The sequence below is a fragment of the Nocardia sp. NPDC055029 genome (assembly GCF_053608525.1).
In genome coordinates this window covers 168,720-226,390 of record NZ_JBSGVQ010000005.1, presented here as the reverse complement: position 1 = coordinate 226,390, position 57,671 = coordinate 168,720, and the positions used below count along the sequence as shown (strand labels likewise).

General features: G+C 64.9%; 52 protein-coding genes (2 of these 52 cut by a window edge). 31 read left to right on the top strand and 21 right to left on the bottom strand.

Annotated features, from left to right (window positions below):
* The 5 genes from ACWF9G_RS07310 to ACWF9G_RS07290 all read left to right on the top strand — a co-directional run.
* Positions 1 to 322 carry the 3' end of a hypothetical protein gene (locus ACWF9G_RS07310; RefSeq protein ID WP_452514344.1) on the top strand. Its footprint begins 584 nt before the window's first position, so 322 of the gene's 906 nt are visible here — the last part of the coding sequence; its start codon lies beyond the left edge, outside the window; the stop codon is at positions 320 to 322.
* 78 nt (positions 323 to 400) lie between these two features.
* Positions 401 to 829, top strand: coding sequence for a nitroreductase/quinone reductase family protein (locus tag ACWF9G_RS07305; protein WP_452514342.1), 429 nt, complete (start codon positions 401 to 403; stop codon positions 827 to 829).
* Positions 830 to 1,271: 442 nt separating this feature from the next.
* Positions 1,272 to 2,513, top strand: coding sequence for an oxygenase MpaB family protein (locus ACWF9G_RS07300; RefSeq protein ID WP_452514340.1), 1,242 nt, complete (start codon positions 1,272 to 1,274; stop codon positions 2,511 to 2,513).
* Positions 2,514 to 2,562: 49 nt separating this feature from the next.
* Complete coding sequence (locus ACWF9G_RS07295; RefSeq protein WP_452514338.1) at positions 2,563 to 2,859, top strand: hypothetical protein; 297 nt, start codon at positions 2,563 to 2,565, stop codon at positions 2,857 to 2,859.
* 89 nt (positions 2,860 to 2,948) lie between these two features.
* Complete coding sequence (locus ACWF9G_RS07290) at positions 2,949 to 3,959, top strand: hypothetical protein (protein WP_452514336.1); 1,011 nt, start codon at positions 2,949 to 2,951, stop codon at positions 3,957 to 3,959.
* Here ACWF9G_RS07290 and ACWF9G_RS07285 read toward each other — a convergent pair.
* Positions 3,886 to 4,383, bottom strand: a complete 498-nt coding sequence (locus ACWF9G_RS07285) for a MarR family winged helix-turn-helix transcriptional regulator (protein ID WP_452514334.1) — start codon at positions 4,381 to 4,383, stop codon at positions 3,886 to 3,888. The two genes, ACWF9G_RS07290 and ACWF9G_RS07285, sit on opposite strands and share 74 nt — an antisense overlap.
* Before the next feature lie 440 nt (positions 4,384 to 4,823).
* Positions 4,824 to 5,150 (bottom strand): hypothetical protein, encoded by a 327-nt coding sequence (locus ACWF9G_RS07280; RefSeq protein WP_379036053.1) that lies wholly within the window; start codon positions 5,148 to 5,150, stop codon positions 4,824 to 4,826.
* Here ACWF9G_RS07280 and ACWF9G_RS07275 point away from each other — a divergent pair.
* Positions 5,143 to 5,553 (top strand): hypothetical protein, encoded by a 411-nt coding sequence (locus tag ACWF9G_RS07275; protein ID WP_379303297.1) that lies wholly within the window; start codon positions 5,143 to 5,145, stop codon positions 5,551 to 5,553. The two genes, ACWF9G_RS07280 and ACWF9G_RS07275, sit on opposite strands and share 8 nt — an antisense overlap.
* Positions 5,554 to 6,060: 507 nt before the next feature.
* On the opposite strand, the gene ACWF9G_RS07270 is transcribed toward ACWF9G_RS07275, so the two are convergent.
* Together ACWF9G_RS07270 and ACWF9G_RS07265 are read right to left on the bottom strand one after the other, a co-directional pair.
* Positions 6,061 to 6,744: a GntR family transcriptional regulator gene (locus tag ACWF9G_RS07270; protein WP_452514332.1), complete on the bottom strand. Its 684-nt coding sequence runs from the start codon at positions 6,742 to 6,744 to the stop codon at positions 6,061 to 6,063.
* 139 nt (positions 6,745 to 6,883) lie between these two features.
* On the bottom strand, positions 6,884 to 7,273 hold the full coding sequence (locus ACWF9G_RS07265; RefSeq protein ID WP_452514330.1) for a winged helix-turn-helix transcriptional regulator: 390 nt from the start codon (positions 7,271 to 7,273) through the stop codon (positions 6,884 to 6,886).
* A gap of 274 nt (positions 7,274 to 7,547) precedes the next feature.
* On the opposite strand from ACWF9G_RS07265, the gene ACWF9G_RS07260 reads away from it, so the two are divergent.
* Positions 7,548 to 7,898, top strand: a complete 351-nt coding sequence (locus tag ACWF9G_RS07260) for a DoxX family protein (RefSeq protein ID WP_379303290.1) — start codon at positions 7,548 to 7,550, stop codon at positions 7,896 to 7,898.
* A gap of 336 nt (positions 7,899 to 8,234) precedes the next feature.
* Complete coding sequence (locus tag ACWF9G_RS07255; RefSeq protein WP_452514328.1) at positions 8,235 to 9,233, top strand: alpha/beta hydrolase; 999 nt, start codon at positions 8,235 to 8,237, stop codon at positions 9,231 to 9,233.
* A 37-nt stretch (positions 9,234 to 9,270) separates the two neighbouring features.
* Here ACWF9G_RS07255 and ACWF9G_RS07250 read toward each other — a convergent pair whose 3' ends face one another.
* A complete protein-coding gene (locus ACWF9G_RS07250; protein WP_452514326.1) occupies positions 9,271 to 9,990 on the bottom strand; it encodes a hypothetical protein in 720 nt (239 codons plus the stop codon).
* Positions 9,991 to 10,307: 317 nt separating this feature from the next.
* On the bottom strand, positions 10,308 to 10,790 hold the full coding sequence (locus ACWF9G_RS07245) for a hypothetical protein (protein WP_452514324.1): 483 nt from the start codon (positions 10,788 to 10,790) through the stop codon (positions 10,308 to 10,310).
* Positions 10,791 to 11,071: 281 nt separating this feature from the next.
* Here ACWF9G_RS07245 and ACWF9G_RS07240 point away from each other — a divergent pair, with 281 nt between their 5' ends.
* The 5 genes from ACWF9G_RS07240 (at position 11,072) to ACWF9G_RS07220 (ending at position 18,299) form a co-directional block, all read left to right on the top strand.
* On the top strand, positions 11,072 to 12,664 hold the full coding sequence (locus ACWF9G_RS07240; protein ID WP_452514322.1) for an Hsp70 family protein: 1,593 nt from the start codon (positions 11,072 to 11,074) through the stop codon (positions 12,662 to 12,664).
* Between the two features lie 274 nt (positions 12,665 to 12,938).
* On the top strand, positions 12,939 to 13,952 hold the full coding sequence (locus tag ACWF9G_RS07235; RefSeq protein ID WP_452514320.1) for a trypsin-like serine peptidase: 1,014 nt from the start codon (positions 12,939 to 12,941) through the stop codon (positions 13,950 to 13,952).
* Between the two features lie 10 nt (positions 13,953 to 13,962).
* A complete protein-coding gene (locus ACWF9G_RS07230) occupies positions 13,963 to 14,964 on the top strand; it encodes a hypothetical protein (protein WP_452514318.1) in 1,002 nt (333 codons plus the stop codon).
* Between the two features lie 82 nt (positions 14,965 to 15,046).
* Positions 15,047 to 15,604, top strand: a complete 558-nt coding sequence (locus ACWF9G_RS07225; RefSeq protein WP_452514317.1) for a hypothetical protein — start codon at positions 15,047 to 15,049, stop codon at positions 15,602 to 15,604.
* A 274-nt stretch (positions 15,605 to 15,878) separates the two neighbouring features.
* Positions 15,879 to 18,299: a serine/threonine-protein kinase gene (locus tag ACWF9G_RS07220; protein WP_452514315.1), complete on the top strand. Its 2,421-nt coding sequence runs from the start codon at positions 15,879 to 15,881 to the stop codon at positions 18,297 to 18,299.
* A gap of 114 nt (positions 18,300 to 18,413) precedes the next feature.
* Here ACWF9G_RS07220 and ACWF9G_RS07215 read toward each other — a convergent pair whose 3' ends face one another.
* The 8 genes from ACWF9G_RS07215 to ACWF9G_RS07180 all read right to left on the bottom strand — a co-directional run bounded on the left by ACWF9G_RS07215 (position 18,414) and on the right by ACWF9G_RS07180 (position 27,292).
* The gene (locus tag ACWF9G_RS07215; RefSeq protein ID WP_452514313.1) at positions 18,414 to 18,863 is read right to left on the bottom strand and encodes a hypothetical protein; all 450 of its coding nucleotides are present in this window, start codon (positions 18,861 to 18,863) and stop codon (positions 18,414 to 18,416) included.
* A gap of 13 nt (positions 18,864 to 18,876) precedes the next feature.
* Complete coding sequence (locus ACWF9G_RS07210; RefSeq protein WP_452514311.1) at positions 18,877 to 20,709, bottom strand: acyl-CoA dehydrogenase; 1,833 nt, start codon at positions 20,707 to 20,709, stop codon at positions 18,877 to 18,879.
* Between the two features lie 729 nt (positions 20,710 to 21,438).
* Positions 21,439 to 22,491, bottom strand: a complete 1,053-nt coding sequence (locus ACWF9G_RS07205) for a zinc-dependent alcohol dehydrogenase (protein ID WP_452514404.1) — start codon at positions 22,489 to 22,491, stop codon at positions 21,439 to 21,441.
* 101 nt (positions 22,492 to 22,592) lie between these two features.
* Positions 22,593 to 23,822, bottom strand: a complete 1,230-nt coding sequence (locus ACWF9G_RS07200; protein ID WP_452514310.1) for an MFS transporter — start codon at positions 23,820 to 23,822, stop codon at positions 22,593 to 22,595.
* Positions 23,823 to 24,046: 224 nt separating this feature from the next.
* The gene (locus ACWF9G_RS07195; protein ID WP_379303268.1) at positions 24,047 to 24,931 is read right to left on the bottom strand and encodes an intradiol ring-cleavage dioxygenase; all 885 of its coding nucleotides are present in this window, start codon (positions 24,929 to 24,931) and stop codon (positions 24,047 to 24,049) included.
* Positions 24,928 to 26,004, bottom strand: a complete 1,077-nt coding sequence (locus tag ACWF9G_RS07190) for a maleylacetate reductase (RefSeq protein WP_379303266.1) — start codon at positions 26,002 to 26,004, stop codon at positions 24,928 to 24,930. Before ACWF9G_RS07190 ends, ACWF9G_RS07195 begins: the two co-directional genes overlap by 4 nt.
* Positions 26,001 to 26,405, bottom strand: coding sequence for a nuclear transport factor 2 family protein (locus tag ACWF9G_RS07185; protein WP_452514308.1), 405 nt, complete (start codon positions 26,403 to 26,405; stop codon positions 26,001 to 26,003). The genes ACWF9G_RS07190 and ACWF9G_RS07185 overlap by 4 nt, the downstream gene beginning before the upstream one ends.
* Complete coding sequence (locus ACWF9G_RS07180; RefSeq protein ID WP_452514306.1) at positions 26,402 to 27,292, bottom strand: NAD(P)-dependent oxidoreductase; 891 nt, start codon at positions 27,290 to 27,292, stop codon at positions 26,402 to 26,404. The genes ACWF9G_RS07185 and ACWF9G_RS07180 overlap by 4 nt, the downstream gene beginning before the upstream one ends.
* A 393-nt stretch (positions 27,293 to 27,685) precedes the next feature.
* On the opposite strand from ACWF9G_RS07180, the gene ACWF9G_RS07175 reads away from it, so the two are divergent.
* A complete protein-coding gene (locus tag ACWF9G_RS07175) occupies positions 27,686 to 28,411 on the top strand; it encodes a helix-turn-helix domain-containing protein (RefSeq protein ID WP_379303260.1) in 726 nt (241 codons plus the stop codon).
* A gap of 411 nt (positions 28,412 to 28,822) precedes the next feature.
* On the opposite strand, the gene ACWF9G_RS07170 is transcribed toward ACWF9G_RS07175, so the two are convergent.
* A complete protein-coding gene (locus tag ACWF9G_RS07170; RefSeq protein WP_452514303.1) occupies positions 28,823 to 29,020 on the bottom strand; it encodes a hypothetical protein in 198 nt (65 codons plus the stop codon).
* Between the two features lie 1,014 nt (positions 29,021 to 30,034).
* On the opposite strand from ACWF9G_RS07170, the gene ACWF9G_RS07165 reads away from it, so the two are divergent.
* The 11 genes from ACWF9G_RS07165 to ACWF9G_RS07115 all read left to right on the top strand — a co-directional run bounded on the left by ACWF9G_RS07165 (position 30,035) and on the right by ACWF9G_RS07115 (position 45,234).
* Complete coding sequence (locus ACWF9G_RS07165) at positions 30,035 to 31,039, top strand: 2OG-Fe(II) oxygenase family protein (protein ID WP_452514301.1); 1,005 nt, start codon at positions 30,035 to 30,037, stop codon at positions 31,037 to 31,039.
* A gap of 79 nt (positions 31,040 to 31,118) precedes the next feature.
* The gene (locus ACWF9G_RS07160) at positions 31,119 to 32,168 is read left to right on the top strand and encodes a 2OG-Fe(II) oxygenase family protein (protein WP_452514299.1); all 1,050 of its coding nucleotides are present in this window, start codon (positions 31,119 to 31,121) and stop codon (positions 32,166 to 32,168) included.
* A 62-nt stretch (positions 32,169 to 32,230) separates the two neighbouring features.
* Positions 32,231 to 38,482 carry a type I polyketide synthase gene (locus tag ACWF9G_RS07155; RefSeq protein ID WP_452514297.1) on the top strand — a complete coding sequence of 2,084 codons (6,252 nt, stop codon included), beginning with the start codon at positions 32,231 to 32,233 and terminating at the stop codon, positions 38,480 to 38,482.
* A 134-nt stretch (positions 38,483 to 38,616) separates the two neighbouring features.
* Positions 38,617 to 39,168, top strand: coding sequence for a hypothetical protein (locus ACWF9G_RS07150; RefSeq protein WP_452514295.1), 552 nt, complete (start codon positions 38,617 to 38,619; stop codon positions 39,166 to 39,168).
* A 40-nt stretch (positions 39,169 to 39,208) separates the two neighbouring features.
* The gene (locus ACWF9G_RS07145; RefSeq protein WP_452514293.1) at positions 39,209 to 39,976 is read left to right on the top strand and encodes a cupin-like domain-containing protein; all 768 of its coding nucleotides are present in this window, start codon (positions 39,209 to 39,211) and stop codon (positions 39,974 to 39,976) included.
* A 62-nt stretch (positions 39,977 to 40,038) separates the two neighbouring features.
* Positions 40,039 to 40,311, top strand: a complete 273-nt coding sequence (locus tag ACWF9G_RS07140) for an acyl carrier protein (protein ID WP_452514291.1) — start codon at positions 40,039 to 40,041, stop codon at positions 40,309 to 40,311.
* Between the two features lie 19 nt (positions 40,312 to 40,330).
* A complete protein-coding gene (locus ACWF9G_RS07135) occupies positions 40,331 to 40,786 on the top strand; it encodes an ester cyclase (RefSeq protein ID WP_452514289.1) in 456 nt (151 codons plus the stop codon).
* Positions 40,783 to 42,132 (top strand): cytochrome P450, encoded by a 1,350-nt coding sequence (locus ACWF9G_RS07130; protein WP_452514287.1) that lies wholly within the window; start codon positions 40,783 to 40,785, stop codon positions 42,130 to 42,132. The genes ACWF9G_RS07135 and ACWF9G_RS07130 overlap by 4 nt, the downstream gene beginning before the upstream one ends.
* Before the next feature lie 73 nt (positions 42,133 to 42,205).
* On the top strand, positions 42,206 to 43,093 hold the full coding sequence (locus tag ACWF9G_RS07125) for a phytanoyl-CoA dioxygenase family protein (protein WP_452514285.1): 888 nt from the start codon (positions 42,206 to 42,208) through the stop codon (positions 43,091 to 43,093).
* Between the two features lie 45 nt (positions 43,094 to 43,138).
* Positions 43,139 to 44,038 (top strand): phytanoyl-CoA dioxygenase family protein, encoded by a 900-nt coding sequence (locus ACWF9G_RS07120; protein WP_452514283.1) that lies wholly within the window; start codon positions 43,139 to 43,141, stop codon positions 44,036 to 44,038.
* Between the two features lie 68 nt (positions 44,039 to 44,106).
* Entirely contained in the window at positions 44,107 to 45,234 is a 1,128-nt protein-coding gene (locus ACWF9G_RS07115) for a glycosyltransferase family 4 protein (protein ID WP_452514281.1), read from the top strand.
* A 37-nt stretch (positions 45,235 to 45,271) separates the two neighbouring features.
* Here the strand turns inward: ACWF9G_RS07115 and ACWF9G_RS07110 are convergent, their stop codons facing one another.
* Positions 45,272 to 45,808 carry a DUF6879 family protein gene (locus ACWF9G_RS07110; protein ID WP_452514402.1) on the bottom strand — a complete coding sequence of 179 codons (537 nt, stop codon included), beginning with the start codon at positions 45,806 to 45,808 and terminating at the stop codon, positions 45,272 to 45,274.
* A gap of 156 nt (positions 45,809 to 45,964) precedes the next feature.
* Positions 45,965 to 47,005 (bottom strand): 2OG-Fe(II) oxygenase family protein, encoded by a 1,041-nt coding sequence (locus ACWF9G_RS07105; RefSeq protein WP_452514279.1) that lies wholly within the window; start codon positions 47,003 to 47,005, stop codon positions 45,965 to 45,967.
* Between the two features lie 761 nt (positions 47,006 to 47,766).
* Between ACWF9G_RS07105 and ACWF9G_RS07100 the strand changes: the two genes are divergently transcribed.
* The 4 genes from ACWF9G_RS07100 to ACWF9G_RS07085 all read left to right on the top strand — a co-directional run bounded on the left by ACWF9G_RS07100 (position 47,767) and on the right by ACWF9G_RS07085 (position 53,970).
* Positions 47,767 to 49,377, top strand: a complete 1,611-nt coding sequence (locus ACWF9G_RS07100; protein ID WP_452514277.1) for an ABC transporter substrate-binding protein — start codon at positions 47,767 to 47,769, stop codon at positions 49,375 to 49,377.
* Between the two features lie 74 nt (positions 49,378 to 49,451).
* Positions 49,452 to 52,082, top strand: a complete 2,631-nt coding sequence (locus ACWF9G_RS07095; protein WP_452514276.1) for an oligopeptide/dipeptide ABC transporter ATP-binding protein — start codon at positions 49,452 to 49,454, stop codon at positions 52,080 to 52,082.
* Positions 52,083 to 52,131: 49 nt separating this feature from the next.
* Positions 52,132 to 53,130, top strand: a complete 999-nt coding sequence (locus ACWF9G_RS07090; protein WP_452514274.1) for an ABC transporter permease — start codon at positions 52,132 to 52,134, stop codon at positions 53,128 to 53,130.
* Positions 53,131 to 53,457: 327 nt separating this feature from the next.
* Complete coding sequence (locus ACWF9G_RS07085; RefSeq protein ID WP_452514272.1) at positions 53,458 to 53,970, top strand: ester cyclase; 513 nt, start codon at positions 53,458 to 53,460, stop codon at positions 53,968 to 53,970.
* Between the two features lie 66 nt (positions 53,971 to 54,036).
* Here ACWF9G_RS07085 and ACWF9G_RS07080 read toward each other — a convergent pair whose 3' ends face one another.
* On the bottom strand, positions 54,037 to 54,183 hold the full coding sequence (locus ACWF9G_RS07080; protein WP_379303224.1) for a hypothetical protein: 147 nt from the start codon (positions 54,181 to 54,183) through the stop codon (positions 54,037 to 54,039).
* Positions 54,184 to 54,290: 107 nt separating this feature from the next.
* On the opposite strand from ACWF9G_RS07080, the gene ACWF9G_RS07075 reads away from it, so the two are divergent.
* Positions 54,291 to 54,785, top strand: a complete 495-nt coding sequence (locus tag ACWF9G_RS07075; RefSeq protein ID WP_452514270.1) for a hypothetical protein — start codon at positions 54,291 to 54,293, stop codon at positions 54,783 to 54,785.
* 134 nt (positions 54,786 to 54,919) lie between these two features.
* On the opposite strand, the gene ACWF9G_RS07070 is transcribed toward ACWF9G_RS07075, so the two are convergent.
* Positions 54,920 to 55,264 (bottom strand): EthD domain-containing protein, encoded by a 345-nt coding sequence (locus tag ACWF9G_RS07070; protein WP_452514267.1) that lies wholly within the window; start codon positions 55,262 to 55,264, stop codon positions 54,920 to 54,922.
* 110 nt (positions 55,265 to 55,374) lie between these two features.
* Here ACWF9G_RS07070 and ACWF9G_RS07065 point away from each other — a divergent pair, with 110 nt between their 5' ends.
* A complete protein-coding gene (locus ACWF9G_RS07065; protein WP_379303220.1) occupies positions 55,375 to 55,863 on the top strand; it encodes a MarR family winged helix-turn-helix transcriptional regulator in 489 nt (162 codons plus the stop codon).
* A gap of 611 nt (positions 55,864 to 56,474) precedes the next feature.
* Here ACWF9G_RS07065 and ACWF9G_RS07060 read toward each other — a convergent pair.
* A complete protein-coding gene (locus ACWF9G_RS07060) occupies positions 56,475 to 56,915 on the bottom strand; it encodes a DUF4265 domain-containing protein (RefSeq protein ID WP_452514265.1) in 441 nt (146 codons plus the stop codon).
* Positions 56,916 to 57,050: 135 nt separating this feature from the next.
* Positions 57,051 to 57,671 carry the 3' portion of a response regulator gene (locus ACWF9G_RS07055; protein ID WP_452514264.1) on the bottom strand. Its footprint extends 42 nt past the window's final position, so 621 of the gene's 663 nt are visible here — the last part of the coding sequence; its start codon lies beyond the right edge, outside the window; the stop codon is at positions 57,051 to 57,053.

Here is a 57,671-nt window from a genome sequence, read left to right as displayed (position 1 = left end):
ATCCGACCGAACCGTCCACGTCTTCCGCGCCGACGACTCGACCCTGACCACCGGCGAACTGATCGACGAGCTCCAGCGCCCCACCCACCATCTCACCGGCTACACCGTGCACTGGGCCGCCGCCGATCGCGCCGAGATCGAGCACGTCAGCGGCGCGGATTTCACCACCTGGTGGGCCGTGGTAGCTCCCGGCCATTGGAACGATTCCCGGCGCATCCCGTCCCGCCCGCCGACCCGTTCCGGCCCATCCATCGGCGGCCACTCCAGCTACGGCGGCCACTCCGGCTACGACAGCTTCTCCTCCTGTGGTGGCGGCTTCTGACGCGACAGCCCAGCACTTTCGTCGCCGCGCCGCAGCGGTTCCGAGGTCATGGAGGTACCCGACGGGAGAATCCGGACCATGAGCACACCCGAGGACTGGAACACCAAGATCATCGCCGAGTTCCGTGCCAACCAGGGCCGCGTCGGCGGCAACTTCGAAGGCGCCCCGATGGTGCTGGTCCATCACCGCGGCCGCAAAACCGGCCGCGAACTCATCACCCCGATGATGTATCTGGCAGACGAACACGACCCCGACACCATCTACGTCTTCGCCAGCAAGGCCGGCGCACCCACCAACCCCGCCTGGTATTACAACCTCACCACGGCAGGCGCCGCCGACATCGAGATCGGTACTGACACATACCCGGTCACCGTCGCCGAGATCGCCGGCGCTGACCGGGACCGCATCTTTGCGGAACAAGCCCGCCGCTATCCAGGATTCGCCGGCTACGCGGAGAAGACCGCCGGGATCCGCACCATCCCTGTCCTCGCCCTCCACCGCGCCTGACCTCGGCAGGCGCGTGCCGTGCGGGTGCATCGGCCGTGGGTAGGTGACGGCAGCCGCTCGGCCGATACGCCAGGGACAGCCTTGATTCGATCGGAGGTGGGCGCGGATCGACGCCGGCACGAGTTGGCCAGTGAGGGAGCGCGTCCGACAGCGCCAGTGCGTGTCCTGAGGACTGCCGCGTTATAAGTTACTTCTCGTTTCGAGGAAGAACGCTAGGTTGCATAGGTGACGGGAGGGTAGATCAACAGGCGTTCTGCCAGAAAATGTCCGGTCTATTCCTGCGTGTATGGCAATAATTCGGCTGTTGAAGGGTGTGAATCAGAACGCATCCCTGCGCCCGCCTGTGGTGTTAAGTTAATCTCTATTCCGTCAAGCGATGGTGGGTGAAGGCTCATCGTGCTACGACGGTCGGATTGCTTGATACTCAACGAGGAGTGGCGCCATGGACGCACTGAACAGGCGCAATGCAATGAAATTCGGCGGGATGCTGGGGGTGGTGGGCGCCTTCGCCCTCGCCACGCCCGCACGCTCGGAACCGTGGAGCTGGTCACCGGAGGGATCCATCGCGGGCTCGGGCTCGGGCGCGGATCCGATGACGGTGTGGGATCCCGAAGCCGATGCCCTGGTCCCCGGGCTGATCGACCGGGGCGACGTCCCCCGGGTCAACGAACTGCTACGGACCTGGAAGACCAACGGGCAACCACTACCGGCCGGATTGCCCGCCGATCTCCGGGATTTCATGGAAAACGCGCGCAGGTTGCCGCCCTGGACCGACCCTGGCAAGCTCGACGCGGCGATCCAATTCAACAAGAAGCGGGGCCTCTACCTCGGGGTCCTGTACGGATTCGCCAGCGGCATGATGAGCACCGTCATTCCCAAGGAGGCCAAGGCGGTCTATTACTCCAAGGGCGGGCACGATCTCAAGGACCGCATCACCAAGACCGCCAAGCTCGGCTACGACATCGGCACCGCGAATTCTTATGCCGCCGACGGGGAAATGATCGTCACGTGCGTCAAGACCCGCCTGGTGCACGCCGCGGTGCGGCACCTGCTGCCGCAGTCGTCGCACTGGGTGCACTCCGCCGAGGAGGACATACCGATCAGCCAGAACGACATCATGGTCACCTGGCACAGCCTGGCCACCACGGTGATGAAGTACCTGCTCTCGTGGAACGTGCCGATCCCCGCGAACGAGTCCGAGGGCTTCTTGCACTCCTGGCAGGTGGCCGCGCACCTGCTCGGTGTCCGTGACGAGTACATCCCGAACTCCTGGCCGCAGGCGAACGGTCAAGCCGCGCAGGTTCTCGACCCGATCCTCGCGGTGACTCCCGAAGGCGTCAAACTCGCCGACCGGCTGCTGGGACTGGGCGCCAACATCGACTTCGCCATCCTGAGCAAGCCGGTCCTCGGTGCGTTCACCCGCTTCCTGCTCGGTGACACCATCGCCGACGGGCTGGCCATACCCCGCGAACCCGTCTGGGATCCGTTGCTGCGTGTCTCCTGGGGTCCGTTCATCGCTGTGCGCGAGGGCCTGCTCACCGCGGTCCCGCCGATCGGCGATCCGTACTGGCTGCTCGACGAGTTCCTGCGCAAGGCGGCCCTGATCTACCTGGCCGAACTGCGCATGCCGATCAGCATCGAGATCCCGACGATGAACCGCGACATGAGCAGGCCGCACCGCTGAGCCGTGTCCAATTCCGCTGTTTCGATCCCCCGAAGTAAGGAGACGCACGATGCGTCCATCGCTCTTTCTCGCCGGTGCCGCACTCGCGTCGGCGGCCGTTCTCGGCACCGCACCGAACGCGACAGCTCAGCCGACCGGTCCCGTCGCCGACGCCGGCACCGGTTCGTCGGTCGTCGACTCCGCCTCCAGGGCTGCGCAATCCGCGGTCGAACTCGCTCAGCGGGGTGATCTCATCGGATTCATCGTGCTGATGGCGATCACCCCGATCCAGATGGTCACCGGAGGCGTGTGCGACCTGGCGGTCGGCGCGGGGTCGTCCAATCCCTGTAGCCCCACCCGGTACTGAGGCACGTCCGAAATCGACACCACCGCAAGGTCCGACGAGCCATCTACCCCGTCGGCGTCGCCTGGGGCGACCGGGCCGGTGGGCGCGCGATGGATGGAATCGAGCGCGATGTCGTCGGTGGTGGAGGCTTCGGCGACAGCCGCCGCATGGTCGTCGTCGGCGTCGCCGGGGGCCGTGCCGAGGTGCTTGCCGTCGTCGGTGGTGGCGTGGAGAACGTCGGCGACACCGACGTCGTGGCAGAACCGGCCGGGATCGTGATCGTCGTGGTGCTGGACGGCGCGGGCTTCGTGGTGGTCGGCACCGCGGTCGTGACGGTGATGGTCGACGGATCGGCCGTCACCGTGCTCGGGCCGGGGGTGACCGCGTCCGACGGGGTCAGGGGAACAGTCACCGTGGATGTCGAGGTCGTGGGAACCGTGCCCGGGTCCTGCGCACTGGATGTGCTCTTGAGCGAAATGCTCGCCGTGGCAGAGAAACTCGCACTCACCGAGATCACCGTCGAGTTCCCCGGGGCGGTTTCGGTCGGCGCGACCGTCGGTGTTTCCGTCGAACTCACTGTGCTCGCGGGGGCAGGGTCGGTGGTCGGTGTGTCGCCACCGTCGATGTCGCCTGGGGCGACGGCCTCGCTCGGTATGTCGGAGGCAGCCCTCGGGGGCAGCACGGCGGCCTCGCTTGCGGCCACGCTGGAATCGGCCGGGGCTACGGTGGGTTCGCACGAGAAAGTGTTCGCCTCGTTCGCCCGGACCGGCGGGCCCGAGTCGGCTCGGACGGCGAGCGTCGTCCCGATGGCCGTGGCCACCAGCGCCGCCGCCACGCCCGCGCGCGTCAGCTGTCGTCGAAGCCGGTCGGCTGCTGACGTCGGTGCGGGCCGGTCGTGTCGCCGGAGAATTGTCGGGTCGCTGTCCGGCTCCGTCACCGGTTCTTCGGTGTTGTCGACGTTGGGCATCCAGCTCCTGCTTTCTCCCTGGAACTGTGCCGACCGTGATTATCGACGACGGCACATATCGCGGTCGGCGTGGGTGTGTGTCAGGGATTCGAGTAGGGATCGACCTCGCGCAGCCGTTGCCGGTGTATTCGCTGCAACTCGCCGGCGCGGGTGAGAAAGTCGGCGATTGTTTCGAGTTCGGCGGTGTCGTAATAGCTCAGCAACATCTTGTAGCTCTCGACGATCATCGGTACGACGAGTTCCTGTACGCGATGGGCCGCGAGTTCGGTGGCCATCACGATCACGCGACGACGATCGGTCGGGTGCAGCGAGCGGGCGATATAGCCTTGCTTCTCCAGCCGGTTGAGCATGATCGTGACACCGGCGGAGGTGAGTCCGAGCCGTTCGGCAAGCATTCCGGGCGTCGTGGATTTCTCGTCTTCCAGCAGGACGATCTCCAGTGCGCGCCGATCGGTCTCGTTCACGCCGAGCACTCTGATCACCTCGCGGATCAGATCCTCGACGGATCCGTGATAGAACTCCAGCGCCCTTTTGAGCTCGACGGGGATCCTGGCGGGTTCGCTTGTTGTCGGGCACACAGGCTTTCCATCGATCACGTGAAACCTAGAACCGCTCACCAGAACTCACCGATCAGGGCGTGCTCGTTCGCCGGCGTCCGACTCCGGCCGGCGGGGTCGGGGTGTGAAAGCGGGCATGGTGGCTCCTGTCAATCGATCGACCGGCAGCTTGGACCCGTGGCTGACGAACATCACGAAAGCGGCACCCGCTCCGGCCTTCGGAGCGTTCGTGGCGGTGTCGGACATGCACTGTACGACATGGCCGGGGATGCGACACCGCGCATCGAGAAATTCGCTCGAAGTGGCCGCTGTTCACCAAACGTCAAGTGGGGCAACCACTATCGGGAAACCGTAGTCGTCAGGTGCGGGTCGGGTGAGGTCGGACCGGGTTGCTTGCGCAACCCGGTCCGGAGGTGTTCGCCGCAGGCCGGACGTGTGCACGCCGGCGCTGATACGCGGGCTCAGGTCACATTGGTGGTGGTGAGGGTCGGGGACGGGTTCGGGTAGCACGAGGTCGCGACGTTGCCGACGAAAGAGACGTTGGTTGTCATCGTCATGCCGGGACTGGCGTAGCTGGTCCCCGCGTACTTGCTGGTGATCGGTGTACCGGCGACACCAGCGGTGACGTTGATGGTCACCGCGGGGGGAGTGAAGCTGGTGCCGCCCGCGATCGGACCCGGCACGGTGAGAACGACATTCCCACCCGACGTCGCTACCGAGCCGGCCACGGTACCCCCGGAGGCGGTCGCCGAGACCAAGGTCGAATTCGCGGGAGTCGGAATGGTCATCTTCAGGTTGCTGATGTTGTTCACGGTGAAGCCAGACGCAGAACTGGGAACCGACGAGGCGCCCGGCGTGATCGTGATGGCCACCGCGGAACCCGACGCCACCGAGCTCGGCGCGGTGCCGGTGACCGATGTGTTCATGCTCGAGGTTTGGCCGATACCGAAGACGGTGCCCCGGCAGCTCCAATTCACGCTGACGGGGGCGGCATTTACCGGTGCGGCCAAGCAGAATACGGTTGCGACGGCCACCGGAGCGAGAAATCCGGCGCGAAAGAGGGAAGAGGTCGATCTCATGGCGATCTCCAGAAATATCGAGCAGCGGTGTGACGGGATGTCGAGCCGCAAATGGGTGTTCAAAAAATATAGCCCGCTCTGCTCTTTCTGTGGCCGAAATCGTGAATCCTAACATGTCGGAATTATCATTATTCGCGATTAGATATTTACTCTGAATAGTTAATTCCGGAAAGCTTTCGAATTGTTCGCCGGGGCCGGACGGGTAGGATCGCAGCGGGTCGGCGTAGCCGCCAGGGCAACCCGCAGGCCTCCGAGACGCGGCTGCCGCGGATCCCGAAGTGCCGCTGCCGATACCGCCCCGGAGGACTTGCCGATGACTGAGCGTCCTGACGCTTTCCCGGCCATGGATCCGGTGACGAGTGCGGAGGGTGTGGCTAGACGCTCACGTGTGCTGTCCGCCGCTGGCGGGGATGTGCGGCTACGTCGGCAGCCATATCGCGCCGGCGGAACGATTTCCGGACTACCGATCGGTATTCACGGATCCGACGCATCACCTCTACTCTCGCTCGAGCTGAACGACTCCTCGACCCGGCTGCTTCAGCTGACCACACCCCCGAGGTGCTCTCGGGTAGTAGGTCCAGCCCGTCGGGTGCGGATCGTGGGAGATCAGGCGCTGGGGTCAGCCTTCTTGCTCTGTCAGTGCGGCTGTCGTCAGGGTGAGGTGTCGAGTCAGGATGTCGACAGCGGCGTCGGCGTCACGGGCGAGTGTCGCCTCCTCCAATCGGCGATGCTCGTCGACGCCGTCTCGCTCCGGGCTGCGGTGTGCCGACCAGCGGCGAGCGAGCTCGCTCGCGACCCACAGCCGGTCGAAAATTTCCAGCAGCACCGGGTTTCCACACCCTTCCAAGAGGGCGCGGTGAAAGACCCGATGAGCCTCGGCCCATGCCTCGCTGTAGTACTCGCCGTCCTCCGGGGTGAATGCCGGAGTGCGCGCGAACCGGTGGTAGGCAGCTCGGACATCGCCCTCCCAGTCGAGGTCACCCCGTTCGATCGACATCCGTAGCAGGACTGGCTCGATGGCCCGGCGGGCCTCGCCGATCTGCTGCCAGCGGTGATCGGAAAAGGCGGGGACCGCGAAGCCGCGATTGGTCAGCCGTTCGGCCAAGCCCTCGCCGACCAGCCGCACCAGCGCTTCACGCACCACGGCCAGACTCACCTCGTGTTGCCTGGAGAGATCCTGCGGTTTGAGCGCATCACCGGGTGCGTACTCGCCGCGCATGATCGCGTTCCGCAAGTGCGCGTAGACCTGCTCGGAAAGCATCTGCTTCGCCGGCGAGGTCGGGGTGTGGGCTGTCCGAGTCATGCTCCGATCATAGATCGATTTGCCAAATCATCGATTATTCCTGCTTTCGTCGATTGCGCTCGAATGACACGATCAGGAAGTTGCGCGGCTGAGGCGGTGGGCCGGTGCGACGCCGACACCGCCAGGCCGCCACGGCTGATCACGGACCGATCGACGTCGCTGACAGCCGCCTCTGCTCGGCGGCCTCGTGAAAGGCGACGACCGCCTCACCATTGACTCTTGCCCACTCGGTGAGCTTTCTGATGGGCTCCTCCAGGGTGCGCCCGAGCTCGGTCATGCTGTACTCCACGCGGGGTGGCGCTTCGGCGTACGTGCGCCGTTCGATGAGCCCGTTGTCCTGTAGGCGGCGCAGCGTCTGCGTCAGCACCTTGCGCGAGACGCCACCGATCAATTCGACCAGCTCACCGTGGCGCAGGGGGCCGTCGCTCAGGGCGAAGAGTGTGACCACGGCCCATTTGCTGGAGATGATCTCGATGGCCATGCGGGCAGGGCAGTCGGCGAGGAACACGGTTCCGGGGCGGAGGCTCACAAGCCGAAGGGTACCTTTTGGTACCTAACGGATACCTACCTTCAAACGTATGCAGCACACCACGTTCGAAGACGCCACACTTCGGCCGATCCTGAAACTCGGGTTCAACGGCGGACCGAACCGTTCCGTGTCCACACTCGGACCGCCGACCACGACGCCGTGATCTCCCAGCCCGCGCAACTCTGCACCCGGCTGTTCGAAAGTGCCTGACCGGCGAACCGTGCCAGGTCGGCACATGTCCCACTCCGCTTCGCCCAACAATCGAGGTTTCACCATGTTCATCGTCTATGTCACCATCGCCGCCCTGACGTCAGTGGTGCTCCTGGCTTCCGCCGGAGCCAAATTCACCCGGCCTCAGCGGCTCGTCGACCAGATGTCCACCCTCGGCCTGCCGTACAGCGTGCTGCCGTTCCTGGGCCTCGCCCAGATAGCCGGCGTCGGTGGTCTGATCATCGGACTCTGGTGGGAGCCTGTCGGCATCGCCGCTGCCGTCGGCTTGGCGCTCTACTTCATCGGTGCAGTCGCCACACACCTGCGTGTCGGTGACTACAAGGGAGCCCTCCCGGCAACCGTCCTCACCGCTGTCGCCATCGTTCTCGCCGCAGCACGCTCCGTAACCCTGTGACTGCCTCCGCTCTCCGGTAGGAGCGCACCGCCCCCGGCGGAGGCGGGAGGCGTTGTAGGCGTGGTTGTCCTCGCGAGGCATGCGCCGCCGAACCCGGCGCGCAGCGACGGGCTCATAGTGCCCTCGAGGATCAGTGGCCACAGCCACGCTTCGGCAACAGGCATACCTGCGGTGCGGGGGTGCGTCGGCCGAGCCTTCCCACGAAACCCGGACTCTGCCGTCTCGCCCGACCTAGGACGCCCTGGTCAAGCGCGAATCAATTTTGGAGTAACAAGCTTCGAGACAGGAACGGTATGCCTTTCGGATCCGGCGACCGTCCGGGTCCGGGAGGATCTGATGACAGCATCACCTTCTCGGTTCACCGCGATGCACCGCCAGATCCTCGGCGCGGTAGCGGCTCTCGGCATCTTCGCCTCGCTGCTGGTGCCGGGCCCGGCGCATGCTGCCACTGCGACGATCGACCATCGCGTCGCGCGCAGTGACACCTGGGAGCAGCTCTACGTCTATTCACCGGCGATGGGCCGCGTGGTCGGCCTGGACGTGCTGCATCCGCGGGGATCCGCACCACGTCCCACCCTGTATCTGCTCGATGGCACGGGCGCGCGTGATGATCAGGCGCAGAGTACCTGGACGATGCGCACCGATGCGCCGGTCTTCTTCGCGGACAAGAATGTCAACGTGGTGATGCCGATCGGCGGTGGCGGCACGTTCTACACCGATTGGCTCGAAGACGACGACGCGCTCGGTCACAACCGGTGGGAACAGTTCCTGACTCACGAACTGCCGCGATTGATGAATCAAGAGCTCTCGGGAAACGGTGTGAACGCGGTCGCAGGGCTGTCGATGGGCGGGCAGGCCGCGGCAACGCTTGCCTTCCGTAACCCTGGCCTCTACCGGGCCGTCGGTGTCTTCAGCGGTTGTCTGCTCACAGGCGGCGTCGGCCAGCCCATGGTCCGTGCTGCGGTGCATCACCGTGGCGGGAACCCGGACAAGATGTGGGGCGGCTCGCTCGCGCCCGGCTGGGCAGCCCACGATCCCACCAAACACTTGGGCGCCCTTCGCAACACCGCGTTGTACATGTCTGTCGGCAGCGGCTCGCAGGGCCCGGCCGATGTCGACTTCGACCCCAGCTACTCCTACCCGCTCGACCTCGCCGGGGCAATCAGCCTGGAGGAAGGCGCACACGCCTGTACCCGGACCGTCGAAGGATTGATGCGGGGTGCGGGCCTGCGACCCACTGTGCGGTACACAGCGTTCGGCACCCATTCCTGGCCGTACTGGCAACAGGCGCTACACGACTCGTGGCCCACTCTGCGTGCCGGGCTCGGCATCTGACGAGGCTGTCCCGAATAGCGATCAGGGGCTGAGTACGTTACCCGCCCCCGATTCCGGGCCGCCGAATGTATCGTCGAATGAGTTTGCGATTGCGGTGATACGGCCACCACCGATCCCGGAAAGACAGTGAGCCGGCCAGCAGTATTGCCCCGACAACAGTGAAGAAGCCGGCAAAGACGACAGTCACGAGGAATTCGACACTGAACTCCGCGCCGTAGCTCAACACGCCGGGCACCAGGAAGCAGAAGGGCACGAAGCCGACGAACGACCATGCGAACGCCCGATAATAGAGAAAGAACCATCCGTCCCACCAGCCGAGCAGACCCCACAGCGCGATTCCGAGACCGATGAAGGCCAGCCACAACCATAGGCCGAGCAGGTCGGTTTCACTCGGTGAGAACGTATCCGTCCGCCCGTCGACCGTGATGCCGACGACTTGCCCGCGCCACACCTGCAGACTCGCCGGCAGGCCCGCTCGAGACCTGTCGTAGAGATCCCAGCTCACCTCGTGGGATTGGCGGGAACCATCGCCGCGCTGCCATGTGAGCTCGTAATGGGTTGTCCTGGTGGTGCTTGTTGTGCCGTCGCTGCCGGTCGTCGTGGAAGTCGTTTCATAAGTACGCCGCTCACTGATCGAGACAGACTCCTGGGTGAAACAGGTGCCTCCGGTCTGCTCACATCGCAGAGCATGGTGGAACTGCCTTGTCTGACGATAGGGGTCGATGGCAGCGGTGAGCGCGAACACGATCACACTCACGCCGACGAGAACGACAAGCAATCGTCCGAGCGAGAGCGTGCGCCGCAGACGCGATGGTGTGCGATCCCGCTCAGGTCTCAAGTCGGCTCCGGTGATACTCGTCCGAGACCTCCAAGTCTACGGCTCCAGACGTCGATGCGACTCGGTTTCCTTGCGCTGGAACAGGATCCGAATCGCCGCGCCTGGAAGCCATGCGAATACGCGGTGCCGATTTGTCGAAACGGGTTACCGCGCAGGCGGTCCCGTGAAGGGTTTCACTGGGTGTAGAGGGGGAACGGGCGGCGATCGAGCAGCCGGGCCACCGCGTCATGGCCGAATCAGTGCTGCGCGTTCCAGAAACCGATCGCGATCGCACCCCACCAGCAAACCTGGGAGATCGCTCCCGAGGCCGCTCCCCACAGCAGCAACCCTGCGGGCAATGGAGCGGACGTAGCGTCAGAAAGTCGACGGCTGAGCAGCGTGGCCTGGATGCCGTTGATCGTGAGCAACGCGGTGAACACCATCTTTGTCTGCGTGAGAGGCGAACTCAGATTCGGCTCCAACACGCACCCACTGGCGACCAGTGCGGCCAGTCCCGCCCAGATCGGTACGTGCATGCGGGAGACCCCAGCCATCGCCTCGGCCAGAGTGCTTCGCCCCAGCAGCCATAACAACGTCAGATAGTCGGCGATCAGGACACCGCCGAATCCCAGGACCAGCGCGGCCAGATGCACGAACAGCCCCGCTGTGTGCAGAGCGGGCTCTGGATGAACGTGCGCAGCGACCCACAGCGCGGCCGCGAGTACCGCTGTCGAGGCCACCGAGCAGGCACCGATCAGCCACCACGAGTCCAGAAGTCCGATCGGGCGTGCTGGTTCGGGAGCCGGCCACCGATTCCGGACGCGGACCGTCGGCACCTGAGCATGGGGTGTGCCCCAGACTACCGGCGGCAACACATCATTCGGTCGAACGACCAGGAACTCTTCAGCCATATACGTCTCCATGTAACAACCCAGCAATCAGTTAGGGAAGGCTAAACTACAACTTCGGTTCGGGTAAAGATGCACGGAGAACGCACACCGACCGCAGGAGGACGGTGAGGATGAGTAGTGGGTGGGGCGTGTCTGTCGGCGCGCAGAACATGGTGTGCGTGTCTGTCGGCGCCGGCGCAGAGCCACTCGTCAGCGGCGGGCGCACCGCGACCTCGACCGGCTCCGGCACAGTCGAAAACTTTCGCGGGTTCGGCGATCTGCTGTGTGCCCCACAGCAGTTCTCGATGCCGGAGGCGGCGGCTGCCGACCTGATCGCGCACGCGGTCGAAGACATGCTGGCAGCCGTCGGCGCGGTTGCCGAGCACACCGTGCTCGCTCATCCTGCCGTCTACCGGTGCAGTCAGCTCGCCTCCTTGCGGCAAGCCCTGGATCGATGCGGGCTGGACGCCGTCGACCTCGTGACCGAGCCGCTGGCCTGCGCCGCAGCGCTGAATCACCGGGTCGACCGTGAAGATCCTGACGCTGCTGCAAATCCCGGGCCGGTCCTGGTCTATGACCTGGGTGCGACCTCGCTCGACCTCGCCGTCGTCATCGACGACGAAACCGGCCACAGGATCGCTGGAACGCCGGTGCGTTCGTACCGCTTCGGTGGCCGCTGTACGGCAGCGGCGGTTGCCGCGGCGATCCATGACCATGGCCACGACATCGAACCCGGCTCGGGTACGGCCGATTCCCGGCTGGCCGGCAATGTCCGCGCCGCGCTCGTGCGCGATTCTGCACCGCTGATCGACGAATGTCTGCGCGCCGCCGGGCTTCCAGCTGAGCAGTTGGGCGCGGTCCTGCTTGTCGGCGGAGCGGCCACCCCGGCTGAGGTGGCCCACGCACTCGCGGATCTGCTGCGATGCCCGGTCGTGCGAGGCAACATGCCAGCGCACTCCATCGCGCTGGGCGCGGCCGTGCTGGGCGCCGCACGCCCCACACCCGACATCGTGATGGCGCCGCTACGTCGAGCGGCTCCCCGGATCGCACTGGCACTGGCAACGATCGCGGCGCCGGTCTTCGCCTCAGCCGGAGCCGGATTCGTCAGCCTCGACATCGGCGAGCGCGAACCCGGCCTCGCCCACACAGGCGAGCATCCCTCGCCCACACTCTTCGAAGGGTCCGTCCGCGGCACACCGGAGCCCACGCCGGTCATCCAGGAGACCGCCCCACACAACGTCGTGCCCGCTTCGTCGAGTCGAGCGAGCACGGAGTTATGGACCGCAGCGCCTGGTATGAGCTGGCCATTCGATCCGCCTCCGGCAAGCGGGACTCATGTGCCGCTCGAGCCACGGCCCCGACCAGCTACACCCGAACGGTTCGATCCGCCGACGACGCCGAGTGACGACCATTCAGCAGCTGTCGTCCTGGCCGAATCGACCGACTTCCCGGTCATAGCGGTCCACTACCCAGAACCTGAGGACCATCGTGGCCGGCAGCATCACGACGATCCTCGACAGCTGCCAGAAGCGCCGCCGGATCCGACACCGTCCCAGCCGGCCGACCCCCCGACGAATCCGCCCACGGGCAGCGCTCCCTCCGAACCGGTCGACAACACACCGCCGCCGGCGACCACGCCCGGAGACCCGACATCGAACCCGTCCAACGCCGATACCCCCGCTGCCGCGACCACAAGCGATGGTGCCGCCATCGCGAGCGGATAGCGGTGACTGACCGGGTGTACCAACGACACAGGAATGGTCCGCACCTGGCTGGGGTAGCTCACGCTCGTCTGTCGGTATACCGGCCCCACCGAGCCTTAACGGCACCGGCGGGGCCGGTGTTGTCCGGATGCTCGTCGTCAACTCTGACTTCGCGACGTCCTGAGCTTCCAGCCGTCACGATTGCGTAGCGGTGTGCAAGACCGTGGTCCTGCGGGGAATAGAGTGCAATATCGTTGTGGTTTCCGTGGCCGAACGAGGTACGGGGCGGTGCGATATGGACGATGGACGCCGCGCGTCCGGCGACATCAGCTCGATCGAGCGGGTCGACCCACTGGTGCCGACAGACGGCGGGCCGATCGTGACTCCAGGCAACGTCGAACACATTGCCTCGGTGCTGGCCGACCCCGCGCAGGCCTGGCGGTCAGAGCCGGTCGGTCGCAAGATGGCGGCAGCGAATCTTCGCGGCATCGACATCCCGGACAACGCCGATCACGTGGTGATCGACCGCGAGCTCGAGCAGGCGATGGGCGATGACGACATGGTGCCCGGGTTGTGGCTCAAGCGGGCAGCCGCGGCCGCGGATTCGGTCGCTCTGATCAAGACACCCCGCGGACCGGCGACCGGCTTCCTGGTGTCGGACGAGCTGCTGCTCACCAACTGGCACGTGTTCCCGACGTTGGAATCGGCACAAGATCCTCGGGTCCGCGCGGTCTTCCGGTTCGAGGAAAACGAAGCCGGCCAGATCCGTTCCTCGGTGAGCTTGAGGTTGGACCCGGACCGGTTCTTCGTCACCGGCGACCGGGAACTCGACTTCGCGTTGGTGGCAGTCGCCGCACTGCCCAACGGAAGAGCGGCGGCGACCAGATTCGGCCGGATCCGATTGAACCCGGCCATCGGGAAGGTCCTCCAGGGCCAGCCACTCAACATCATCCAACATCCGGGCGGGAATCCGCGCAAACTGGCGTTCCGACAGAACCTGTTGCTGAAGGTGGACCCGACACGGCTGATCTATCAAACCGACACGATGCCCGGATCGTCCGGTTCACCGGTGTTCAACGACGAGTGGGAGCTGGTCGGGCTGCACCATCGTGCCGAACAGGCACAGGACGCTCAGGGCAGGCAGATCGACATCAACGGCAACCTCGTCACACGACAGACACCCGATCACCTACGCCACTGGATCGCCAACGCGGGCATACGTGTATCGAGCATCGTCGCTCGACTGGAAACGCTGAACCTGTCGACGGACCAGGCCGCATTGCTCACCAAAGTTCTGCAACAAGACTAGGAGCAGGTCCATGTCGACAACGCTGCTGTTCATCCATGGTCGTAGCCAGGAGAGTGACGACGAGATCGCTCGCGATCCTGACCGGCTCGCGGCCTACGTCCTGGGTATGAAGCGGAAATGGGTCGGGGGCCTGGCCAAGGGATTGATCACGGCTGGACGCGGTCCTATCGACGAATCCCACGTCGTGTTCCCGTTCTACGGCAACGTCTTCGCCACCGCCATCAAGGATTTCGAGGCAGGCGGTGGCCGACGGCCGGAGCTCGAAATGCTCGACACCGCTGCCGACGCCGACGAAGCGAAGCTGGTGCAGACAAAGGTCGCTCTGCTTCTGGATGCCGCGGGCGCGATCCGCTACGACCCGGTCAAAGAACTCGGCTACACCGATCCCGGGGTCGGGCTCACCGAACACGACGTGGCGCAGGAGCTCGGGTTCGGAGATGCGCTCAAGCTGCCGGTGGTGCGTGGCGCCCTGCAATTCCTGAGCCGCAAGACCGGGGCACCCGCGCTGATCATCGAACGATTCCTCGACGACGTCGCCTACTACCTGGAAATGACCGAGATGCGAGAGCAGGTCCTCGCTCTCGTCGAGCGGGACCTACGGGCGAAAATGGGGTCGGGTGGTGATGTCGTAATCGTCGGGCACAGCCTGGGCAGCATCGTCGCCTACGACCTGCTCACCCGGCTCCCGGCGGCATACAAGGTCAGGCAGCTGGTGACCGCCGGCAGCCCGTTGGGGTTCCCGATCGTGCAGAAGAACCTTCTGGGCAAGGTCGCCGGGCGGCGCCCCGGTATCCCAGCGCAAGTCCCGACCCGCGCAGCTGCGTGGTTGAACGCCTATGACGTGCTGGACATCGTCGCCCTCGTCCACCCGTTGGCGGGAACATTCGACGAGTCCTTCGCCGGCCAGCTCGCCGATGAGCGAACCCACAACCCGACCGGACCCCATGCCATCGAAGACTATCTCGCCGACCCGGACGTCGCGGTGCCGATCGCTCGTGCGATGGAACGATGACTCTCCTAGCTGATCCTGATCTGTGGATTCGACGAGGCGGGATTGTCGGCGCGCATGCATAACAGGTGAACGGGGAAGCGACATGGTTGAATCTGCGGAGTCTGGCGACCTGGCTCGCCTGCACGAGGACCTGCGTGCCGAGTACGCGCAACTGCTCGACATCGTCAACGGGTTCGATCAACGACTGCTCACCATCAAGGGCTGGGGGGTCACGCTGAGTCTGGCCGCCCTGGGCCTGGGATTTCAGCAGAACCACTACGGCTTGTTCCTCGTCGCTGCCGCCAGCGGGGTCGCGTTCTGGCTGCTCGAGGCATTCACCAAAGCTCACCAGGTGCACTACTACCCCCGCATGCGTGCCATCGAAATGACTGCGCACACGCTGTTCTCGGTAGCGTTGCCCGGCGGCGAACGTGCATCCTCACCGCTCATCGACTGGAGTTGGTGGGTCGCCGAAAACCCGGTCCGACCCGACGGGCACCGGGCCGACCCTGCCGATCCGAAACCGGGGGAGCGCCCATCCTCGTGGTGGCGGCGGCAGCCGTGGTTCTTTGCTCACGTCATGTTTCCACACGTCGTCGCTATCGCGTTGGGAACCGTGTTGTTCGTGCTCGGCCTGGCCGGGGTCCTCGGCCCGATCTGAGAGCCAGATTTCGCCGATACCAGTGGATCTCAGCGTTGCCGCCCGATACCGGAATTCACCGATAGACGACGTCCGAATTCACAGCAGCTGGGGGCCGCGGAGTAACGGTCGCGTGTGGTGGTGATTTGGACGGCGGCCCCGGGGCGGTGGAAACTCCGATCCGACGTGGGCGCCGAGGGTTGTCAGCGTCGCTCGGGGGATGATAGTGCCGTGTGATGGTGTCCTCCTGACCCACCGACCGAGGAGCGCGTAGTCCGGCTCGATAGGTGCAGACATGAGCGACAGTTCCGACTCCGGGAATGGGTTCGGGCGACCAACGGCGGGAATCGAATTCGGCGCCGTGGCTGCTTTCGCCGCCGCGTGGGAAGCCGATGTCGAGCCGCCGCTCATCGCCGACTACCTGCCGGGCGCACGCCTGGATGCGCTGATCGACCTGATCCGGATCGACCTGCGGCATCGGCGGCTGCGCCGACCGCCCGCGACCCACCCCGACGATCCCGTCGCGGCCACCCCCAGGCCCAAGCGGCTGCGCGAATACTGTGCCGAATTTCCCGAGCTGACGCGGGATCGAATTCCGGCCAGTCTGGTGTACGACGAGTTCGTGATCCGCCGCCACAGCGGCGAACGCGTGGATGCGGGCGAATATCTGCGGGAGTACCCCGAGCAGGCGGCGCGGCTGCGCGAGCTGCTCAACGCCGACCACGAGGACCAAAGCACCCGGCGCGGCGGCCCGGAACTTACCGCCGCGACCTCTGTCGATTCGATCACCTCGTCGGGGGATGCGACTCGCACTGCCGCCGACCCCCGCACCGCCCACGACCCGACCGGTACCCCGGCCACCAGACTGGGCCGTCTCGTGATCGGCGATCGCATCGATGATTTCGATCTGCTCACGGCCCTGGGCAGCGGTGCGTTCGCTCGGGTGTTCCTGGCCCGGCAGCGCTCGTTGCAGCGGCTGGTCGCGGTGAAGATCTCCGCCGACCGCGGCACCGAACCGCAGACCCTGGCCCAGCTCGACCACGACTACATCGTGCGAGTCTTCGATCAGCGGCTGCTGGACGAGCCCGACCTGGACAGAGATCCCGGTGGGCCTCGGCTGCGACTGCTGTATATGCAATTCCTGCCCGGCGGCACCCTGCTGGGCGTGTTGCACCGGGTACGGGCCACCCCACCGGACCAGCGCAGCGGACAGCTGCTGCTGGACGCGGTGGATGCCGCGATGGCGGAGAAGGCCGAGATCCGGCCGACCGATTCCAGTGTGCGCGCGGAGATCGCGAGGCTGTCGTGGCCGGAAACCGTCGCCTGGCTCGGGCGCAGGCTCGCCGAGGCGCTGGCCTACGCGGACGCGAATGGCGTGCTGCACCGTGACGTCAAACCGGCCAATGTGCTGCTCACCGCCGAGGCCGTGCCGAAGCTCGCCGATTTCAACGTCAGTTTCAGCCGCGATCTCGACGAGACCAACCCGGTCGCCTATTTCGGCGGCACATTGTCGTACATGGCGCCCGAACAGCTGGAGGTCTGCCACCCTGGCTACGACCGGTCCGTCGACGATCTCGATACCCGCGCGGACATCTATTCGCTCGGCGTTGTGCTGTGGGAGCTGCTCACCGGGGACAAGCCATTCGACGACACCACCGCGGGCGAACACGACGATGCCACCACGCTGGCGGCCATGGTGCAGCGCCGTCGCGCCGGGGTGGATCCGGGCGCGCTGGAGCGGATTCCGCCTGACTGCCCGGCGGGGCTGCGCCGGGTGCTGCTGATGTGCCTGGCGCCCGAGCGTGACCAGCGGTGGGCCGGTGGCGCGGAACTGGCTCAGCAGCTGGAGGTGTGCCTCGACGAGCGCGCCCGAGACCTGGTCGACCCGCCACCGTCCAGCTGGCGGCTGCGACTACGGCCCTGGCTGGTGCCGGTGGTGGCGCTGGCCCTTATCATCCCGAACGCGCTCGCATCGGCGTACAACATCGAGCACAACGCGACGCTGATCTTCGAACGGCTGAGCCTCCCGGCGCAGCACGCGGCACGGTTCACCGCAGCCATGACGAACGTGGTGTTCTTCCCCTTGGGCATCGCCCTGGTGCTGTACATGGCGCGGTATCTGCTCATCGTCCCGCGCGGCCTGCGCCGGGGCCGGGAATACGACTCACGGGTGCTGGCCCGGGCACGATCGGACGCCCTGTTGTTCGGCGATCGTGCTGTGCTGGTGTCGTTTTCGCTGTGGACTCTGGCGGCGATCATCATCCCGCTCGTGATGTACTTCACGACCAAAGAGCTCACCGGGGAAATGCTGCTGCACTACCTGGGCGGAGCAGTGGTCTGCGGTGCGATGGCAGTGGCCTACCCATTCTTCCTGGTGACGTTCTACATGGTGCGCTGTCTGTATCCGATGCTCCTCCCACACGGCGACATCACGGCGGTCGATGCGCTGCGCCTGCGCGGACTCGATCGCCGGTGCACCGTGTATCTCGCCGTGGCGGCGGCGGTGCCGCTGCTGGCGATTGCCGGGGTGACCTTGCTTCCCCCGGACGACATGCCGTTGGTGCTCCTGGCCGTGCGAGTGTTGTGCGTTGGCGCGGTCCTTGCCTTCATCGTCGTGTATGTGCTGTTCCGGGCGATCGAGGCCGATCTGAGGGCGCTACGACGTGTGGTGGATCCGGTCGGCGGACAGCGGGAGCCGGACGCGATGCGATCTTGACCGCTCTCGTCACAGCGGCCTCTCGACTTCGTGCGGAGTGGGTCGCCGATAACCAGGCTTGCTCGATCTCGCTACGCGGGTGCGACGGTGAAAAGCCGGGTTGCGCCACGACGCCTACCCCCATAGCTGGTGACGTCCCTCCGCGGTACCGAAACATGCTGCCTTGGAATAGCTTTCGGACGTCAAAGAAGATACCGACACTCTGGCGGAATCGCCACTGTCCTCGGCTGTTTGCCTGTGGAATAGGTCCCGCGTCGTCTGAACGCAGACGCACGAGCGGAGGTCGGCGCCGAGGAGGGCTCCGTAGAATCGTTCGACGTCCGGCAACGCCTCGCTGCATGCACGCTCATGAATCTCGGAAAAATAGTCGCGAAGCAGTGCCCTCGCGGCGTGAACAACGGGCTCGCTACCGCCGGCATCATCCATGCCGAGAATCTCGCGGACCCGGGCCCGAAATTGGTTACGGGACAACGAGAAGCTGTCGCGGATCTCCTCCGCCGACGGCCCGCCGACCGGCTGTAGCCGGAGGGCGAAGTCGATGATGGCTTCTTCTTCGGGGTGCATGCTCGCAACCCGGTCAGAAGGCGGCTTCGTCGAGGTCCATGATCTCGCGGTCGAGATTGGCCAGGACACCACGGGTAGCAGTCAACTGCGGCAGCACGTTGCGGGCGAAGAACCCTGCCACGGCGACCTTGCCGCGATAGAAGGAGGCATCACGCGCTGCCGTGCCGGCGGTCAACGCCGCCTCGGCGACGATAGCTTGCTCCAGCAGCCGCCAGCCGATCAGCAAATCACCCACGGCCACAAGGAAACGCACCGAACCGAGGCCGACCTTATACAACTCGCGCGGGTCCTTCGCGGCGGACATCATGTAGCCGGTCAGCGCGACAGACATGGCCTGGACGTCGGCCAGAGCGGTGGCCAGCAGTCGCAAATCGGCTTTGACGGCCGCGCAGTCGGATTTCACGGTGAGTGTGATCTGGTCGGTGAGATGTGCCAGCGCGGCGCCCTGCCCGCGAACGATCTTGCGGAAGAAGAAGTCCAGAGCCTGGATGGCAGTGGTCCCCTCGTACAGCGAGTCGATCTTGGCGTCCCGGACGTACTGCTCGATCGGATAGTCCTGCAGGAAACCCGAGCCACCGAGGGTCTGCAGTGACTCGGTCAACATCTCATACGCTCGTTCAGACCCGACGCCCTTGACGATCGGCAGCAGCAGATCGTCGACCTGACGCGCCATCTGTGCATCCGCGCCCGAGACCGCCTGGGCGACAACACTGTCCTGATGCGCTGCCGTGTAGAGATAGACCGCGCGCAGACCTTCGGCATAGGACTTCTGCAGCATCAGACTGCGCCGCACGTCAGGGTGGGCGATGATCGGCACCCGCGGAGCGGTCTTGTCCAGCATCTGGGCCATGTCGGCGCCTTGGACCCGTTCTTTGGCGTAGGCCAGCGCGTTGAGATACCCGGTGGACAAGGTGCCCGCAGATTTCACGCCGACGGTCATGCGAGCGTTCTCGATCACCTTGAACATCTGGGCGATGCCGTCGTGCACGTCACCTACGAGATAGCCGACGGCCGGGATTCCGTGTCCGCCGAAGGTGATCTCGCACGTCGGCGAGGATTTCAGTCCCATCTTGTGCTCGACGCCGGTGACGAAGACACCGTTGCGGTCACGCAGATCCAGGGTTTCGGGATCGAACAGATGGTTCGGGACATAGAACAGGCTCAGCCCCTTGGTTCCCGGACCCGCGAACTCGGGACGGGCCAGCACGAGGTGGAAGATGTTCTCGGCGGTGTCGCCGACATCGCCACCAGAGATGAATCGCTTGACGCCTTCGATGTGCCAGGTCCCGTCGGCCTGGGCGATCGCCTTGGTGCGTCCGGCGCCGACATCGGAGCCGGCATCCGGCTCGGTGAGCACCATCGTCGCCGACCAGCCTCGTTCGATGCCGATCTTGGCCCAGCGCTTCTGCTGCTCGTTGCCCACGCCATACAGCACAGTGGCCATTGCCGGGCCCAGGCTGTAGAAGAAGGCCGCCGAAGGGTCGGCACAACTGAGTATCTCGTTGACCGCCCAGGTCAGTGCCGCCGGCGCCGGCTGGCCGCCCATGCCTTCGGCCATCCCGACCCGCCACCACTGTGCGTCCTTGGCCACCTTCACGGTGGCTGCCAGCGCCTCGGACACCACGATGCGATGTTCCTCGGGGATGAACGTGGGTGGGTTGCGGTCGGCGACGGCGAACGATGCGGCCAGCGGACCTTCAGCCAAGGCGGCAGCCTCGCTCAGCATCACCTTCGCGGTCTCGGAGTCCAGGTCGCCGAATGCCCCGGAATCAAGAATGGAATCCAATCCCAGTACTTCGAACAAGTTGAATTCGATGTCCCGAACATTCGCGATGTAATGGCCCACGTTCCGACTCCATTTCCCGGCGTTGACGGTTATGGGGAAACGATGCACAACAATCCGGGATCTACGCAACCGTAACCCGGGAAACCTACGGCAACGAAACCGTAGGAAACCAGGAACGGCCCCTTTGTGAGCTCGATCACTGCTAGTTCTGATCGCTTGCCCATCTCGCTGTGTTGCGTCTCGAATGGGAGCGCGCCAAAACCTTGCGATGTTCGTCGACTCGCGAGCGCGAGATAGAGCGCCGCGGCGTCTTACGTCAAAGTTGCTATGCGTGTTACCATTTCGGCAACCATGGGTCAACCTCGCGTTGCACGTAAAGAGACGCGAACACCGTCGACAACCAGCTCGGCCGACTGCATGTCCTTATTCAACCCGACGGCGCCCATCATGAGATGGGCATTTCAGAGCAAGGCATCATGCCCTTGTCTGGAGATTCCTGTGTCCGAAAATCTGAGTGCCCACAAGGCTCAGGATCCAACTAGGCTCGAAATAGTCGCAATGCCGAGCCCTTGACATTGCTGCAACCCACTGCTGGACATTCCATGACGGACTGTAGATATCGATTCTTTACTGTCTCGCAGCGGGTCCTTGAACACCCAATGGTGAGCACGTCGTTGTCGGCGGCGATCGTCGCTGCGGCGTCGGTCTCGATGACCGCGGCGGTCGGTGTCAGCGCGGCGCTGTACCCGATGGCGCCGAGTCGGGCAGCGAGGTGCGCTTTTCGGCCGGTCAGACGCCGGGGTCGATGAGTACTTTTCCTTCGACCTGTCCGGCGGCCAGGCGGTCCAGGCATGCGCCGAGCTGTGCCAACCCGGCCGGCGGCTCGGCGAATTCCTCGCCGAGGATGGGCATTTCGGTCAGGATCTGCAGGGCAGCGGGCAGATCGGTATCGCAGACGTGTGCCAGTGTGGTTTCGAGGGTGATCTCGCGGAAGATCATCGAGTGCAGGTCGAGTTCGGGTTTCTGCTTCGGGATACCGACGGCTTCGACGCGGCCGCCGTCGGTGACCAGGTCCAGCGCGAGTGCCAGTTGGCCCGGCGCGCCGCTGGCCTCGATGACCACGTCGGGTTTGGCGCCGTCGAGGGCGTTGGTGATGTCCGCTGTCAGCGACGACGACGCGGTCACGGTGATATCGGCACCGAGGCGCTGGGCGCGAGCCAGGCGTGAGTCCGCGATGTCGACGACGGTGATCTCGTAGTCGCCGAGATGACGTAATCCGGCCAGCACGAACGAGCCGATCGCACCCGCTCCGATCACCACGACGCGATCTCCCGCCACGGCGCCGGCGCGGCGCGCGGCGTGGATGCCCACGGCCAGCGGTTGGGCCAGGGCGGCATGGTCGCTGCTCAGGCCGGGTGGCAGGGTACGCAGTGTCGCGGTGGGCACCGCGACGTATTCGGCCATCCCGCCGTGGATATTGAGGCCCAGCGTCCGGTACCGCGTGCACTTGTTGGTCCGGCCCTGGTGGCAGCGCCGGCACTCACCGCACCAGATGCCTGCGCCGCTGGCGACCAGGGTGCCCGGCACCAGCGGGGACTGTGGGTCGACCTCGACGATCTCGCCGACGAATTCGTGCCCGGGGATGAGCGGACCGAGGTGCCCGCTGTGCGGGTGCGGCTGGTGGACGGGAAAGACTTTCGGCCCGGCGGTCCACTCGGCGGCATCGGTGCCACAGATTCCCGATCGCAGGACTTTCACCAGAGCTTCCCCGGGACCGGGGGTTGGAATCCGGACTTCCTCTACCCGAATGTCCTGTGGCCCATGGTAGAAGGCGGCTCGCATCGTCGATGGCACAGCAGTGTCTTTCTGCTCGAAAGGAGGAGTTCGGTCTCAGTGGGGGTTTGGATCCGGGCCGGTGAGGGCACCGGCCCGGATCCGCGGTGTCACACGGTGGCGGGAGCGCCGTCGCGCGGGTCGGAAACCGTTTGGGCGGCAACAGTTTCAGTGACGGCTCCGGTGCGCGGCAGCAGCAACGCCACTACCGCGGCGAGGGCGAAGAAGCCCGCGCAGACGATCAGACCGCCCTGGAAACCGATGCTGGCGGCCAGCCCGGCCAGGATGAACGGCGCCAGCGCCGAGACACCGCGTCCGACGTTGAAGCAGAACCCGGCACCGGTGGCGCGGGCCCTGGTCGGGAACAGTTCGCCGAGGTAGGAGCCGAACAGGCCGAAGAAGGCGGTGAAGGCGCCGAAGAGGGGGCCCAGCCACAGCAGAGCGGTCAGATCGGTGGTTATCGCGTAGATCGGCAGGGTCGCCGCGACCCCGAACAGGGTGATGACGATGGTGCGGTGGCGGCCGATGTGGTCGGCGAGGTAGCCGAATCCGTTGTAACCGGCGAACATTCCCAGGTTGACGATGGTGACGAACAGTGCGACCGATCCCTTGTCGAGGCCTCGCTCGGTGGTGAGGTAGGTGGGCAACCAGGTCATCGCACCCCAATAGCCGAACAGGGCCAGGGCGGCCATGAGGGTGCCGAGCAGTGTGCGGCGGCGCAGCGAAGAGCCCAGCACATCACGGACGGAGACGACCTCGGCGGTCTCGGCCTTCTGCGCGGCCCAGGTGGCGGATTCGGTGAAGAAGATCGCCACAATGGCGATCGGCAGCACGACCGCGGCGCCTGCTACCAGGAACATCAGCCGCCAGTCGGGCAGGAACCAGCCCGAGATGGTGGCGGCCATGGCACCGCCGGCGGGGAATGCGCTGATCACGAACGCCGCGGCGCGACCACGGTGCTTTTCCGGCCAGGTTTCCACAACGTAGGCCGAGACCACGCTCCAGACCGCGCCGAGGCCGATACCGGCCAGGAACCGCAGCAGGAGGAAGACCTCGAAACTCGGGACGACCGCGATGGCGGCGGTGAACAGGCCGAAGGTGGCCAGCGAGGCGAGCAGTGCCTTCTTGCGGCCGAAGTTGTCGGCGATGTAGCCGCCCAGCACGCTGCTGACGCCGATCCCGACCAGGGTGGCGGTGGCCAACAGGCCGCCCTGGGTGATCGTCAGGCCCATGTCCTTGCGGATCGCGGGCAGCCCCATCGACAGCAGGACGATTTCCAGGGCGTCGAACAAGTAGGCGAGGAAACACCCGCCGAGCACGATCCAACGTGTACGTCGCATCGTTGTACCTCCAGTGTGAGCTGCTGGGGTCGTGCCCCGGGCAGCGGTGATCTTCGAAAGCGGGCAGAAGCGTTGCCACGCTGGGTGTGGAATCAGAACCTGGGCACGCCGCCGGCACATGCTGGTGAGAGCTTCGGCTTGTTCCGTTCGATCCGTGCCTCGACGGGCCGGTCGTATGGTTCCGGGGGCTGCGCCGCCCGGACGAGTTGCCGCTGGTGAGCGGGCTATCGGGCTTCGTGGGGAGCGAGCACCAGATCGAAGGTGATGCTCGTCCACTCACCTCGGGGGTGAGCGCCGTCGGGTGCGGCGGTGTCGGTGTGCCGGGTGACCTCGACGACGAGGCTGTTCTTGACACCGAACACTGCGTCGCAGTCCAGGTAGGCGTCGCCGGCGACGAAGAGGTGGGTGATCAGCTGCCGGAAGCCCGGTGCGGTGACCAGGAAATGCAGGTGTGCGGGCCGCATGGGGCCGCGGCCGGTGGCGGTGAGCAGGTCGCCGACCGGTCCGTCGTGTGGGATCGGGTAGGGGGCGGGAAGCACCGACCAGAACCGGTACTCGCCGTCGGCGCCAGAGTTCAGCCAGCCGCGGCCCGCGGTGCGGTTGTCGGGGTATTGGACGTCGTAATAGCCGTCGTCATCGGCTTCCCATACCTCGATCCGGGCGCCGACCACCGGGTCGCCGGTGGTCGAGCGCACCTGGCCCGACACATGACAGGGAACTCCCGATGCGCCTTGGGCGATATCCCCGCCCAGGGCGATCTCGGGGGCGTCGTCGACGAAGAACGGCCCGAATACCGTCGACTCCGTGGCGCCGGGTGCGTCGGGTTCGTTGATCGCGACGGTGAGCATCGACAGGCCGAGGACGTCGGAGAGCAGGATGAACTCCTGCCGTCGGCTGTCGGTGATATGTCCTGCGCGGGTAAGGAATTCGATCGCGGCTTCCCACTCGGACTCGGTGAGCCGGATGTCTCGGGCGAAAGCGTGCAGGTGCTGGACGAGGCTGTGCATCACCGCGCGCAGGCGTGGGTCGGGAGTGCCGGCGAAACTGGCCAAGACTTCCGCGGTGACGGCGGCTTCCCGATCCGTTGCGAGAGCCTGCTCGGCGCTCATTGCTGCAGTCCCGCTGGATCAGATCCGGCCCACGCACCGGACAGGATGGCGCGCACTCCTTCCTCGGTGACCGGCGTGGGGTTGTCGGCAGGGGCGATCGCGGTGATGTCGTCGATGACGGTATCTATCTCCGCTTCGCTCATGCCCAGCTCACCAAGGCCGGCGGGAACGCCCAGCCCGGCGCCGAGTTCACGCAATGCGTCGACGATGTCGGTGCGGCCCAGCGCTCGGGTGATGCGGTCGGTGGCTTCGGCGGCGTTGGGGGCGTTGTAGGCCAGTACGTAAGGCAACACGATGGCGTGGGTCTGGGCGTGGGGCAGGTCGAACGCACCACCGAGCACGTGACAGATCTTGTGGTGCAGGCCCGATCCGGCTACGGCGAACGCCGATCCGGCCAAGTAGGCACCCAGCAGCAGTTCACTGCGACTGGCCGGGTCGGTCGGGACATCGGCGAGGGTGGCCAATCCGGCGACGAGATGACGGATGCCGTCCTCGGCAACCGCGCTCGACACCGGGCTGCGCCGCGGCGCCCAGAACGCCTCCACACAGTGTGCCACCGCGTTCAGGCCGCTGGCCACGGAAAGGTCCACCGGCAGTGAGGCGGTGAGCTCAGGGTCGTAGACCACGGTCTTGGGCAGGACCCGTTGATCGGTACCGGTGGTCTTGCGGCCGCGATCGGTCATGCCCCACACCGGGGTGACCTCGGATCCGGCGTAGGTCGTCGGGACGGCGAGGATCGGCAGTCCGGTGGTGTGGGCGACAGCTTTGGCTGTGCCGGTGGTGGATCCGCCGCCTACCGACAGCACCAGATCGGCATCAGCCTCCGTGGCGGCCTTGCGGGCCAGTTCGGCGACCTCGACGGGAACATGGGGCCGGACTTGGGCGAAGGTGGCCACGACACGGTCGGCGAACGGCGCGCACATCCGGGTCGCGACCTCGCCTTCGGCGTCGGTGGCGATGAGCAGAATGCGCTGGGCGCCGAGCAGATCCAGTTCGACGAGCAACCTGGTGCGAGCCGTGCCTGCGCCGAAGACGACACGGCCGGGGAGGCCGTCGTAGGTGAAGGTTGTCATCGGATCTCCCCGGGAATGACGGTGGGCCCGTAGGCCAGCAGCAGCCACTGGTCGTTCGCGCGCACCCAGATCGCCTGGGCCCGGTTGGCCAGCTGCTTGCGCACCCCGCCTGCAGTGATGTCGGCGTGCATCTCCCCGGAGACCACCGCGGTGTCGCCCACGACGACGATCTGGTGCACAGGATGGTCGATGGAGTGGTAGACGTAGTGGCCGGTACGCAGTTTGCCCAGGTAGGTGTCGAGGGTGTCGACTTCGGCGTTGGAGTGGGTGTAGAGCAGTCGCGGGTGCGCCGTAGCGGCGAAAGCGTCGATGTCACCGGCCAGCACGGCGGCGTAGCGTGCCTCCTCGAGTGTGCGGATGGTCGATTCGATCTCGGTGGTGTCGAGGGTGTCGCCGGTCATGAGAGTGCTCCTGTCTGCGGTGTGGGGGAAAGGGTTTCGGACAGCGCAAGTGCGCTGCGGCGGCGCAAGGTGGTCAGGACTTCGGCCATGTCGGCTGCTGCCAGCCCGCTGGTGACAGCGTCGTCGAGCACGGCGAAGGCGGCCTCGGATCCGGGCAGGGTGAGCCGGTGGCGGTGGGCCAGCTCCAGCGCCAGGGCCAGGTCCTTGCGGATCAGCGACACCGGTGCCGCGACCGGGGTCGATTCCGGGGCGAGGTAGGCCTGCTGCTTGTAGCCGACATACGGCGCACCCGCCGCGCTGCTTGCGAGGATGCCGTAGTAGGTAGCGGGGTCGAGGCCGCCTGCTTCGGCGAGCAGGATTCCTTCCGCCACAGCCTGACTCAGGCCCGCCAGGACGGCGTTGACGGCGAGTTTGGCCGTGGACCCGGCGCCGACCGGGCCGGCGTGGAACTGTGCTGCGGTCATCGCGGCCAACACCGGGCGTACCCGCTCGAACTGTTCGGGACCGGCGCCGACCATGGTGGTGATCGTCGCCGACTCGGCCATGGACACGCTGCCCGAGACCGGTGCGTCGACGACTTGCAGCCATGGCAGAGCGGCGAGTTCGCGCACGACCTCGGGACCGACGGTCCCCATGACGATGTGCAGGTGGCCGGGCGCGACGGTACGCAGGCTGTCGGTGACCAGCGCACGGGTGACCGCACCGTCGGGCAACATGCTGATCGACAGTTCGGTGCCGGCCAGCGCGTCGGGGGCCTCGACCAGCGTCACCGACGCGCCGGCCTGATCGGCCATCGGGTCATAAGCGTGGACGGTGTGCCCGGCGGCGGCCAGGTGGTCGGCCATGGGCCTGCCCATCCGGCCGAGGCCGGCGAACCCGATCAGCATGAGTACCCTCGCCCCGCCGCAGAGTTTGTCGCCGGGTGCTGGACCATGGTGGTGGAAAGCTGGGACAGCCGAATCGGCCGAGGTGGAGCGAGCGGGGAAGACACGGGTCTCCTTCGTCGTCGATGACGGAAGTGGGGCGAAAGCCACCGAATGTGTTCAGTATCATTAAACATCTGGCGAGTGATGTCAACCACTTCGCGGTGGATATTTCATGAGAGTGAACAAGTTGCCGTCGAAGGTTGCGTCTGACAGTTGCCTGTATGCAGCCTGTGAACAGCGAATTCCCTGCGCCGCAACGGGTTCGCCGGGGTGCGCCACATCGGGGCGGTATGTTCATTTCGGGTGAACGGATATTGTTCATTGATAGTTGACGAGTGGACGAGGAGTGCGCTGATGCAGGACAGGATCGGGCCCGCGCTGAAGCGGGCACGTCAGGACCGCGGGTCGAGCCTGCGCGCGGTGGCGGCTGCGGTCGGCATCTCGGCCAGCCAGCTCTCCCAGATCGAGAACGGCAAATCCCAGCCTTCGGTGAGCACCCTGTACGCCTTGGTGAACCACCTCGAAGTCTCCCTCGACGAGCTTCTGGACATCAGGTACGGACGAAACGCCGAACCGTCCGCCGAACCCGTCGACGATCCCGCGACGCGAGTGGTGCAGCGCGGTGCGACCAATCCGGTGCTCGAGATGGCCGATGGCGTGCGGTGGGAGAAACTCGCGGTCGGCTCGGGCGCTGATGTGGATGCCCTGCTGGTCACCTACGAACCGGGCGCGGCGAGCTCGGCGGACCGGATGCCGATGCGCCACTCCGGAACCGAGTACGCCTACCTGTTCGCCGGGGAGCTGACCCTGCTGCTCGACTTCGACAAATACACCGTCACCGCCGGCGACTCGCTGTGTTTCGACTCCACCCGTCCGCACCTGTACGTCAATCAGTCCGACGAGCCCGCGCGCGGAGTGTGGTTCGTCGCAGGCCGTCACGAGTCCGGTCCCAGTCGAGCGTGGGTGGCTGAACAGCTGGGGGAGTCCACGACCGGATCGCCGCTGCGTGTGAGCAACGCGGTCGATGCGCTGCTCGGAGGAGCCCCGGGGCGGCCATCGGCCACCGGCCGCGACTCCTAGCCGCGAGCGGTGCCGTGGAACCCGCGGGTCGTCGAGCGCAATCTTCCAGCTGCGTAGCACTGCCAGTGTCTGGGCGGCGAAGGCCTCGTTTCGTCGCTGCGGCCCCGTCGAGCTGGCGCCGCGGTATTGTCGCTTCCTCGACCACACGCCGAAACCAACACGACGCGTCAGCAGCAATCTGCCGACGCCCAACAGGAGACCTGAGGTGGATTCCGGTACCGGAATCCGTTGTTGGCGAGCAGCTTCGAACCCGCGACGCCGAGAGTGGTAGTTCGGCCGGCGTCGGCTCACATTTTCACGGTCGCAGCCACCGATGAACGACCGTCCATGCCCAAACCAGGGCGTGCTGGGTCCATGCCAAGGCCGCTGGGATCGTCACCGTCAACACCGGTGTGCGCCGGAGCTCGTCGGTCATGCTGGACCGCCGGGGTTGGCGGGGGTGATGACGGCCAGGGCTCCAGGCCCGGCCGCGAAGTCGGAAGGCCTGCGGACAGCCACCCGGGCACGGGGTTGCCGTGGGATGTCAGCCCATGCGTTACGGGTGATCCACTGCCCCAACGGTATTCCCAGAAAGACGGTGGTCGAGACGGTGCCGGCGGGGTCACTCATGGTGCTGTGCTCCTATTCGGGGTGGGGCGCGGGTTACGCCGGTGTCCGCTTCATTGCGCTGGTCCACTCCTACGTGGTGATCGTCGCTTGCCGACGACGCGGGACCGACTGAGGATCTGATCACGAGAGTGATGAACTTCGGCCTCCCGACGGTCCGTCACCGGGCGGTTTGCCCCGCCGCGTCGGCGATTCGTTCATGTCGATGTGCCGGACTCGATGCCGAGCGGAATGCGTTCACGGCCTCCGGCGAAGCTGGTGAGCCGCTCGTCGAGCGTGGCGTGGCCACCGGCCGGCACCATCCCTACAGCCGAACCAATTCTGACACGAAAGCTATGCGCGGACAACGGGTTTGGTGCCAGGCGGGCGCGGTAGCCGGGCCGAAGCTTGGCATCCCTATCGCTACCGGGACGGTATAGGCGTGGAAGCGGCTGTGACGGGGGCATTCAGTCTGAAGCGCTGTCGAAATGCTCGAAATACCCACTGTCTCAACGTGAATCACCGTAGACTGGTGCTAGCGGGCCATCATGTGATGGACGCGAGTCGAGCCGACCACGATAGGGCAGCGGCTCCATGACGTCGCACGGGCTGCTCGTTGCGAAATGTCATGGGATCGGTAAGTCGCGGTCGTTGCCCACTATTTCCGCTGCCGGTGGAATAGTTCCGCGCCGGTGGCAGTCGTAATACTCCGCGCGTTCATGGCGATTGTCGGACTGCGAAGATCTGTGAAACAGGAATGGCTTGTCGCCGCGAGAGTTTGACCGACTGCCTGGTCGGATTGCTGAAATATAGCTTCGGGGCGAGCAAATTCTCTGCGTCTTGTCGCTTCTCCGGCCACTATTGACAGCGCATCAGTGGTGAGGCAATCTTGGTTTACCCAGCAGTTCCACCCTTATTCGACCTTCGCAAGCTTTCCAGTCACCGAGTGGGACTTTACCCGGACATCTGATCGAATACCTTGTAGGGGCCAGTGTGAGTGCAAATAGATCCGATGTAGAGCACGCAGAATTCGCCGTGGTGGAGAATGATCTCAACTGTCTGGAATATTCGCTCATCGAAAATCCCGACGACATATTCGACGACAGCTTCGAGCCGCAAGTGTGCGACATGGCGGATCTCGACGGCGATGCGGCGGCGCGGAGTCGCTTTATCGACCGACTCGGGGCAGCCATGGAGGAAGTCGGACTGGCCATCTTGATCAACCATGGTGCCGAAACGGTCCTGCCCGGCGCCGCTGACGCGGCACTGCAGATGTTCACGACGACACCCATCGAAGAAAAGATGAGGTACATCGCGACGGACTGCACATTCGGCGAGCCGCTGCAAATGGGGTACATCCCACTCCAGGAAAGTACGGCTTCACTGCCGAATTCGGTAGAAGCGTGGGAACTCGACAAAACGGCTTTCCGTATTCCGGGCGAAGACCCGGAAAAGGCTCTCACCTTCTGGCCGGGTGAGCGTTTCGAAGTGGCGCTGCGACCCTACTGGCAGGCTTGTGAGCGGATGGTGCTTCCGCTCGTGCACGCCATGTTCCGATATCTGGGCGTCGACCCTTCGTTGTACGACGAAGAGCTGTCTCCGCCGAACAGTGTGCTGAGGTTCAACCACTACCCGCCGATCGCCGATGCCGTCGCGGATGCCGGGAACACCGGCCGAGTCATCGCCCACGAGGACTACGGGCTGATCACGCTGTTGCCCGCTACCCCGGTAGAGGGCCTGCAGCTCTACCACCCGCGACACAAGACGTGGAGCAGGGTCCACGCGCCGGCCGGGTCCTTCGTCCTGAACAGCGGCGACTGGCTGAAGATGATCAGCAACGATCGCTTCCATTCCTGCACCCATCGCGTCAGCGTCCCTCGCGACCGCGCCCAGCGGGCCGTGCCCCGCCTCACCATTCCCTATGTCGTGCACCCTCACGAGACGTCGATCGTGGAAGTTCTGCCGGGCTTCGATCCGAAGTATCAGCCGATCAGCGGCCGGGATTTCATGACGAGGCTGGCTGCCAGGTATCTGGATCGCTGAGGTCTGCTGTGCGTCGGATCGACGCCGTGCGCAAATATAGTCGTCCGTCGACGGCTCGGATTCATTCAGAGGTGACAACGTGGGTTCCAGCAATTCCAATGAAGCGCTCGGCAAGTTCGGGGTGGTGGAGAAAGACCTCGATTATTCGCTCGAGGAAAGCCCCGACGACGTGTTCGACGACAGTTTCGAGCCGCCGATCTGTGATATGTCCGACCTGCAGGGCGACTCGGCCGCGCGGAAACGCTTCGTCGATATGCTCGGTCGCGCCATGGAGGATACCGGGCTGGCGATCTTGGTGAACCATGGGATCGATATCGACTCGCTCCAGGCCACCGACGCGTGCGCTCTGGAACTGTTCGCTTCGGTTCCCGAGGAACAGAAGCTGAAGTTCGCCGCGACCGACTACGTGTACGGCGGAGCGTTCCGCCGCGGGTACTTCGCGGTCCAAGAGTGGACACCGACACGGCCGAATGCCGTGGAAGCATGGGAGTTCTTTCGTGATTCCTTCCGTGTGCCCGGTGAGGATCACGACAAGGCGCTGACCTTCTGGCCGGAGGAGAAGTTCGAAACCGGTCTGCGGCCGTATTGGCGGGCGTGCGAGGAACTGACGCTGCCGCTCGTCCGGACCCTGCTCGAGTATCTGAACATCGATCCGTCGATCTACGACGAGGAACTTTCCCCACCGTACGGCGTACTGCGGATCAACCACTACCCGGCGCTGGCGGGCCGGGCGAGTGATACCGAGAACACGGGTCGCTTCATGACCCACGAAGACTACGGCCTCATCACCTTGCTGCCCGCCAATCCGATCGAAGGGCTGCAGCTCTTCCACCCGCAGCGCAAAACCTGGAGCAGGGTCACCGCCCCGCACGGGTCCATGATCTTGAACAGCGGCGACTGGCTCCAGATGGTCAGCAACGATCGTTTCCGTTCGTGTTCGCATCGGGTGTGCGCACCTCGGGATCCGGGCCATCGGGCGGTATCCCGGATCTCTGTTCCCTACCTCGTTCTGCCCCGGGAGGACTCGGTTCTCGAGGTATGGCCCGGCCGCACACCGAAGTACGGACCCATCGGCGCCAAGGACTTCATGGCGAAGCTGGCAGGCAAATACGTGGACTACGACGACTAGACGCGCTCCGAGCGGGATTCTTCCTGACATCCGGTCTGCCCCACTGTGCCTGAACGCGAGGAATGAATGGTGCCATGATTGACCACAGAGACTCCGGGCCGGGTGGATTGATTGCGATCGTAGGCATGGACTGTCGTTTCCCCGGCGCCGATGATCCGGACGAGTATTGGAAGCTTCTTTCCCAAGGGCGACATGTTTCCTACGGCCTCCCCACCGAACGTGGGTGGGACCTCAGCCGTGTGTACAACGAGGACCCGGCCGTCGAAGGGTCCACGTACATCCGGCGGGGTGGCTTCCTGCGTGACCTCGGCGAATTCGACGCGAGCCTGTTCGGGATAGGCCCGCGTGAGGCCACCACGATGGATCCGCAACAGCGGATGCTGCTGGAAAGTTCTTGGCTGGCACTGGAACGTGCGCGCCTGAGCCCACGGTCGCTGAGTAACGTCCGCTCCGGCGTGTATGTCGGAGCGACCGACAGCTATTACGGCCTGGCGGGCTCGAGAATTCCTGGCCTGGAGCGGCATCTGCTGATGGGGACGATGCTGAGCGCGACCTCGGGCAGGATCGCCTATGCCCTCGGCCTCAACGGCCCTGCCATCACGGTGGATACAGCCTGTTCGTCAGCTCTGGTGGCCGTGCACCTGGCGGTTCGAGCACTCCGCTCCGGTGAGTGCGATGTCACGATCGTCGGCGGCGCTACCGCGATCTCCGATCCGTCGATGCTGGCACGATACTCACGGCACAGGGTCCTGTCGGTGGATGGCTACTCCCGCGGATTCTCCGCCGACGGCAACGGATTCGCGCCGGCGGAGGGGGTCGCATCGTTGATCTTGATGCCGTTGGAACGAGCCCAGCTCCTCGGCAAGCCGGTGCTGGCGGTGATCCGCGGCAGCGCCGTCAACGAGGACGGAGCAAGCGCCACTCTGCAGGCGCCGAACGGGCGTGCGCAGCAGGCCGTGATCGCCGCCGCCCTCGACGACGCAGGGTTGCTTCCCCAGCACGTCGGTGCGATCGAAGCGCACGGCCCCGGAACGCCCCTCGGCGACACCACCGAGGCCGCGACTCTGCAGACCAGTTACGCACGGCACCATTCCGCGGACGACCCCCTGTGGGTGGGTTCGGTCAAGTCGAACATCGGCCACACACTCGCCGCCGCCGGACTCGCGGGCCTGGTCAAAATGGTGCTGGCGCTACAGCACGAGCGATTGCCCGCCACACTGCATGTGGAGAACCCCATCGCCGGTGTGGACTGGTCGACGGGCGGGATGCGGCTGCTGCAGCAGTCTCGTCCCTGGCCGCGTATGACAGAACCGCGTCGGGCAGGCGTCCTGTCGTACGGGATCACGGGCACCAACGCCCACGTCATCCTCGAAGAAGCGCCCGAGCCCGCCGCTGTCGGGCCTCGGCCCACGCGCGGGCGTGAGCCTTCTCCACTGCGCACGCAGCTACCGATGTGGTCGTTGTACGCGGCGTCGCCGTCCGCTCTCGTCGCACAGGCCGCGGCGCTGGCCGCGCACGTGCGCAGCAATAGAGGCCTCTCGGAGGTGGATCTCAGCTGGTCGCTCGGCACCACGCGCAGCGCTCTGACACATCGAGCTGTGGTCACCGGAGGTGGGAAAGAGGAACTGGTCGGGAGGCTCGACGCGTTCGCCACGGATTCGGCCCCGCTCGGCGTTGCCGTGGGGAAGGTGCGGCACGGACCCGGTCCCGTTTTCGTCTTTCCCGGTCAAGGGTCGCAATGGGTCGGGATGGGCGATCGGCTGCTCACCGACTCGCCCGTTTTCGCTCGATCGATGGCACGCTGCGCGGAGGCGCTGAGGCCCTACGTCGACTTCGACGTCGTCGCGGTGTTGCGTGGGGAACGGAGCGCACAAGTCGAGCGGGCCGAGGTGATCCAGCCGCTGCTGTTCGCGATGTACGTGTCGCTGGCCGAATTGTGGCAGAGCCTCGGGGTCAGGCCCGCCGCCGTCATCGGGCACAGTCAAGGTGAGATCGCCGCAGCTCATATCGCCGGAGCCCTCACACTCGACGAGGCCGCCCGCGTAGTGGCGCTGCGCAGCGCCGCGCTCCGGGTGGTCGACCAGCGAGGAGCCATGGCGTCGGTGGTGATGCCCGCCGAGCGCACAAGGGAATCGCTGTGCCGGTGGAACGGCCGGCTCGAGGTGGCGGTGGTCAATGGACCGTCGGCCACGGTGGTTGCCGGCGATGCCGACGCGATGACGGAGTTTCTGCAGCAGTGCGACCAACGCGGTGTCGAAGGTCGGCTGCTGCCAGTGGATTACGCTTCCCACAGCCGGCATATGGAGATACTGCGCGATCGTATCCTCGCCGATCTCGGCGCGATCCCATCGCGTGCGGCCCGGCTGCCCATCATTTCCTCGACCACCGGCGAGATCATCGATTCGACCAGTCTGGACGCTGCGTACTGGTTCGAGAACCTGCGCCGGACAGTGCATTTCGACGAGGCGATACGCCGTGCGCTGACCGTGGGATATCGGCAATTCGTCGAGGTATCTCCGCACCCCGTACTGACCGGCGCCATCGCCGAGATCGCATCGATGGTCGACATCGACGCCGGGGTCACCGGCACGCTGCAGCGCGGGCGAGGAGGAGGTGAAGACTTTGTTGCCGCCGTGGCCGACGCGCACGCCCAGGGCGCCGAGGTGGATTGGGAGGCACTGTATCCCGGTGCCCGCGAGGTCGACCTGCCCACGTATGCGCTGCAACGTCGGTCCTATTGGCTACCGACAACCAGTACGTCACGGAATAGACGAGAGGGATCGTTCGACATCGCAGACCACCCGCTCATCACCGCCACCACCGACCTTTCCGACGGCGGCATGGTGTGTGTGGGTCACCTCGATCTGACAGAACACTCGTGGCTGGCAGACCACAAGGTACTCGACCGGGTCATCGTTCCCGCCACGGTAACGGTCGAAATTCTCACCTGGTGCGCTGTGCGGGCGGGGGCAAGCGGGGTGCAGGACCTGGTCCTGAGTTCTCCTTTGCCGCTGACCGATATCGCAGTCGATATCCAGGTGATGTGCGGCCCGGTGGGACAGGACGGACGCCGGCGGTTGACCCTGCACTCCCGTGATCGTGGAGACAAGGGTCCATGGCGCTGCCACGGCGAGGCAACAACCGTCGACATGGTCGCGGTAGAAACCGAAGACGTTCCACAGGAACAGGTTTGGCCTCCGTCGGGCAGTCATAGCCTATCTGTGGACGGATGCTATCGCGCGCTGCGGGACAGAGGTTACGACTACGGTGCCGCCTTCCAGAACCTCACGGCCGCGTGGAGCAAAGACGGCACGCTGTACGTCGAAGTCCATCTGGCGCAGCACCAGGCCGCGCACACCGAAGGCTTCGCTGTTCATCCCGCTCTTGTCGACTCGATCCTGCACGCCCTACTGCTGACCGGAGCCGAGCAGAGCACGATACTGCCGTACTCCATCGGATCCGCGCGGATACTGCCGCGGCGGACCGACGATCTGCGCGCCACGATAAGCCCGGCCGGACAGGACCGCCACCACGTCCGGGTCACCGACCCTGACGGAAACCCCGTCGCCGAATTCCGAGATCTGCTCCTGCGTCCGGTGACGAAACGTGGCCTGCGCGGAATGCTCGCCACCGGCGCTCGCCATGCGTTCCGATTCCATTGGAGGCCAGTGGATGTGGACACCGTCGGCGAGGCGGATTGTGCGCGATGGGTGGTTGTCGGCTCACATCGCGACCTTCCAGGGAACGACGTTCACCCCGACGCCCGCTCGTTGTTACTTGCGCTGCGGCACGGGCGAGACGTTCCGGAGGTCGTCCTGCTCGATCTTCGTTCCTCGACACAGGGCGACGAGCTGCCCGAAGAAACCGCACTGCGGGAACACCTTTCCCGCTCGATGGCCGATGCACAGACACTTCTGCGCGAAGAGCTGCTCCACAAGACGCTGATCGTCTGCGTCACACGCCGCGCCCACAGCGCGAGCATCGCGGAGAGCGCGCCGGACGCTCTCGGCGCGGCATGCGCGGGCATGATGCGATCGGTCTCGAGCGAGCATCCGGGCCGTGTGCAATTGATCGATCTCGACGCAGGCCCAGTCGATCACCGGTTGATGACGGGTGCGATCGCCACCGACCATCCGCAGGTAGCTCTGCGCGGCGCGAGGGCGTTGGTCCCACGCCTCGCTCCCGCGGCCGAAGGCCTTCTCCGGCCCCCTGCGATCGAGCAACCCTGGAGGCTGGTGCCAGGTCGAGACAAGACCTTGGACAGTGTCACGGCCGCACCGGCACCCGACCTCACGATGCCGCTCGAACCGGGCCAGGTGCGCATCCGCGTGCTGGCCACCGGCGTGAACTTCCGTGATCCTTTGGTGGCGCTCGGCATGCTCGACGAAACCGCACTCGGTTTCGAAGTGGCCGGTGACGTGGTGGAGGTCGGCGAGCAGGTCGGCGACGTAGAGCTCGGCGCCCGGGTCGCCGCGGTCGTACTGCATGCGGGCGCGAGGCCGGGGGCTTACGGGCCCGTCGTCGTCGTCGACCGACGTGCCGTACTCACCGTGCCCGCGCACTGGAGCCGTGCTCAGGCCGCAGGCGCGCCCATCGTGTTCCTCACGGCCTACCACGCGCTCGTCGAGCTCGCCGAGGTGAAACCGGGCATGCGGGTCCTGATCCATTCGGCGGCCGGGGGAGTCGGCATGGCCGCTGTCCAGATCGCCGCCATGCTCGGCGCCGAGATCTACGCGACCGCAAGCCTTTCCAAGCACGGGGTCGTCGAGAAGATGGGGGTCCCGCGAGAACGCATCGCCGACTCCCGCACCCTCGAATTCGAACAGCAATTCACCGAGGTCACGGATTTCACCGGTGTGGATGTCGTCCTCGGCAGCCTCGCGGGCGAAGCGGTGGATGCCTCGCTCCGGCTTCTCCGGCCCGGTGGAATCTACCTCGAGATGGGCAGGACCGACCTCAGGGATCCAGCCACTGTCACCGCCGGGCATCCCGAAATCACCTACGATTGCATCAATATCGCGGTACTTCCGATGTCTCGTGTGGAAGTCGTTCTCGGCCATCTCCAGTCGCTGTTCGCCGACGGCCTGCTGAGCCCTCTGCCCGTCCGAACCTGGAACATCGGTCACGCGAGGGAAGTGTTGCGACACCTCAGCCAGGGGCACAGCACGGGCAAACTCGTCCTGACTCAGCCCACTGCGCTCGCACCCGAAGAGACAGTTCTGATCACCGGCGGTACGGGAAGCCTGGGTCGATTGCTCGCGCGTCATCTCGTCACCGCGCACGGTTGCCGCCACCTCCTCCTTGTCAGTCGCCAGGGCGACGAGGCGGCCGAGGCCCGGAAACTGGCAGCTGAACTCGGTGAAATGGGTGCCCAGATCACCCTGGCGGCCTGCGATGTCGCAGACCGCGCCGCCCTGTCCTCGGTGATCGGAGATATCTCGCCTCGCCACCCACTCGGCGCTGTCGTTCATGCCGCCGGGATCTTGGACGATTGTCTGTTCACCGACCTCACCCCCGACCGGCTCCAGCGGGTTCTGGCGCCCAAAGCGATCGCCGCCCGACATCTCCATGAGCTCACCGCGGACATGAACCTGCGCGCGTTCGTGCTGTACTCGTCCATCGCCAACGTGGTCGGCACGGCCGGACAAGCGAACTACGCGGCAGCGAACGCCTTCCTCGACGCGCTGGCCTACCACCGGCACAGCATCGGCCTGCCTGCCACATCCATCGCGTGGGGACTGTGGCGGCAATCCAGCGCACTCACCGCCCACCTCGACGACACCGACCTGGCACGTCTTGCCCGGCAAGGTCTTGTCCCACTCGACACGGCCGGCGCGCTGGACGTTTTCGACATGGCCCTGGAGCAGGATGAGCCCCTTCTCGCCGCGACGGCGCTCTCGCCCATCGACCCCGGTACGCCGCCGGCCGCGGTCCTGGCCGAACTGCCTCGGCACCACCCGCCTTCATCTGTCGGCGAAGGGTCCGGCTCCGCCACACAAGACTTCCCCCGACCGAAACTTCTGGGCTTGCGACCCAGCGAACGGGTCAAAGCACTGACAACCTTGATTCGCACCCACGCCGCTGTCGTGCTGGGACACCAGGATCCCGACGCCCTCGCCGCGGATCGGACCTTCCGAGACGCCGGGTTCGACTCGCTGTCCAATGTTGAGCTGCGCACTCGCCTCAGCAGCGCTACCGGCGTCCGGCTCACGGTCGCAGGCATCCTGGACCATCCGACCCCGACCCGCCTCGCCGCCCATATCAGCGAGGTTCTCGACCGAGACAGCGGCTCCCGACCCCTCGACTTCCCGTAGGCGGAAAAATGCTTTCGAAGGGAAAACACATGCCAACAGGCGAAAACCTTCCCCGTACTTCTGTTCGAACCGCCGGTGGAGACGATATCGCGGTTCGCAACCTTCGGTTATCCGACCTGGATCAACTGGTGAGCATGGAGCGCACCAAGTGGGACCACGAACAGGCAGCGACAGCCGAGGAGCTGTTCGCGAGAATCGATCAGCTACCCGAACATGCCGCGGGCGCATTCTCGCAGGACGGGGACAGGCTCCTCGCGTCCATGTTCGCTCGGCCCGTCACCAAGGAAACGATTCGTGAGGCGGAGAATTGGAGAGCGTGTGCCTACGCCCCACTTCCCCCACACGGCAGTACCGATTGCCTGTTCGGCGTGAGTCTGACCAGTACCAGCTCCGCAGCGGCCGGAGCTCTCTTTCGCTCGTTCTTGCCGCAGCTGGCCGAATTGGGTTATCGGAACCTGTACGGCGGGTCGACCGTCCCTGGACTGCGCGAATGGATCAAGGCCAACCCGGAGGGCTCACCCCTCTCCTACGTGCGGGCGACAAACGATGACGGGGCGCCCATCGACCGGCAGCTTCGCTACTACTATTTGAACGGCTTCACGACGATAGTCTCGGTCAAGCCGAATTACTTTCCCCACCCGCAGTCCCTGGACTACGGGGTCGTGATCCACAGGTCTTTGATCTAGGGGAGAAGAAGTGCTGCAGCTACGACCGGCAACCGGACCATTGAGCGAGTACATCGCCAGAAAGGAACCCGCGTTCCTTCCGGGGCTGGCCGCCAGTTGGCCGGCCGTGCATCGGTGGGATTTCGACTTCCTCGGAAAGCTGCGGCCCGAGATGACCATCGAGTTGGTTCGGGGGGATCGTGAGAGCGCCGCGACACATTTCACCGAGTCGACGCTGGGAGCGTACATGGAGTTCCTCGCTCTCGACGATCCCGGCGGGGAATCCCTGTATCTCAAGGAATTCGACCTTTTGCGTAGGTTCCCGCAGCTTCAGGCCGACATATCGCCTCGAAAGAGACTCTTCCCACGGCGGGCGGTCTCCCCACCCCCCGGCGTCTGGGTTGGCCCCGCGGGCGCGCGCACCGGTGCTCACTACGACCTGCTGGGAAACATTGCCGTAGCGATCCGCGGAAACAAGCGCTTCCGCATAGCGCCGCCTGGTTTCGTCGAAGGGGCCGATGCGCTGTCCGCGAAGTACGACCCGTGGGCACGTCTTTCGGCCCGGCCCTTGGCGGAGATAGCCGCGGTGTCGACGAATTCCGACAAGAGTTTGTTCGAAATCGAGCTCCAGGCCGGTGACGCACTGTACGTGCCCGATCACTGGTGGCATGAAGTGTACAATCGCTCGGCCAGTATCCTGCTGAGCGGCTTCTTCGGTACCTACAAACACGTCGCGTTCAGCGCGATCCAGGTAGCGGCACGTCACATTCTGCACCTTGCGCACCTCGACCGTGTCACCGCGTGCACCTGCCACGAAACCACCGTCTGACCTTTGCCACCCGATCTGGTTCAGGCGCCGGTGAGTCGCTGCCTTTCCGACAAGGAGTACTGATGAGAGAGTTCGCCCTCGATGATTTGAGTCGACTGTATCGGGCGTGTGAAGGAGCCGACCTGGAACTCACCGAGAAGACACTCGACGAGCCCTTCGAGGAACTCGGGCTGGACTCGCTCGGCACGATCGAATTGGCCGAACGAATCCAGCGGGAATGGCACGTCCCCATACCGATGCTGCTACCGAATGAAACCGTCGAGATTCTCCGGACGCCGCGGCTCGCCCTCGAGTACGTCAACAAGCTCTTGGCCGCGCCGCACGGAACGCAATAGAAGCGGGAGGAGCTCACCGGTGACGCGAGCAGTCGACGACCTGATCACGACGTTCTACCGCGGTTTGAGCGGCGACGTCGGCCTACTCGACGGCGTGCTGGCCCCTGACTGGGTCGACGACTCGTCCGGGCCGGCGTCAGGCCGTGCGGGGATCGAAAGTCTCGTTGCCGCCATCGATCACGCGTTCTCCGACTTCACGATCGTGGTGCACATGATCGTCGACGGACGCGGGGAGGACGGCAACGGGATGGTGGCGGTCCGCGGGGAGATGCGCGGCGTACACGAGGGGGAGTGGCTCGGTGTTCCCGCCACCGGAAGAGCTGTCCGAATTCGGATTCACGAATTTCACCAGATCGCCGACGGACTCGTTGTCCGGTCCTGGGGCCTCGAGGATTGGTTCGGATGGCTTCGCCAGGTCGGGGCCGTCTGCGGCGATGGTCCAGGGATCTATGAAGGGAAACGTAGCGTCTCATGACAGAGCTCTCCTGCGAGATACCGACTGCGCCGGGCGCCCGGCCTGTGGTCGGCCATCTCCTGCCGTTCTTGAAGCAGCCCTTCACATTTCTGGCTCAGCTACCCGAACACGGTGATCTCGTGAAGATCCGCCTCGGCCCGAAGGCCGCTGTGGTGATCTGTGATCCCGGGCTGACGCGCAAAGTTCTGATCGACGACCGGACCTTCGACAAGGGTGGTCTGTTTCTGGAACGAGAACGGGAGTGGCTGGGCGAAAGCGTCGCCACGTGCACACACAGCAAGCATCGGCACAAGCGCCGCCTGGCCCAGCCTGCCTTTCATCCGAGACGTCTGGCGGACTATGCGCACACGATGACAACCCAGATAGCCTCCGTCGTAAACGGTTGGCATTCAGGTCAAGTCCTCGACGTGTGTCCCGAGATGTTCACGATCACCTCGAGGGTATTCGGTGCCGCCATGTTCTCCAGTACCCTGCCGACCGGGGTGCTGTACGAGGTGATCGGCGATCTCACCGCCACCTTCGACGGCACTTTTCAACGCACGCTGCTGCCCGACGTGATCAGCCGTCTACCGATTCCCGGTACCAGGCGGTACAACCACGCCAATCGTCGGCTGCGGAAGACGATGAACGGCATCATCGCCGATCGCCGCGCGAGCGGCATCGACAACGGGGATCTGCTCTCGGCGCTGATGGCGGCCCACGACCGTGAGAGTGACGCTCGGAGCAGCATCGACGACGATGTCAGCGATGCTGTCGTCACGTTCTTCGTCGCAGGAACGGAGACTACTTCCTCGGCGTTGGCGTGGGTGCTGTGTGTGCTCGCGCAACACCCCGACATCGAGGCGCAGTTGCATGCCGAGATCGATGCGGTGCTTTCGGGACGGCAGCCCGAATACAGTGACCTGGAGCGGCTGCAGGTCGCGAGCAGGATCGTCACCGAAACCCTTCGCCTCTATCCTCCTGCGTGGTTCTTCACACGGACAGTGACCGCCGGGGTGGGGCTCGGCCCCTACGATCTACCAGTCGGCAGCACCGTCGCCCTGAGCCCGTACCTCATTCACCGGCGGGCCGACCTCTACGACGAGCCCGATCGTTTCGATCCCGACCGTTGGCTGCCGGAACGCGCGGCATCGCCCCCGGGAAGCCTGCTGCCCTTCGGCGGCGGGGCCAGGAAGTGTATCGGGGAAGCCTTCGGGATGACCGAGGTTGTGCTGGCCTTGGTGATTATCGCGAGTCGCTGGCGGTTGCAGACCATCCCCGGTCTGCGCATCCGCCCCCCACTTTCCGTCTCCTTGGTACCAGGAGGACTGCATCTGCGTGTTCTCGACCGCCGGGCCGGTCGATGAGGGGCTGAAGTGAGTCCGGACAGCAATGACACAGCTTCCGGACGTCGTGTTGCCGATGTGAAAGAGGTGTTCGGTGTTCGAGTTGACAAGTGCTGAACAAGAATTGCTCCCTTCCGATGACGATGTCGAGTTCTATCGGGAGCACGGCTGGTTCATCACACCACGGTTGTTCACCGAGGAAGCGGTCGACGATGCGTTGAACGCATTGGAGGCGCATCATCGACGCGAGCGTGATTACGTCCTCCCGGGCGCGATCGACGAACTCTACGACTGGGCCCCGGGTGCGGTTCACCAGATCCGGTTCAACGACTATGTTGCGCTGACAAATCGCCGCCTCCGCGATTTCATGCTGCAGCCGATAGTCGCGGCCGTTGCAGCGCGGTTGGCGCAAACGAGCCAGATCAGATTGTGGCAGAGCAGTATTGTGTACAAGCAACCACAAACCGCCGGCGGCGATACCACTATAGGATGGCATGCCGAACGCGCCTACCTGCGTACCTGTACCTCCACCAATATGTTGACTGCGTGGATCGCTCTGCAGGACTGTGACGAGTCCATGGGTCCGGTGGTGATGATCGATGAAAGCCACCGCTGGCCCGATACCGAAGACATTCGTGCCATCAGATACGGCCGAACATTTTTCGGCGCCGATCCCGCATTGTTGCAGGACCGCCTCGAGCGCACCGGCATGCCACTGCGAACCGTTCCCATGTTGTTGCGCAAGGGAGAAGTCAGTTTCCATCACTGCCTGACGCTCCACAGCAGCGGCCCCAATCTGAGCGGGCGTGCCAGGGTCGGTGCAACAGTCGATATGCAGGATCGCGTGAATCGCTACCAACCGGTCTACGATCAAGCGGGAGAATTGCTCACTACTGCCAACGATCGGATGTGCCGCAAGCTACCGAACGGCGATTTCGACTACAGTGACCCCACAATTTGTCCCGTGCTGTGGGATAAGTAGCGCACCGTCTTAGATATTCTTTCTGTAGATTTGGAACGAGGTATTATGTTCGAGTTGTCGCCGACCGAACAGGAGTTGCTGCCATCCGACGACGATGTCGAGTTCTATCAGCAGCACGGCTGGTTCGTTACACCACGATTGTTCACCGACGAAGTGGTGGACGCCGCGTCGGCTGCCTTAGCGGCTCACCACAGGGGCGAGCGCGACAGGGCGTTACCCATCACGCTCGACGAGATGGACGACTGGATCGAGGGCTCGCCTCATCAGCTCCGATTCAACGATCACGTCGCTCTGACCAGCAACAGTCTCGGAAGCTTCATGCTCCAGCCCTTGATCGGGGCCATTGCGGCGCGGCTGGCGCAGACCAGTCAGATCAGGCTCTGGTTGAGCAGCTTGATATACAAGCCACCGCGCACGGAGCACACCATCGAATGGCATTCCGACCGTGTTCATTGGCACACCTGTACCTCCACCAAAATGTTGACCGCGTGGATCGCCCTACAGGACAGTGACGAATCCATGGGACCCGTGATAATGATCGATGGGAGCCATCGATGGTCGGATACCGAGCAAATACGCGCGGTTCGCTATAATGACGAATTCATTTTCGGCGCAGACCCGGAAAAGGCGGACAGTTTGCTCATGGGCACCGGAATGCCGATTCGTCGGGTGCCGCTCTTGTTACGCAAGGGGCAAGTGAGCTTTCACAGCTGCATGACGATTCACGGCAGCGGCTCGAATCTGAGCAACCTTGCGAGAGTAGGACTGATCGTGCACATGCAGGATGACGCGAACCGATACCAACGGGTTTTCGACGAAAATGGGAAACTGCACTCACATGTCAACGATCAGATGTGTGGCCGACTCCCGAACGGTGATGTCGACTACAGCGATCCCAAGATTTGTCCCGTGCTCTGGGATACGGCTGAATCCCCTCTCCGGTGACTATCGAGGTGGTGCCGAGCAGGGATGGAGGGTTAGGCGTGAGGCCGGATGTGAGGCGCGCCGGCGAGGTGCGTGTTCTCTTCGTTGCGACGGTCTTCGACGGCGGGGTGGAAGCGGTGCTCGAGGTGCTGATACGGGGGCTGGAGGAGCGTGGTGTGCGGTGTGGGGCGTACGCGCCACAGGGCAGCCCTGGTCGGATCGGGTCGCTGTGTGCGCTCGGCGTGTGGATCGGGTCGCCCGCGCCGGTGGCGGGACGACTCGCGCGGGGTGATTTCACGGTGGTGCACGCGACATCGGCGTGCCCGACCTGGCCCGGTCTCGGTTCGCTGCTGCGGTGGGCGGCGCTGTTCGCGGGGACGGTGGTGACCGCGCACGTCAGCACCCCGACCGATGTGACCGAGGTGCGGTTCGACGGGTACACAGCGGTGTCGGCCGACGCGGCCGCGGCGTTGATCACGCGCACGGCGACCTCGCCTCAGGTCATCGCGAATGCTCCGGATGTGGCGGTGTGCACGCCGGGGCCAGGGCGGGCGGGTGCGCGTCCCCAGCTGCTGTGGGTGGGCCGGGCGGTGGATACCGACTGGCCGGCCAAAGGCATCCACGGGCTGTTGTATCTGGTGGCGGCCGGTGTGCTGGCGGATTTCGAGGTCGTGATCATCGACACCGACGACAATGCGGAGACACTGGGGCTCGACGATTGGCTGGCCGGGCGGGTGGACTACCGGCCCGGCCTGTGTTCGAAAGCCGCTCTGGTGCAGTTGTATCGGGATGTGGCCGCCGGTGGTGGCGCGCTGATCTCGACCTCGCGGTCCGAGGGGCATCCGATGGTGATGATCGAGGCGATGGCCTCGGGCTGTCCGGTGATCGTGCCCGACAGTCCCGGCTTCGACATGGTCACCGATGGAGTGAACGGGCTGAAATACCGTCGGCGCGCGGCATTCTCCGAGATTCCCCGGTGTCTTCGCGAGCTCGGAGATCCGCGGATCCGGGAAAGGATCGTCGCGGGCGCGTTGGCCTCGGTCGCCGGAGACGGGCACCCGGATCGAATGGTCGAGGCGTACCTGCGGGTGTATCAGTCGTTGCCGCCGCGATCGTTCGGGCATCGGGCCGGAGGCGTGCTCGAACTGGTTCGGGGGTCGTTGTGGCCTCGACGATCGGGTGCTCGAACGGCGCCGGTATGGGGTTGCAGCAACTGAGTCGCGCTGAACCCCAGGGCCGTTCGACGCCAGTCGGCTATCGATCCGCTGGAACGTAGTCGGTGTGGGGGACAGCTTTTGCCCACAGCGCGTCGCGCACGGCGATCGCGCGTGCGACTTCGACCGGATCATCCGTCAGCCCGTAGCCCACGAAATCCTCCTCATCGAACAGCGTCCAGGCAAGCGTGTCGTCGTCGATCAGGCACCACTCGTCCGTGGTGTAGTCCTCCGGATTCAACCAGTGACGGGGGAGCCAGCGAATATCTTCACCGTGTGCCTGGTTGCGCCCGGTCACCGCGTGGAGAAAACGGATGTACTCGGTCAGGGGTTCGGTGACGACCCGGACACGTTGCATGGCGACTCCTCTGGCGGTGGTCGCGTCGCTCAGGTCCTCCCATTCCTTCCACAACACCGGGTAATCGTCCGGGTCGAGCGGCACCAGGCCGGCCTGATATCGGCGCATCGGTTCGTGTTCGTCGCTCACGACATGCTCATCCTCCACCTCGAATTGGAAGGCGCGGTACCGAGCCTGCTCGAACAAAGAAGCCAGGTCGGACCGAGGAAGAAACAACACAGTCACCGCCCCCCGTCGATCGACCGTCGGCTCCTGGCATGACCAGGGATATTCGGGCTGAATCGACTACTCATTGAATCGCATCCGATCTCGATATGCTCGGGCAGTCTGGATTGCCCGAGCTGGGAAGGGTTTTGGTCTTCGGCCAGGAGAATCTCATGGCTGATCCGTCAACAAACGGCATCGTTCGGACAGTCTGTCGGCAACCCGTGTCATGAAATCTCTGCCCCTGATCGACGGATGTTTCGGATGGAACCCCGGCAATACTTTGACGAGCGCCGCTTCATAAGGATGAAGCGTGTAGAGAACGGTCACCCGGGGCACGGCGCGCTGGGTGGGATCGCGTGGCACGCTGACACGATGAGTGCAGGCACGAAAGCGATCGTTGCTGATAAATCTGAGCCATTCTCCGCTGATGACAACAAGGGAATCAGCCGGGGTGCACACCCTGCTCCACGCCTTGCTTCGAGGGCGATATACCTGTAGCCCTTCTACCGGACTTCCCGTCATCAAGCTGAGCAGCCCATAGTCCTCGTGGGACAGCACGCGGGCCGGCGATGCAAGGTCGTCGACGGGAGAGCTGATGGGCGGGTAGTGATTCAATCTCAGCACGTCGTTCGTGGGGGAGATGTCCTCGTCGTAGAGCGAAAGATCGACGTCCAGGTACCGGAGCAGAGCTCTGCCGAGCTGCGGGGTCAACTCCTCGCACGCGTGCCAGAAACCTCTGAATGCTGCTTCGAATTTCTCGTCCGGCCAGGAGGCGAGAGCCTTGTCCGCATCTTCCCCGGTGATTCGGAAGGCGGATCTGTCGAATTCCCATGCTTCCACCGCATGCGGCAGCGCAGGCATGCTCTCCTGGAGTGGTACGTACCCCAGATAATAGGGCTCACCATAGGCACAGTCCGTTGAAACGAACTTCATTTTCTGTTCATTGGATGTCGTTGTGAAAATGTTCAACGCATTGGCATCGGTGGTCTGAAATTCATCGGCGTCGATACCGTGGTTGATCAGAATCGCGATCCCGACGTCCTCCATGGCGGTACCGAGCTGGTTGATGAAACGATCTCGTGCCGCCGCGTCACCGTGCAGATCCGCCATGTCGCAGACCTGCGGGCGGAAATTGTCGTCGAAGTTGTCGCCGGGGCTCTCGACGAGCGTGTACCCGGAATAGTCGGAATCGGTTTCTTTGTCGCTCACGCCTTCACCCCTGGACGCATGATGATATCCGAGCACAATAACTCGGGCCGGTGCCCGACAATAATCGAGTAGAGGTACACAATAGAAGCACGGACCAGATCGGTGAGACTGTTGAGGCCGTGTCCGTCCACGTCTCGGCTGTCGCGGACTGTACTGTATTCAACATCGCATCACCACAGGCGCGCTGTCAATAGATGTCGCACATTATGGCGCCTTTCGCGTCGTGGACCGGATTCGCAACGCGTGCACAGCGATCCGAGGAAGTTCGCCGAGTGTCAAGCCCTGTGGACTACAACCTTCGGCGCCGCGGGCCCCGCATCTCCCGGTCTTGCTTCGACTTCCGAAAGCCCGTCGGACGCCGCCATAACGCAGGCATCTGTGCACGCTGACATCGGCGCGCCGCCCGACTCCCAGCGCGCCGACGCTCGCCGTGGAGTCCCAAGTTCGGTTGTGCCACACCTGATTTCGGCATGTGGATCCGGATTGCTGTGTGACACTGATGATTCGGAACATGTGTCGGGTCGCCGCGATGGTTTGGCGGCGGACCTCGGAACGAAATCGGATGTCGCTCGCGATGCCGGTAGTGCTTGGCACCGCGCCCGCGAAGGCTTGGGGGTCGTCATGGGGTAGGTCGCACGTTCGTCGCCACACATCAGACGCGAGTACGACTGCCGCGAGCGCTGCGGTTTCGCACGATCGCGGACGCAGGGTGCGGCGATGGCTTCGCTGGTGATCGACGACTCTGAAAGGTGCGTTGCGACATGAGCACGACTGCGGACCGACGGACGTTCCTGAAGGCCACCGCGCTCGTCGCGGTGGCGGAAGCCCTGGGGGTATCGGCGCTGTTGTCGGCATGTTCGGGCGGATCCCGTGGAGCCGGAACGGTCGGTGACACGATCCGGTTCGGATTCCTGGCGGACATGCAAGTGCCCGACCCGGACATCTTCTACGAGGGAGAGGGTCTGCAGGTCACCCTGAGTGCCTACGAAGGCTTGGTCGCCTACAAACCCGATTCGCCCGAGATCGGGCCCGGACTGGCCGAGACGTGGACGATCTCCGACGACGGGCTCACCTATACGTTCGAGCTACGTGCCGGTGTCACCTTCCACGACGGAACGCCGATGACGGCCACCACGTTCATCAAGAGCTATGCACGGCGTTCCGCCGTCAACCAAGCGCCTGCCTACCTGATCGCCGACATCGAGTCGATGTCGGCGCCCGACGACTCCACGCTCGTGATCGAGCTCAAACAACCTGTCGAACCGTTCCTCGATTATTTGGCCTGCCCTTGGGGGCTCAAAGCAGTGAGCCCGACCGCGGTGCAGGACCACAGCGTGAACGATGATCTGGCCCAGGGCTGGTTGAGTACGCACGATGCGGGAACCGGGCCCTATCGGATCACCGAGTTCGTGCCGAGCAGCCATTACACGCTCACCGCCTACGAGGGCTACTGGGGAACGAAACCGGAATTCACCACACTGCGTATCGAGATCATCCCGGACATCACGACGCAACGCCTCCTGCTCGAGCAGGGCCAGTTGGACATTATCACCAAGGGCCTGCCGATCGCCGCGATCGAGGCGATGAAGACGAACCCGGCGTTGACTGTGACGGAACATCCGACGGCGTTCAAGTCCTCGATCTTCCTGAACTGGAAGAAGGGTGCGTTCTCCGATACCGGGTTCCGTCGAGCGATGCGCAAGGCGGTGGACGTTCCCGCGCTGATCGAACCCGCCTACGGCTCGACAGTCTCACGATCCACCCAGTTCTACCCTGCCGGAGTGTTGCCGGACGGGGTCGCGCCGGATGCGCCCGACCACGACGTCTCCGAGCTGACGGCGCTGATCGCGAAACTGCCGGACAGCGACAAGCAGATCGACCTCGCCTACGACGAGGCCGGTGGTGCCACCGATGCCCGTGTTGCCGAACTCCTCCAGACGCAGCTGGCAGCGTTGGGACTGGCCGCGACGGTGCGGGCCATGCCGACCTCGCAGGTATTCGCACTGCATTCGACGCCGGTCGGGCAGCAACCGCACATGCTGGTCCACGGGTCCGGCGGCGACGCGCTCAACGCCGACACCACACTGCGGATCTTCTTCCGCACAGGCGTATCGCCGATCAACTGGTTCAACTACTCGAACACCGTGCTGGACGCGGTCATGGACGCCGGGAAGCGATCACCCAGCAAAACGGCGGCCGAAAGGCACTGGGTCCAGGGCGCTGAGATCGTGATGGATCAGGCCTGGGTCATCAACCTCTGCGACATCGAAGACGTCATCGTGACCGCCTCCGGCATCGGCCAGATCGTCCACACGCTGCTCGGCACGGGAATGGTGCCTGTCAACCTGCTTCGGAAGGTGACAGCGAGGTGAAGCACTTCCGTACCGGAGCAGCCGACGGGGACGAAGGTGGGCGGCCAACCGGCACGCTCGCTCCCCGTGCCTGTGTGAGCGACCTCGAGGTGACGTTCCGCCGCCGGGGCGTCGCGCTGCGCGCGGTTCGGGGAGTGAACATCGATATCGCGGCCGGGGAGATCATCGCGCTCGTGGGCGAGTCCGGTTCCGGCAAGAGCGTTGTGGGGCTGAGCCTGCTCGGAGTGCCGGTCGGCGATCCACCTGCCGTCGTCACCGGGCGGGCAGAGGTGTGTGGCGTCGACATGGTCGCCGCCTCGCCTGCCGAGCGACGCAGGGTCCGGCGCGCCCACCTGGGTGCGGTGTTTCAGAACCCGATGACATCGCTGAATCCGACGATGCGGATCGGCGACCAGGTGCGGGAAGTCGCAGGCTCGACCGCGGAGGCGGTCCGGCTGCTCGACCTGGTCGGGGTCGCGCAGGCAGGGCGCAGGCTTCGGTCGTACCCCCACGAGCTTTCCGCGGGATTGCGGCAACGGGTCATGATCGCGATCGCGATCGCCGCGCAGCCGGATCTGATCATTGCCGACGAACCGACCTCGGCGCTCGATGTCACGGTGCAGGCGCAGGTTCTGGCGTTGCTCTCCGACCTGCGGGCCGAGCTCGGTTGCTCGGTGTTGCTGATCACCCACGACATCGGCGTCGCCGCAGAGGTCGCCGACCGGGTCGCGGTCATGTACGGCGGCCGCCTCGTCGAAATCGGCGCCATGACCGATGTCCTCGCCACTCCATCTCACCCCTACACGGTCGGCCTCCTGGGTTCGCGACTCGATCTCGGCCTGCCGTTGGGCCACCGAATACCAGTGCTGACCGGAATGCCCCCGAATCCCGGTGCCCTTCCGCCGGGTTGTCCGTTCGCTCCGCGATGCGCGTTGCGCACCGACGACTGCGAGAAGTCGCTGATCCCCCTGGTACCGGCTGCCACCCACACCGGTCTCGCGGCGTGCATCCTCCCGGCAGAGGTCGACCGGACCCAGGTACGTGGGCCGACTCCCGCGTTCCCGCCGCTGGGCCTCCCTGACCGCTCGCGACCGGCCGTACGCTGCACTGCCGTCGGCAAGGACTTCCGAATTCGCAACGGTCTGGCCAGGCGCGAGGTGCTGTCGGTGCTGCGCAACCTCGACCTGCAGGTGGAAGCAGGCGAGTCCGTTGCGGTGGTGGGCGAGTCCGGATCGGGCAAATCGACACTGCTGCGGATGCTGGCCGGATTGGAGAAGCCCGACAGCGGTGTCATCGAGCTGTCCGGGTCATCGACGCAGATGATCTTCCAGGATGTCAGCGCGTCGCTGACACCGTGGCTGACCGTCGGCCGACAGGTCGGTGAACCGCTGCCACGGACACTCGGCCGGGACGACCGCCGGGCACGGGTGATCGCAGCGCTCGAACGTGTGGGGCTGCCGGCGGACGTCGCCGACCTCCGGGCCAACAGCTTGTCTACCGGGCAGCGCCAGCGCGTCGCGTTCGCGCGGGCGACGATCGTCGTACCGGCAGTGTTGCTGTGTGACGAGCCGACCTCGGCGTTGGACGCGCCGCTGGCGGCGTCGACGTTGAACTTGATTCAGACGCTGCGGCGCGAGTTCGGGTTGACGGTCATCTTCGTGACCCACGATCTGGCTGCGGCGCGTTTCATCGCCGACCGCGTCGCCGTGATGTATCGCGGGGAGATCGTCGAGGTCGGTGCCGCAGAGGAGGTGGCCCACGCACCGTCGCACCCCTACAGCAAGGCATTGGTGGCTGCGGTGCCGACTATCCGGAGCGCACCAAAACAGCAGCGCAGCAAGCCGACAGGGGAGTCGAACGTTCCGACGTCATCCTTGCTCAGCAGTGGCGCGGGCAGTGAATCGGCGCCCGAAGCAGTAGCGCCGCGCCGACGCGTCAAACCAGGTGATGTGATCACGTTGTGTGTGCTGGCGACCCTGATCGCCGTCATGCTCGGCGCGTCGTGGATTGCCCCCTTCAACCCCGATCTCCCGGTCGGGCGCCCGACAACCCCACCCAACGCGGCGCATTGGCTCGGCACCGACGAGGTCGGGCGCGACATCCTGAGCCGCGTCCTGATCGGCATGCGCTCCAGCTGGTGGGGTGCCCTCTGTGTGATCGCGTCCGGGATTGTCTTCGGCGGCGCCGTGGGGCTCGTCGCCGGCACCCTCGGCGGGGTCGTCGACCGGATCCTGATGCGTATCACCGATATCTTCATCGCCCTGCCTGCGTCCTTGCTCGCGATCGCCGTCGTAGCCGCGATCGGGCCGTCGTATGTGCATACGCTGGCGGCGGTGGCACTCGTGTGGTGGCCGCTGTACGCGCGCGTTGTCCGGGGCGAGGTGACCAGGCTCCGATCGCTGCCGCACATCGACGCCGCGCGGCTGTCCGGTGCGGGCCGATTCCGGCTCGGCTGGCTGCACCTGCTACCTGGCGCGTGGCCGCCGACCATTATCGCGGCCAGTCTCGACGTCGGCGCCTTGATCCTGATGCTGTCCGGCCTCTCCTTCGTCGGGCTCGGTGCTCCCGCGCCTGCTCCCGAGTTGGGTGCGATGTGCGCGAGGGGACTTCCCTATCTGCTGGATTCCTGGTGGGTGCCGATCATGCCCGCGATCGGGCTCTTCGTGCTCGCCACGATCGCGAACTTCGCCGGTGACGTCATTCGCGACCGCCTCACCGATCGCTGACCGCCAGCCGGCATTGCCCCTTTCTTCCACCGCGAGAAAGAAACTCCGAATGCTCGAAGTCATAGCCCGGCGCGGCAGTTCGACCATCGTCGTGCTGCTCGCGCTCGTCGCGGTGGTGTTCCTGCTCCGGAACGTCTCGCCGGTCGATCCGGCTCGAGCGTTCGTCGGCGACAGGGCCTCCGCCGAGGTCGTCGAGCGAGCACGGCACGAACTCGGTCTCGATCGGCCGCTGCCGGTGCAATATGTCGACTACGTCGAGAAGGCGGCTACCGGCGACTTCGGGCAGTCCGCGGTGACGCGGCGGCCGGTCAGCTCCGATATCGCCGACTTTCTGCCCGCCACAGCGGAACTGATCATCTGTGGCTTTGTGCTGGCCGTTCTGCTCGGCTTGCTGCTCGGTATGGCGACAGCACTGCGGTGGCCCGGGTCGGGCGCCCTTCGATTCGTGCTGATCGGCGGATCGTCGATGCCGATATTCCTCGCCGCCTTGCTCGGAATCCTGTTGTTCTACAAAGAGTTCGGAGTTCTCCCCGCGCGCGGACGCAGCTCCTACAGTGACGCACCCGACGGACCGACCGGGTTCCTGCTCATCGACTCGCTGCTTGCCGGGCGGCCGAGCGTATTCATCGATGCGGTCGAGCACTTGATTCTTCCCGTCGTGTGCTTGTCCATGGTCCCCGCGGTCGCTATCGGCCGGGCACTCCGGAGCAGCCTGCAGCACACCCTGCGCTCGGACTTCGTTCGCACCGCCCGTGTCAAAGGCATGACCGAGCTACGCGTCGTCGTCAAACACGCGTTGCGGAATTCGGTGAACTCGACACTGGCGATCGCGGGTATGCAGGTCGCTGCCATGTTCGGAGCCGCCATCCTGCTGGAACTGATCTTCGCCTGGCCCGGCCTCGGCCTCTACACCGCGCAAGCCGTCAAAGCCGGCGACTACACCACTATCGCCGGAATCACCCTGACACTCGGTGCGATCTACGTCCTGACGAACTTCCTCGTCGACCTCGGTCAAGCACTTGCCGATCCCCGGACCCCTGCTGACTGATGAGCGCGACAGATTCGGCGATCGAAACGGCCGTCGACAGCTGGCGGCGCGTGACTTCTTCGGCGCCCGCGTGGGTGAAGCATGCATATCGTCATTAGGACTGCGAACCACCAGTGACAGGGCGCGCTGGAACGGAGAATCATCGATGGAGCCGACCAGTCACCTGATGGAGCCGTTTCTCTGGTGGCCGGCCGACTTGAAGGCGAAGCCAGGAGTCCTGACACGCACTGTCATGAGTTCGGACTGCTCACCCAGGTGTCGGCATCATTTTCGCCGTCACCCTCGGGACTTCCTCGAGCCTCCTGTTGATTGTCCAAGGAGAAGACTATGACTAGATCATCAGTTTCTACGGCCTGGGTCGACGAGTTCGCCGAGCGCTGGGGATCCGCCTGGAACTCCCACGACCCCGAGCAGGTCCTCGAACTGCTCACCGACGACATCGTCTACGACGATTCTGCCTGGCCCCAGACCATGCACGGCAAAGCCGACGTGCGCGAATTCCTCGAGCACACCTGGCGCGCGTTTCCCGATCTGACCTTCGAGTTGGTCACCGGCCCGCACGTGGCATCCGATGGCCCGCGAGTCGCCTACTGGTGGAAGGCCGGCGCAACCCACCGAGGCCCGCTCGACCCCCCTGGCATCCCCGCCACCGGCAGGCGCATCGAATTCGACGGCGTCGACATCCACGAGTACCGGGAAGGAAAGGTCGCCAAGCTGCGGATCATCTTCAACATGACCGACATAGCCGCCCAGTTGGGCCTGCTCCCAGCGCCAGGGAGTGGGACAGAGAAGGTCATGGTCGGCATGCAGAAGCTCAGGTCCCGCTTCACCCGTTCCTGAGCACACCCAACGCAGGGTGCGCGGTGTTCCCGGAGGCTGATTCGTGGTGCTCGCGGGGGAGGTCTGTCATCCGTCGTGCCGGTCGTTGCGAAGGTCTGCTTCGAGTCGCTGCGCGCGGCGAGCCTTGCTGGGCAACACGAGCTTGACGGTGATTGCTGCCAATCCTTGTGCCTGGCGGCGGCTGCGCTCGTCGAGATCGAGCGTCAACGCCACCGATGACAGGGCACTCTTCTGGCGGGTTGGTCACAGCGGTCAGGAATCTGCGTTCGTCGATTCCGCGAGGTAACCTGAGGCGCGCGGTACAGCGGGAGGGATGTGGTTTGGCGCAACGCTGGGTGACGATCTGTCTGCCGCCGGATGCGATCGATGACGTGGAAGCCGCGATCACGCGAGCTCTCGCTCCATTCGAGATGCGGCAAGGGTTCCCGGAGCGAGATATGTGGGACACGTGGCGGATTCGGGATGGCGGAGAAGGAGCCGGGTTCTACGTCCGACCGGGTCATGAGGACGATCCTCGGCTGATTCACGACGGCCCCAACCAATTCGGCATCGTGCTGTCCTCCAAGCGAGGCGAGTGCGCGGGCGGCCCGAAGTCCTTGCTGAATGTCGCGGTGCACAACCTGTCATGGCCCGATGTACTCACCCTGGACGGTTGGTGGGTCGAGTCGAGCGGCATTTGCCGACATAAGGATTGGGGCGAGACCACGTCCCGTGAGGACCAACCCGACTGCTTGATACCACCGGGCGGCATCGAAAACTACCTGGAGACACTGCCCGACGACACAGTGCTTGTTCGGGTCTGTTGCCACGGCTAGCAACACCCTCTCTTGCCGCTGGGTGCGCGGTTGGCGAATCCGCTTCTGCCGATCATGTGACGGGCTCTGCGTTGCCTATTCGAAGGACCCGGGCGAGCTGATCATCAGGTCGCCCGAGGCACACTCCGAAGGGCTCAACCGAAGATCGGGGTCTCGGTGGTGTAGAGGAAACGGGTCAGGGAGCGATCGATGAACTGCTCCTCGTCCGCGGCGACGGTGGTGGTGTAGGTGTCGGAGGTGAACCAGTGGGCAGCGTCGGCGATTTCGTCGACCCACACCTCGGCGACGCCGTCGTAGAAGATGCTGTTGACGCCGGGGATCTCGTCGTCGGTGGGCAGGAGCTGCACGTAGCGCCGGACCGGGACTTCAACGCCGGGCAGGCTCGCGATCAGCGGGGTGTGCTTGTTCGTCCAGTAGTCCACGAACTCCTCGTGGGTGAGGTCGGCCCGCCGGGTCAGGAAGATGCTGATTTTGATCATCGAAGGTTCCTCTAGGTCGAGATTTTACTTGCCTGGGCAACTCACAAGGTAGACGGATTCACTTGCCTGGGCAATAGATATCTGTTTCCTTGGCAAGTAAAATGCTCTACATGGACGAACCGTCACCGTGGCTCGACGCCGAGCAGCAGGAGCTTTGGCAGGACCTTCTCACCGTCGTGATCGCGCTCCCCTCGGCCCTGGACCGCCAGTTGCAGCGCGACGCCGGTATGTCGAACTTCGAGTACAGCGTGCTGGCACGGTTGTCGATGGCCGATCAGGACACCATGCGGCTCAGCGAGCTGGCCCGCGACTGCGACAGCACGCTCCCGCGGCTGTCGAAGCTGATGGACCGCTTCGAGGCACGCCAGTGGATCCTTCGCCGAATCGACCCGAGCGACGGCCGCTACACCCTGGCCACGCTGACCGAGGCAGGTCGGCAGAAGGTGGTCGACAGCGCGCCCGGACATGTCGAGCAGGTGCGTCGTCTCGTCTTCGACCCGCTGACGGCCGCGCAACGCCGCCACCTCGGCGCTGCGCTTTCCCGCGTCGCCGAGACCGTGCGGCGGGAGATCGCCGCCGGTCCCGGTCCCATCCACTGAGGGAAACGGCATGCCGAGCCGCGACCGCACACTAATGACTATCGCTGGGATTGCGCGATCTTGTGCAGTATCGGTTCAGCCCTCGCCTGGAGACCGCTTGTGCCGCGCGGCATATTACGATGGCCACACCGGTAACGGGCCCACAACTCGAACCCGCCACCCATCCCACTGCTCATCGGGGTCGGCCGATACTCCGGCCATGCGCCGACGACCAGAATTCGAAAACCACTGCCCTCCGGGAGTTTTCGCACCGCCGCGAATCCATCGAACACATCGTCGCTATCGGCGACCCATTCCCCGCCCGCCCCATCGGTCAACGTGACTCGCCATCGACTTGTATCAAGGGCTCTCGCTGTCACCGACCGGCGCTGGATGCGTCCGTCGGGCGAACGCACCGCCACCAGATCGCGGCATTCGCCGCGCAACTCATCGGACCTCACAGGTCCCCCCGACCACCGCCATTTCAGCGAACTGTAATGCCGCGACCCGCGCGGTTAGCTGTGGCTCGGCGGCCAAACGCCAAGGTATGCCGATGGGTAGCCGGATAACAGCCTTATGGGCGTCCGGTCGCGTGCTGCCGCCGGCGGCGAACCACGGCCATGGCGGCGGGTCTACTTCACGTCGCCGGCCTGGAACTGTTCGACATCGCCCCACTCCCACGCGATCCGTCCGTCGTCAGCAGCGTCCTTGATCAGCGCCCACACGATATCGATGTTGCTGCCGGGAGGCAGGTCGATCGCGATATGGCGGTCCCCGTTCCATTCCGATGTCAGGCGGCATCGCGCTGTGGCGTCGTCGATGGCGCCGTGCAGTTGTGTGGCCTCGTCGTCTGACAGCGTCGGCAGCAGGAGGACGCGGAAGACGCGGTGCCCGGACTTCTCGAGCAGTTCTGTCACCTGCTGACCGGCCGGATCCAACCCCACTCGATCACCGAGCGCGAGGCCGTAGACGCGGAAGGGGATGCAGGCAACCTCGAACGTGTCCTCACCCCGCGACGTGAGCCAGAGCTGTTCGAGGGAGGACGGAAAGCCGTATGGTTCGAGGTTGGCCATGGCTATGTAATCGGAATTATCACGGCCAACCGGTGATTCATGAGTGATGTAGTAAGGTCCGGGCAATTGGGCGACTCTCTATCTGGCGGGACGGCGCGACACCGGTGTGCCCTCACCTGTGGAGGAGGACAGACGTCATAGGTTGCGCGGGGTGACCAAGCCTGATTCGTAGGCCAGGACGACCAACTGGGCGCGGTCTCGGGCGTGGAGTTTGGTCATGGCCCGGTTGACGTGGGTTTTCGCGGTGAATGGGCTGATGACCATATGGTCGGCGATCTCGTCGTTGGACAGGCCCTGAGCAACGAGAGTCACAGCCTCGCGTTCCCGGATTGTCAGTCCGTCCAGCCGGGTCGCGGTGCCGGTCGTCATCGGCTGTGAGACATACCGGTTGATCAGTCGACGGGTGATCGAGGGGGCGAGCAGAGCATCGCCGCGGGCCGCGACGCGAACGGAATGCAGGAAGTCTTCCGGTCGGATGTCTTTGACCAGGAACCCGGCGGCGCCGGCACGAAGGGCATGAAAGACGTATTCGTCCAGGCCGTAGTTGGTGAGGATTACGACATGCACCCCAGCCAGAGCGGGGTCTGCCGCGATGTGTCGTGTCGCCTCGATGCCGTCGAGAACGGGCATCTGGACGTCGATGAGCGCTACATCGGGCAGGTGCTGCCGCGCCAGGGTGAGGGCTTCGCTTCCATCGGCGGCCTCGGCCACCACCTCGATATCGTCTTCGAGGTCGAGAAGAGCACGGAATCCACT

Coding starts and splice junctions, on each gene's coding strand:
- ACWF9G_RS07305 (WP_452514342.1), top strand. CDS start 401: ATGAGCACACCCGAGGACTGGAACACCAAGATCATCGCCGAGTTCCGT.
- ACWF9G_RS07300 (WP_452514340.1), top strand. CDS start 1,272: ATGGACGCACTGAACAGGCGCAATGCAATGAAATTCGGCGGGATGCTG.
- ACWF9G_RS07295 (WP_452514338.1), top strand. CDS start 2,563: ATGCGTCCATCGCTCTTTCTCGCCGGTGCCGCACTCGCGTCGGCGGCC.
- ACWF9G_RS07290 (WP_452514336.1), top strand. CDS start 2,949: ATGGATGGAATCGAGCGCGATGTCGTCGGTGGTGGAGGCTTCGGCGAC.
- ACWF9G_RS07275 (WP_379303297.1), top strand. CDS start 5,143: ATGGTCATCTTCAGGTTGCTGATGTTGTTCACGGTGAAGCCAGACGCA.
- ACWF9G_RS07280 (WP_379036053.1), bottom strand. CDS start 5,150: ATGACCATTCCGACTCCCGCGAATTCGACCTTGGTCTCGGCGACCGCC.
- ACWF9G_RS07270 (WP_452514332.1), bottom strand. CDS start 6,744: ATGACTCGGACAGCCCACACCCCGACCTCGCCGGCGAAGCAGATGCTT.
- ACWF9G_RS07260 (WP_379303290.1), top strand. CDS start 7,548: ATGTTCATCGTCTATGTCACCATCGCCGCCCTGACGTCAGTGGTGCTC.
- ACWF9G_RS07255 (WP_452514328.1), top strand. CDS start 8,235: ATGACAGCATCACCTTCTCGGTTCACCGCGATGCACCGCCAGATCCTC.
- ACWF9G_RS07240 (WP_452514322.1), top strand. CDS start 11,072: ATGAGTAGTGGGTGGGGCGTGTCTGTCGGCGCGCAGAACATGGTGTGC.
- ACWF9G_RS07235 (WP_452514320.1), top strand. CDS start 12,939: ATGGACGATGGACGCCGCGCGTCCGGCGACATCAGCTCGATCGAGCGG.
- ACWF9G_RS07230 (WP_452514318.1), top strand. CDS start 13,963: ATGTCGACAACGCTGCTGTTCATCCATGGTCGTAGCCAGGAGAGTGAC.
- ACWF9G_RS07225 (WP_452514317.1), top strand. CDS start 15,047: ATGGTTGAATCTGCGGAGTCTGGCGACCTGGCTCGCCTGCACGAGGAC.
- ACWF9G_RS07220 (WP_452514315.1), top strand. CDS start 15,879: ATGAGCGACAGTTCCGACTCCGGGAATGGGTTCGGGCGACCAACGGCG.
- ACWF9G_RS07215 (WP_452514313.1), bottom strand. CDS start 18,863: ATGCACCCCGAAGAAGAAGCCATCATCGACTTCGCCCTCCGGCTACAG.
- ACWF9G_RS07205 (WP_452514404.1), bottom strand. CDS start 22,491: ATGCGAGCCGCCTTCTACCATGGGCCACAGGACATTCGGGTAGAGGAA.
- ACWF9G_RS07200 (WP_452514310.1), bottom strand. CDS start 23,822: ATGCGACGTACACGTTGGATCGTGCTCGGCGGGTGTTTCCTCGCCTAC.
- ACWF9G_RS07195 (WP_379303268.1), bottom strand. CDS start 24,931: ATGAGCGCCGAGCAGGCTCTCGCAACGGATCGGGAAGCCGCCGTCACC.
- ACWF9G_RS07190 (WP_379303266.1), bottom strand. CDS start 26,004: ATGACAACCTTCACCTACGACGGCCTCCCCGGCCGTGTCGTCTTCGGC.
- ACWF9G_RS07185 (WP_452514308.1), bottom strand. CDS start 26,405: ATGACCGGCGACACCCTCGACACCACCGAGATCGAATCGACCATCCGC.
- ACWF9G_RS07180 (WP_452514306.1), bottom strand. CDS start 27,292: ATGCTGATCGGGTTCGCCGGCCTCGGCCGGATGGGCAGGCCCATGGCC.
- ACWF9G_RS07175 (WP_379303260.1), top strand. CDS start 27,686: ATGCAGGACAGGATCGGGCCCGCGCTGAAGCGGGCACGTCAGGACCGC.
- ACWF9G_RS07170 (WP_452514303.1), bottom strand. CDS start 29,020: ATGAGTGACCCCGCCGGCACCGTCTCGACCACCGTCTTTCTGGGAATA.
- ACWF9G_RS07155 (WP_452514297.1), top strand. CDS start 32,231: ATGAATGGTGCCATGATTGACCACAGAGACTCCGGGCCGGGTGGATTG.
- ACWF9G_RS07150 (WP_452514295.1), top strand. CDS start 38,617: ATGGAGCGCACCAAGTGGGACCACGAACAGGCAGCGACAGCCGAGGAG.
- ACWF9G_RS07140 (WP_452514291.1), top strand. CDS start 40,039: ATGAGAGAGTTCGCCCTCGATGATTTGAGTCGACTGTATCGGGCGTGT.
- ACWF9G_RS07130 (WP_452514287.1), top strand. CDS start 40,783: ATGACAGAGCTCTCCTGCGAGATACCGACTGCGCCGGGCGCCCGGCCT.
- ACWF9G_RS07120 (WP_452514283.1), top strand. CDS start 43,139: ATGTTCGAGTTGTCGCCGACCGAACAGGAGTTGCTGCCATCCGACGAC.
- ACWF9G_RS07100 (WP_452514277.1), top strand. CDS start 47,767: ATGAGCACGACTGCGGACCGACGGACGTTCCTGAAGGCCACCGCGCTC.
- ACWF9G_RS07090 (WP_452514274.1), top strand. CDS start 52,132: ATGCTCGAAGTCATAGCCCGGCGCGGCAGTTCGACCATCGTCGTGCTG.
- ACWF9G_RS07085 (WP_452514272.1), top strand. CDS start 53,458: ATGACTAGATCATCAGTTTCTACGGCCTGGGTCGACGAGTTCGCCGAG.
- ACWF9G_RS07070 (WP_452514267.1), bottom strand. CDS start 55,264: ATGATCAAAATCAGCATCTTCCTGACCCGGCGGGCCGACCTCACCCAC.
- ACWF9G_RS07065 (WP_379303220.1), top strand. CDS start 55,375: ATGGACGAACCGTCACCGTGGCTCGACGCCGAGCAGCAGGAGCTTTGG.
- ACWF9G_RS07060 (WP_452514265.1), bottom strand. CDS start 56,915: ATGGCCAACCTCGAACCATACGGCTTTCCGTCCTCCCTCGAACAGCTC.